The organism is Leuconostoc aquikimchii (genome assembly GCF_040838325.1).
GTDB lineage: Bacteria > Bacillota > Bacilli > Lactobacillales > Lactobacillaceae > Leuconostoc > Leuconostoc aquikimchii.
Map to the genome: position 1 here is coordinate 230,686 of NZ_JBFPER010000001.1, position 57,671 is coordinate 288,356.

Consider the following 57,671-nt stretch of genomic DNA (forward strand, 5'->3'; position numbering starts at 1 on the left):
TTATGCGATGAATTTGTCAAACTATATGCGGAATACACTGACGGATCATTTCTGACAGCATATCGTAAGCGTAATATTGTTATAGGTCGGACTATAACAGTTAAATATGGCAAAGAACTCGTAACGGGCGTAGCTAAAGCAATTGATGAACAAGGACAATTGCTGGTAGATACGGGTGATGATATTAAGATTATTAATTCGGGCGAAGTATTGAAAGTACAATTACCAAATGATGTTTATCAGGGTTAATTGTCAACGTATAATAAAAAAATTGGAGAAAAAATGAATTCAAATACACAGCGTATCGCTATTACTGCGGTACTAACAGCATTATTACTTGCTGTCGGACCATTAGCGATTAATATTGGACCAATTCCAATGACTTTACAAACACTTATTGTTGCTTTGGTAGCCTCGGTGTCTTCAACGCGTGTGAGTTTAACAGCTATTGGATTGTATTTATTACTGGGCGCTTTTGGATTGCCAGTATTTGCTGGTTTCAAAGGTGGTTTTGTTTTTTTAGCCGGACCAACAGCTGGTTATTTATGGTCATTTCTGCTGTTCGCACCAATTATCGGTCTATCTTTTAAAAAATGGGCCAATGTGTGGGGATTAATTGTGACAAATATTTTAGCTTCAGTGGTTAACTTAACGATAGGTACGATTTGGTTAATTATGAGTATGCATATGTCCATTGCAGCAGGTATTGCAGCTGGAATGACACCGTTTGTGCTATCGAGCGCTTTGAAAATTACGATTGTTGTGATCGTTGCGTTGGCAGTCAGAAAAGTACAAACACGGACGTCATTGGCGTTTTAGAAAGATCTATTAAAAAATGGCTGAAATATTTGATTTTCAGAAGTTAACAAAAAAATACAAACAGCGTGTCGCTGTTATGGATAATGGTCAGGTTTATACTTACCAAAACTTATATGATAGTGCAAAGAAAATTGTTGATACACACTGTATAAAGGCACCATATGTGGTTTTAATCGCAAAAGAAACGCGCGAGTTCATTTCTGAATTTATAGCCAGTCATTTAGCGGGTGCTATACCCATTATTTTGACAGAACAAGATGTGCCAAATGTGACCAGTTTGTTAAAATCACTTGCTGGTCAGTGGCAGTGGCTCGCAGAACCTGTGAGTGACGAAAAAAATAGTCAACCACAGGTAGGTATGCTTTTTTTAGGTAAGACCTCGGGTACAACGGGCAATGCCAAAATTTATCAACGTGATTGGCAATCATGGCGACTTGGTTTTGAACGTTGTTTTGACGTGTTTGATATGAAAAATGATGAGATTGTGATGACGACTAGTACAATGGCGACTTCTTTAGGCATGCACACACTATTGTTGAGCTTATATCTTGGGAAAACATTTTATTGTTTTGACCGTCATCAACCAATGCGACTATTAAAGGCGACAATTGTTTATACGGTACCAACCTATTTAGGGCTAAAAGATACGAGTTGGGCAGACAATGCTAATATACGAGGTATTGTATCGTGTGGCGGCGAATTACAAAATAAGTTAGTCAAACAATGGCAAATCAGTCATCCAAAACACGATTTGTACGAATTATACGGTGCTTCTGAAACGAGTCTGGTTTCATGGCAAAAAATGATGCAAGAAAAGCAACCGAATGATGTTGGTGAATTATTTCCGGCAGTGACCGTACAGGTTGACCAGAAACAACGCTTGATAATTAGTAGTCCTTACCTGTTCCGTGGCTATGTTGGTTGCCATGATTATCCGATTAAAGCAGTTATGACCGACGATGTGGGGTATTATCAAGATCATCGGTTATATGTGTTGGCACGGCAAAGTGATATTATTAATCACGGTGGCAATAAAATTTATCCAAGTGAAGTTGAGCACGTATTATCTGAACTGACAAAGCGGGTGATTGTCTTTGGTGTGCCAGACCTTGTATACGGTGAAAACATAGTAGCTATGGTAGTCACAAATGAGACAGAAACGACATTGATCAGTCATGTAGCCAGTTATTTGCCAAAATATAAAGCACCGGTGCGCTATATATTTGTTGATGATATACCCAAAACACCGCAACAAAAAATTTCAAGAGCTTTGTTAACAAATGATTTTATGAAGGGACGATGGTCATGAATCATATAATACCCAGAGTAAGTATTGTGAGTGCTAAAAGATTACCGATTGGTAAAATAAATGGTATTTTTGCACAGCAAACACCAGAAATGTTATTTCAAAACTTGATCCGACAGCAGTTAGCTGACTTACCTGGCTATTCAAAAGAACAGATTGATCAAGTTATTCTGGGAAATGTGACCAATCAAGGGGGCAACTTAGCACGCCGCTGTGCGTTGGCAGCAGATTTTCCAGTTGCAACCCCAGCATACACAGTGGATAGTCAGTGTGCTTCTGGTTTAGTGGCGGTTGCTTCTGGCGTACAGACGATTATGAGTGGACAAGCATCATTGGTACTAGCCGGTGGTATCGAAAGTACCTCACTGGCCAATCTCATCATTGATCGTGATACTAAAGCTGTGCGAGCGCGTTTTCCAATGGTACCAACAGGCCAACTAGATTTAGATATGGGTGTTGTAGCAGAAAATATGAGTCAAAAATATCATATTTTGAGAGAACAACAAGATGCATATGCCTTTAGAAGTCATCAAAAGGCGAAACAAGCTTTTGAAATGGGATTATTAGATAGAGAAATTTATGCTTTTGAGTCAGAAAACATGAAAGAGACACAGGATCAATGTCCAAGATTTGAGACTAGTTTAGAAAAATTGGCGCAACTAAAGCCTGCTTTTTCTAAACAAGGCGTCGTAACGGCCGGCAATAGTTGTCCGATTAACGATGGTGCTGGCACGGTACTACTTAAAAAATTTGACCCAAGTGAAGCCGTACAAGGCTATTATTTGGACTATGAGTTTGTGGGTCTGGCACCTGATCAATTTCTGTTAGGCCCAATCAGTGCAACGCAAAAGTTATTAGTTAAGCACGGACTGTCAATAACTGATATTGATGTTGTGGAACTGAATGAAGCTTTTGCCGTACAAGGAATTCTTTGTCAACAAGCATTAGATATTCAAGATCAACAGTTAAATCCATTGGGTGGCGCCTTAGCATACGGCCATCCATATGGTGCAACTGGTGCGATATTAATTGCCAGGTTGCTCAATAGTTTGAACCGAATATCGAGACCAGCATTAGGTATTGTCACGTTATGTATTGCTGGTGGTATGGGAATGAGCATGTTGATTGGCAACAAACACTGGGCGTAGTTTTTTGGTATACTAAATAGCAAAAGTGAGGTTGAACTATGTTGCGTTCGGTTTTGATTTTTCCTAAATTTAGTCAGATGACGGATATTAACAAAATTCGTCGTTGTTATGATAATTTGTATCAACACATTGCACCACATATCTCACTCGTTTTCCCTTTTGACAATGATTTGGCGGATGAAACACTTGTTCAAGTCGTGACTGATGTCATTAAGAGACAACAACAATTTGACATACGACTGACTGCCGTTTCGGGAGATCCGGAGCATGGCTATGTTTGGTTAGTGGTTGATCAAGGATCAAAAATATTAACTGAGCTACATGATGCCTTATATGCTGAACCAATTCTTAATCCTTATTATCGAGAAGATTTGCCTTACCAACCGCATGTCACTGTTGCACAAGGATTATCGCAACTACAAGCTGAGCATCTCATGATAGCACTGAAAAATGAAACGTATGATTTAACAGCGACCATCACAGAAGTAGCTATCGAACACATATTAGAGAACGATGATTCATCTGTTTTCACTACGATTGTTTTAGATGAAAAAGATGAAAATTAGAATTATTGGCCCAGTTGGTAGCGGCAAAACAACCTTGGCACATAAAATAGCAAGTACTGAGCATTATCCAGTGACATCACTAGATGATTTAAACTGGGTACGACAAGCAACGGGAGATAGGCATCGTACATCATCAGAAATACAAGTTTTACTACAAGTGGTTATCCAGCAAAATGACTGGATAATTGAAGGCGCTCAGTTCCGTGAAGGCCAGGACTGTTTTGCGTTAGCTGATGTCATTTATGTTTTGGACCTGCCTTATTACCAAAATGTATACTATATATTAAAAAGGTGGGTCAGTAATCGGTTACATGGCGGACCGAACCAGTATCGAAATTTATGGTTATTTTTAAAGTGGCAAAATAAATGGCGTACAACTAATCGTGATGTTATATATCGGCTATTAAAACCGTATAATCAAAAAGTAATCATTATACGAAAAAACAAAGTTTGACAAAATAAAAAAATTAGAATAAAATAAAAACAATGAGAAAATCATAGAGGTTGCCATAACCATGAGTCATTCGCGGAGTATTGATAGATACTGTGAAACGGGTAAAAGGGGTTATAGCCGAAGCGCTGATACTGTCATATCAGTAAGCTGGGCCATTTAGTTAAGAACTAATGGACTGTCGCAATTGCGGGGTGCTATGACAGAAACGATTGTTTTATTGCGATCCGTGACTGCCACACCTGGCAGATGCGGATTTTTATTTTAGATGAAAAGAGTAAAATATGGTGGAAGCAATTACACGACCAACGCGAATTGAAATTTCTAAAAAGGCTTTAAAGCACAATATAGCGGTGGTTAAAAAAGTATCTGGTGCCGATAAAATATTTTTGGCAGTCAAATCAAATGCCTACGGATTAGGTTTGGTGCCAACTTCTAAGGCGGCTGTGGCAGGTGGCGTTTATGGGCTTGCTGTTGCAATCATTGACGAGGCGCTGGCACTACGACATGAACGTATTACTGAACCAATTCTTATTTTAGGTATTTCACCAGCAAAATATTCTGAATTAATGGCGGTGCAACATGTCATGGCCACCGTTGTATCGTTAGCATGGTTAAAAGAAGCAGTACAGTATTTAACTGGTGAGCAACGACTACATATCACGTTGGGCGTGGATACGGGGATGGGGCGCATCGGATTTCGTACCCGAGAGTCTCTAGCAGAAGCAATTACCTATCTGCAAGCACACGACGATATTTTTGATTATGTTGGCTTATCAACACATTTTGCTGAATCAGATTCTGTTGAGACGGATTATTTTTATATGCAACTTAAGCGGTGGCACGATATAACAGATGGTTTACCAGAACCTGAATTTTATCATGTGGCTAATTCAGGTGCAGCAATGTATCATGCTGATGAAGTACCACATGACGTGATTCGTGTTGGGACTGTATTATATGGCGTTGAGCCTTCTCGTGGTGAGTTGGCAGATGGCAAAAATTTACAACCGGTGATGGCACTGCGTAGTGAAATGAATTTTGTTAAACAATTACCAGCTGGTGAAGGCATTAGTTATTCACATAAATACACGACAAGCGGTGACGAGTGGATAGGCACTGTACCAATTGGGTATGGTGATGGTTGGTTACGTAAAATGTCTGGATTCAAGGTCATTGTTGATGGTCAATACGCACCAATAGTTGGGCAAGTTGCAATGGATCAGTTGATGATTAGGTTGCCACATGAGTACCCCACGGGTACAACAGTCACATTCATCGGCAAGGATGGTGGACTTGAAAATACGCTTGAAGATGTTGCACAGCACGCTGATTTAGCACCATGGGAGATTACAACAGGCATGCAAGATCGTTTACATCGCGTTCTGGTTGATTAATACAGGGTGATGTGCCGTTTCAAAATATTAGGAGAGAAAATAAACATGACAGAACGTACATATAACATTGCTATACTTGGCGCAACTGGTGCAGTTGGCACACGATTGATGTCACAATTAGAAGAATCAACTATACCAGTTAACAGTTTGAAATTACTCGCTTCAGCAAGGTCAGCTGGTAAAAAGCTGACCTTTAAAGGGCAAGAACTAACTGTTGAAGAAGCGACACCAGATAGTTTTAATGGGATTGATTTGGTGTTGGCTTCTGGTGGTGGTTCTGTCTCACAACGTTTTGCACCGGAAGCAGTTAAACGTGGGGCGGTTGTTGTGGATAATTCAAGTTTTTGGCGTATGAATGATAATGTGCCACTAGTAGTACCTGAAGTTAACGAAGCTGACTTAAAAGGTCATAATGGTATTATTGCCAATCCAAATTGTTCAACGACTCAAATGGTAGTAGCACTTGAACCGGTACGTCGCGCGTTTGGTTTGCGTCGTGTCATTGTGTCTACTTATCAGGCAGCATCTGGTGCCGGACAGTCAGCATGGGAAGAATTAGTCGCGCAAACTAATGCCCATAATGCTGGTGAAAAAATGGTTGCTAACATTTTGCCAGTCAAAGGGGCTGATAAACATTATCCATTAGCTTATAATTTACTACCACAAATTGATGTGTTTGAAGATGATGGTTATACACATGAAGAATGGAAAATGATTCATGAAACTAAAAAAATCATGTTCGGAGACAAAAACTCTAAGTCAGTTAAAGTGACAGGCACAGCTGTCCGTGTACCTGTGCCAGTAGGTCATGGTGAGACAGTTTATTTTGAAACAGCGCCAAATACTGGTGCTACAGCTGCTGGCATTCAGGAAGCACTAAGTCAAGCACCAGGCGTTATTTTAGAAGATAATCCTAAAGAACAAATCTATCCTCAGCCTTTAAATGCTGAAGGAAAACGTGAAACTTTTGTCGGGCGTGTACGACCAGATTTAGAAAATGACGATTCTTTCCATATGTGGGTTGTATCTGACAACTTGTTGAAAGGTGCGGCATGGAACACAGTTCAAATTGCCGAACGACTGGTTGATTTAGACTTAGTCCGTGTGCCAGTAGGCGCTGCAAGTAAATTTTAAGCATAGCCGCGTGTTACAATAAAGGCATGGAAACCTTTGTATTTTTGACGACAATAGCATTAGTAGTGGCTTTATACCACCAATTTCAAAAAAATCCCGCGACGATGCAAATCGGTACGTTTGGGGTTTTTATTGTTCTTGGGGCCATCATTTCAATGGCCTATCTTTTTAATATAACCGCACAAATAGTGAAGATATCTATGCAAATTGGCTATGGTATGGCGGTATTTTTTGGTGTTGTGCTGATGTTGAGTATGGTAAGACATAGTTGGAAAAAGTCACATCGACTAGGGTTGCCTTTGTTAGTCAGTGGTTATCTTGTGAGTCTATTGTTGTTTAGTCAGTGGTCATTATGGTGGCAGAGTGCGCCATGGTTGATGTTATATTTTGTATGGCAATTTAGTCGATTTATTGTGAGTAGTGTGTTATATGGTTACGTGATAAAAGCGCCGACTCACGGGCCTTTAGTGGTGCTTGGTGGTGGTCTGGCAGATGGCTATAGTGTTGGCAATATAGTTGATAAACGCATTCAAGCAGCAGTGACTGATGCCAACAAAATGGTAGCGTATCCAGTGATTGTGTTTTCTGGTGGGCAAGGCAATGATCAATTGCGTAGTGAAGCTGAGGCAATGCGTGACTGGGCCGTGTCGCACTACAGCGTGCCACGTGAAAAAACACAACTAGAAGATCAGTCACGAAATACATATCAAAATTTAAAATATACATCTCAACTACTTTCGGCGCAACCTTTCACATTTTATACAAGTGGTTATCATGTTTTTCGGGGTGTTTTGCTAGCGCGCGAGCAAAATATTGTGGCACGAGGGCGTGGCGGATTTGTGCCACTGACTTATCGTGTGCCAGCTTTTTTTAGAGAATTTGCTGGTGTCATGAGTATGCATCTCAAACGTCAAGTGATGTGGGCAGCAGCCTGGTCGCTGATCGCGTTTGTAGTTAATATGTTTATTACTTACTAGTCGTGTGTTATAATTGTTTTTATCATTTTATGAAAGGTATATGATTTTTTATTAGAAATATTTTTATAAATCTTTCATATAAAATTGGAGATGTGTATGAACATTTTTGGAAAATTAATGTGGTTTTTCCGTCAAAATAAGCGGCTTTACATTTTAGGGCTATTTTTTTTGTTTTTGACGGAAATTTCTCAAATGGTGTCACCAGCGTTAATTGGCCGCTTTACAGATCAAGTTGTATCGCGCACACTAACGGTAGAAAATTTAGTATTTTATGCGGGGGGAATTTTACTATTTGCGATATTAATGTATATTTTTAGATATGCTTGGATTACGCATATATTTCAGGGATCCGCTTTGCTTGAGAAAACATTGCGTCAACAATTGTTTGATCACTACATGAAAATGGATACAACATTCTATCAACGGCATCGAACAGGTGATTTGATGGCACATGCAACAAATGATTTGTCAGCTGTGCAACGCGTTGCTTCCGGTGGCATTTTAATGTTAGTTGATTCAATTGTTGTTATTATTTTTACGGTGATTTCGATGGTTATTGTCGTTGATTGGCGACTCACGTTGATAGGCGTCTTACCTTTACCACTTTTAATTTTTGGTGTGCGCTATTTGTCACCAAAAATGCGTCAAGCATTTACAGCCGCACAAGAAGCTTTTTCGCGTTTGTCAAACAAGTCGCAAGAATCAATTGCTGGTGTGAAGGCGATTAAAACTTTGGGACAAGAAATGGCTGATGTTGCTGATTTTGAATCGCAAGTGACAGAAACTATCCAAATTAATAAGCACGTGGCCTTGATTGATTCATTGTTCGGACCGATGGCTACCGTTATTATGACGCTGAGCTTTGTTATTATGATAACTTATGGTGGGTCACTTGTCCTGAACGAACAAATTACAATTGGTCAATTAGTATCATTTTCAACATATTTGGGTTTACTCGTTTGGCCAATGTTTGGATTAGGGCAACTTTTTAATGTATTGGAGCGAGGCAATGCATCATACACACGTGTACAAAATATTTTATCGGAAAAATCGGCTATTGTTGAAGATGAAAATGGTGTCGTTGAGCAAGCCAAAGGTGATTTAAACATTAATATTGATCAGTTTATTTATCCCAATGATCAGAGTAAAAAAGTTGCGTTACAAGATGTTCATATAGCAATTAGAGCAGGTGAAACGCTGGGTATTGTTGGCCGAGTGGGTGCAGGTAAGACAACATTAATCAAACTACTATTACGTCAGTTTGATGATTATACAGGTGTCATTCGAGTTGGAAACGTTAACATTAAGCATTATACGTTCAAGGCCTATTTAAGATCAATTGGCTATGTGGCGCAAGAAGACTTTTTGTTTTCAACAACAGTGCGCGATAATATTCGATTTTCTGATGTCAATAAGAATCAACAAGAGGTGACGTTAGTTGCCCAAAAAGCTGCTTTTCATGAAGATGTTTTGTCATTACCGGACGGATATGATACAGAGGTTGGGGAGCAGGGGGTTAGTTTGTCTGGTGGTCAAAAGCAACGCTTAGCTATTGCGCGCGCATTGATTACGGATCCAGAAATATTGATTTTAGACGATGCGTTGTCCGCTGTTGATGCAATGACTGAGCAACATATTTTGGGTACTTTAAAGTCAGAACGTCGTGAAAAAACCACCATCATTGCTGCACATCGGATTAGTTCAGTGATGAACGCGGATGAAATTGTTGTGTTTGACCATGGTGAAATTAAAGAACGTGGGACGCACGCCACTTTAATTGCAAAAAATGGCTGGTATGCGGCAATGTATCAACAACAGCAATTAGCGACACAACTTGAAGATAAATTAAGCGGAAAGGTGGTCGACGATGTCTGAAAAAAATAGTTCTGTTTGGGCAAAAAGTATTCCAATTAAAGAACAAATAAGGGTTATTGTGACATTAATTAGACAGGCCAAACCTTTTCGAAAAATGTTTTTTGGCGCATTGGCCATTGGTGCTGTTTTTGCCTTGCTACAAGCAGCAGCGCCGCGTGTCATTGCTTATTATATGACAACTTATTTACAACAGCGTGATAATGTCACATTACAAGTGATGATTAGCTTTGCAGTCTTAGTAGCAATTATTCGGTTAAGTCAAGCTGTAGCAGATGCTTTGAATGCATATTATTTTACTGTAGCAGCTGAATATGCACTAGAAGATATACGTGTTAAAGTATTTCGTAAGTTACATACGTTAGGGATGCGATTTTTTGACCAAGTACCAGCTGGTTCGTTAGTCACTCGTGTCAATAATGATACGGCTGCGCTTGCCGATTTTTGGCGATTCTTCATGCAACTCACATTCGTTATAATGAGTATGATTGGTGCCTATATCGGTATGTTGACAGTGAGTGTAAAAGCAACGTTGCTAATGCTTATTGTGGTCCCGTTTATTGTCGGGTCAGTGATTTTGTATCAACGTTTTTCATCTAGTTTGTTTCGACATATGCGTGAACGACTATCACATTTAAATGCTAAGATTGCTGAAAGTATTACAGGTATCGATGTTATTCAAGAATTTTATCAAGAAGATCGCTTTAAAAAATCGTTTGCTAAGGTTAATGGCGAATACTTTAATGCGCGATTTCGGATGGTAAAAGCAGATGCCTTACTGCTGGAACCTATGGTTGATATGTTGCTGGGTGCGGCGATGGTTCTTGTTTTTTGGTATTTTGGTGTATTGTCAATGGCAACAGTCGTTTCTGCTGGCGTCATTTATGCTTTTACAACGTATTTAAATAACATATTTAGTCCATTGGAAAGTGTCATGAACTTATTTAGTCCATTTCAAGAAGGACTTGTGTCAGGTTATCGTATATTAGGTATTTTAGCTGATGAAACTTATGCGCCAGCACAAAATGTCGGCGCCAAACAAGATATTACAGCAGGTAAAGTTGAATTTCAGCAGTTAAATTTTAGTTATGATGGGCAACATCAAATATTAAAAGATCTCAATTTTACGGCCAATCCAGGCGATACCGTTGCACTTGTTGGACATACTGGATCTGGTAAGTCTTCAACAATCAATGCCCTGATGCGATTCTATGATTTCCAATCTGGTAACATTTTAATTGATGACCATGATATTCGAGACATTGATTTAAAGCATATTCGTCAAAAAATGGGCTTAGTTTTGCAAGATCCGTTCATGTTTTTTGGAGATATTTCATCTAATATTCGTATGTATGATGATACGATTACAGATGAACAAATCAGGGCGGCTGCTGAGTTTGTTGGGGCTGATAAGTTTATATCTGCATTACCAGGTAATTATCATGCCAAAGTTCAAGAAGGCGGGTCAGGATTTTCTGCTGGTGAAAAACAATTAATTAGTTTTGCGCGGGCTATCGTTAGAGATCCTAAAATTTTGATACTTGATGAAGCAACGGCCAATGTTGATACTGAAACGGAGACGTTGATTCAAAAATCGTTACTAAAGATGCGACAAAATCGTACAACAATCGCTATTGCACATCGTTTGTCAACAATTAAAGATGCTGATCTCATTTTAGTATTAGATAACGGGGAGGTTGTTGAACATGGCACTCATGAAGAGTTGCTACAGTTACGGGGACAATATTATGACCTATACCGATTGCAAGGAATTGCTAGTTAAAACTAAGTATAGTGTGTGAAATGTTAAATAGTTCACATTCATATGTTATGTTTCCTGCCATGAGTTTGATAGAAAATGGTTAAAACGAGTACAATGGAAATAGAACATAATTAGGGAAGCGGGCTATAAAACGCAAAAAATATTTGCGACCTTTTTATAGTTAATATATGTGTAGGCACTATGCTGACTGCACATGAACAAGGAGAAATTTACGTATGTCAATGATTGAATTCAAAAATGTAGAGAAGTACTATGGTGACTTTCATGCACTAAAAAACGTCAATTTGACGATTGACGAAGGGGAAACAGTTGTGCTGATTGGCCCTTCTGGATCAGGAAAATCAACGCTGATTCGCACAGTTAACGGCTTGGAAGAGATCGAAGAGGGACAGCTGATAGTTAACGGATTTGATCTGCATGATCCCAAAACAGACATGAATCGTATTCGTAAAAATGTCGGTATGGTGTTTCAACATTTCAATTTGTATGATAATAAAACAACATTAGAAAATGTCATGTTAGCGCCACGGTTAGTTTTGAAGCGTGATGAAGCTGAGAATAAGAGAATAGCGATGGAGTTGTTGGAGAAAGTTGGTTTGGCTGATAAAGCAGCTAACATGCCATCAGAATTATCTGGTGGTCAAAAACAGCGTGCGGCAATTGCCCGTTCATTGGCCATGCAACCAAAAGCACTATTGTTTGATGAACCAACATCAGCTTTAGATCCTGAAATGGTTGGGGATGTGCTAGATGTTATGCGTGATATTGCGAAAGACTCTTCAATGACAATGCTTGTCGTTACACACGAAATGAGCTTTGCGAAAGCTGTAGCTGATCGTGTTATTTTTATGGCTGAGGGACAGATTTTAGAAGATAGCACAACGAAGGAATTCTTTGAAAAACCTAAAGAAGTTCGTGCGCAAAAGTTTTTGAGTCAAGTTGAACATCATTAAAATATGGAGGAATTACGTTTACCAAGACGCATTACTTGATTGAAAAATAAGTAACCGTCTAGATATGGAACGTACAGATATTATGGAAAAAGCTAAAAAGCGACAATTTGGTATTATAGCTACAATTGTCTTGGCTGCCGTTATTGTCCTCGGTTTAATGTGGGCAACAGCAACAGCTAATAGAAACTCAGAACATCAAGATACACTAGCTCGTGTTGAAAAACTGGGCCGAATTGTGTGGGGTGTGAAAGCTGATACACGTTTATTTGGACTAATGGATACAAAAACTGGTATCTCTCAAGGATTTGATATCGACATCGCTCGAGCACTGACGGTTCAAATTTCAAAACAAACTGGGGTACCAATGTCGGCTGAATTTGTGCCGGTTGCAACAGCATCAAAGATGCAGTTATTGAAAAATACCAATATTGACGGTTCTGTATCAACAATGACAATTACACCAGAGCGTGAAAAAATTATTGATTTTACAAATCAGTATTTTGATGCTGGTCAATCAATTTTAGTTAGAAAAGATTCTGGTATTAATTCAATAAAAGATATGAACAGTTCTAAATACACAGTCATTGTGGTCGTTGGGACAACAGCAGCCACAGAAACAGCAAAGTTTGCACCAAAAGCAAAACTACTAGCTGTTCAAGATTATGCAACAGGGATGCAGGCCTTAAAGAGTGGTCAAGGGCAAGCGATGTCAACAGACAATGCTATTTTGTATGGCTTTGCTACAGAAAATCCTGAGTATCATATCGCTGGCGGCACATTTACGCATGGCCCTTATGGTATTGCCTTTGATAATAATCAAAAGCCAATGATTAAAGAAACAAACGAAGCTTTGGCTACGATTAAAGAAAATGGTATTTATAATCAACTGATTAAAAAGTGGTTTAGTGATGTTCCCGGTCTTGACTGGCGCAGTTTGGAGGCGAAATAATGGCATTATTACAAGATAATTTCCCAACATTCCTGCAAGGATTTGGTTATACATTGCTATCGAGTATCATTGCATTGGTTGGCTCAATGATCCTGGGTACGGGGTTTGCAATTATGCAAATCGTACCTCAAAAATGGGCGCAAGTGATCGGCAATGTTTACGTGCAGGTCTTTCGAAATATTCCATTATTAATTATTACCTTTTTCTTTTTTCTGGTCGTTTCAAAATATGTTAAAATGAGTGGTTTCACATCTGGAACCGTTGCTTTAATGTTATATACGTCAGCATTTATTGCCGAAACAGTTAGAGCGGGTATTTTGTCAGTTAATAGTGGACAAATGGAAGGTGCACGGGCTAATGGTTTGTCATTTGCGCAAGCCATGCAGCACATTGTCTTACCACAAGCATTCCGAATTGCTTTACCCTCACTGGGAAATCAATTCATTAACTTGGTAAAAAATTCGTCGATTCTAGCATTTGTTGGCGGTTTAGATTTGATGTATCAAGGCAACATGGTTGCAGCAAACACGTTTGATACATTTAGTACGTATATTATTGTGGCAATTTTCTACTTGATTCTCACATTACCGTTAAGCTACTATATACAACACCTTGAGCGCAAGCTTAAGCGCGCATTGTAAGGAGGAATTATGGTTACATTAGGAATATTTAGCGCCTTCACACCACAAAACGTCCTTTATCTGTTGGGTGGTTTGGGTATTACCGTGGGTGTATCAGTTATATCAGTTATTTTGAGCTTAATTTTTGGCTCGATTGTTGGCATTATTCAGTTTGAACGGTTACCATATTTTTCCAAATTTGTTGGTACAATTAACAACATCATTCGTAATTTGCCATTGTTATTAATTATTTTCTTTGTTTATTTTGCGCTACCAAAAATAGGTGTTCACTTACCAATTTTTTGGGCCACAGTTATTGCAATGAGTACATTTGAATCAGCCATGTTAGCAGAAATTGTGCGTGGTGGGCTTGAATCAGTTGACAATGGCCAATTTGAAGGTGCACGCGCGAATGGTTTGAGTAATATGCAAACAATGATTCATATTGTTTTGCCTCAAGCCTATAAAAAAATGATACCACCAATTATTTCTCAATTAATTTCATTGGTGAAAGATACAAGTTTGGCATTAGGTATTGTGCTATCTGAGATGACTTATCGTGGTCAAATTGTTTATGCACAAAATTCAACGTATATTGTTCCTGTATTAATTGCAATTACGTTAGTTTATTTCTTACTAAACTACGGTTTGTCACTATTAGCAAAATGGGCCGATCATAAATTAGCTTAGGCGCAAGCAGGTTACTAATGTTGGTTATTACTGTCTGTTAACTATGTAAGCAAACCATTTTAAAATAGTCCCATAAAATATTACAATTAAATATTAGTTGTATATGAGAATATTAAGTGATATACTAATTTTATTAATGTATGTTTAAAAAATAACTGACATATCTCGGGAGGATATTAGCATGGATACATGGAAAAAGGTGGCTATCGGCGCAGCGGCAGTTGTCGTTGTTGGGGGTGGTACACGTGCGGCAGGTCTCTGGGGCGGAAGCTCAGCAGGCAATAGTAAGAATTTATCATTTCAGTTACCAACGCCTATTCAAACGTTGGATATTTCTAAGAATACGGATACGTATTCTGGGACGATCATTGGTAACTCAGGTTCAAACTTGATGCGTGTCGATTCTAAAGGAAAGGCACAGTTAGAATTGGCTAAGTCAGTGAAAGTTTCTGATGATGGTTTGAAATATACAGTTGTCTTGAAAAATGGTTTGAAGTGGTCTGATGGCTCGAAGCTAACAGCACAGGATTTTGTTTATTCATGGCAACGAATTGTTGATCCTAAAACAGCCTCGCAATATGCTTACCTCGCTTCAGGTGTGAAAAATGCAGATCAAATTGCTGCAGGAAAAGCTGATGTTGACACACTGGGTGTGACAGCTAAAGGAAGCACAATTACATTTAATTTAGAACGACCATTGCCACAGTTTGAATATCTCTTAACATTTTCTAACTTTATGCCACAAAAGGAGAGTTACGTAAATAAAGAAGGCAAGAAGTATGCGACAACCGCAGCGACGTCACTTTATTCAGGTCCGTATAAGGTTGAGGGCTGGAATGGAACTAACAACACGTTTAAGCTCATTAAGAATGACAATTATTGGGATGCCAAAAATGTCAAGACAAAACAAATTGATGTGCAAGTTGTTCAAAAGCCAGACACTGCAGTTCAACTTTATAAGCAAGGCAAGATAGATCGTGTGTCAATTGCCAATACGCCTGAATTATACAAAGCTAACAAAAATGATAAAAATGTTTCGAAAGCACCAGAAGCAACAACGGCTTACTTACAATATAATCAAACAGGTAAGAACAAATTCTTAGCCAATGCTAAGATTCGTGAAGCTTTGAACTTAGCCACTAATCGTAAAGAATTAACAGATCAAGTGACTGCAGGCATTTCAACGCCAGCGACTGGTTTGGCACCACAAGGCCTTGCTAAGACAGATTCTGGTGAAGATTTGGCAAAGTTTGTTGCACCTGGTTATAAGTTTGACCCTAAAGAGGCTGCCACTTTGTTCCAAGAAGGATTGAAAGAGGTTGGCGAAACTAAGGCAACATTTACTGTGACGTCGGATGCAGATTCACCAGCAGCTAAATCAACATTGGATTACTTGCAGGGATCATGGGAAAAGGCTTTGCCAGGTTTGAAGATCAACCAAAAATTCGTACCATTTTCACAACGTCTTAAAGATTCACAAACACAAAACTTTGATATTGTCGTGTCATTGTGGGGTGGTGATTATCCAGAAGGCTCAACATTTTACGATATCTTCAAAACAGGTGCCCCAAATAATAATGGCCAGTTCAAAAATGCAGCTTATGACGCTGCAGTTAAGAAGGCCGAATCAACTGATGCATTGAAACCATCAGCCCGTGATAATGACTATAAGACGGCTGAAGCAGCTTTGTTAAAAGATAGTAGCTTCAACCCATTGTATTTCCGTTCGGGTTATTCATTACAAAATCCTAAGGTAACAGGAATTATTCTTAATACCACAGGATTGAATCAAGACTGGAAATCAGCAGTTAAGAAGTAATTATTGCTTAACAATAAATCAGTTTGCATGAGTAGATTAAGAATTAACGTGAGTTGATTCTTATTTTATTTAAAAAGGTGATATGATGCTGAAATATATGGGCAAGTGACCTGATTTAAAAATAGTCTCATGAGATATAATGATTAAAAATTAGTTGTATATGAGAATATACAATGATATACTAATAATTACTAATGTGTAGTTAAAAATAATTGACATGTCTCGGAGGATATTAGTATGGATACATGGAAAAAAGTGGCTATCGGCGCAGCGGCAGTTGTCGTTGTCGGTGGTGGTACGCGTGCAGCAGGTCTCTGGGGCGGTGACAAAGCTGCTGCAAAAGGGACATTGAATTATGCGTTACCAACAGATATTCAAACGTTAGATATTTCAAAAAATACAGATCAATATTCTAATCAGATTATTGGCAACTCTGGCTCTAACTTGTTGCGAGTTGATGCTAAAGGCAAGGCGATTCCTGATTTAGCTAAAGCGATTAAAGTGTCAAGTGATGGTCTAACATATACAGCTACGTTACGTAGTAACTTAAAGTGGTCTGATGGCTCAAAGTTAACAGCACAAGACTTTGTTTACTCATGGCAACGTATTGTTGATCCTAAGACAGCTTCTCAATATGCTTACCTTGCTACAGGTGTTAAGAATGCTGATAAAATTGTCGCAGGAAAAGAAAAAGTATCTAACTTAGGTGTGACCGCCAAAGGGAATACCATTACTTTTAATCTAGAACATCCAATGCCACATTTTGAATACTTATTGACTTTCTCAAATTTCATGCCTCAAAAGGAATCTTTTGTTACTAAGCAAGGGAAGGCTTATGGCACGACGTCTGACAAGCAACTATATTCAGGGCCATATACATTTAAAGGGTGGAATGGTACTAATGGCACATTCGAACTTGTGAAGAACAAAAATTATTGGGATGCTAAAAGTGTCAAAACAGAAACGTTGACATATCAAGTTGTAAAGAAGCCCGAAACTGCTGTTCAACTGTATAAACAAGGTAAATTAGATGAAGCGCCTTTAACAACAACAGAGCTATACGCTGCAAATAAAAGTAGTAAAGATAGTGTCAAAGTACCAGAAGCACGAACGGATTATATTGAGTATAACCAAACAGGAACGAATAAATTCTTGGCAAATACTAAAATTCGACAGGCTTTGAATTTAGCTACAAATCGTGCTGAACTCGTTAAAGAAGTAACTGGCGGTGTATCTACAGCTGGTACAGCATTGGTACCAACAGGGCTAGCTAAAACAGCCAATGGGACCGACTTGGCAAAATATGTTTCACCTGGATATACCTATGACAAAGCGCAAGCAGCTAAATTGTTTGCTGAGGGATTGAAAGAGGTTGGCGAAACGAAAGCTACTTTGACAATCGAAGCAGCTTCGGATCAACCAGCTAACAAAGTAGTTGTTGACTATTTGCAAGGCTCTTGGCAGAAGGCTTTGCCAGGTCTGACAATCAATCAAAAGTTTGTACCATTCAAGCAAAGATTACAAGATGCTCAGACGCAAAACTTTGAAATATTGTTAACTGCTTGGGGTGGTGATTATCCTGAAGGTTCAACTTTCTATGACTTATTCAAAAATAATGGTTCTTATAATGATGGCAAGTTTATAAATGACACATATACTGATGCCGTTAATAAGGCTGAAACAACTGATGCATTAAATCAATCAGCTCGTGATACGGATTATAAAAATGCGGAAGCAGCTGTGTTTAAAAATGCTAATTATAGTCCATTGATGTTTCGGGCACACTATGCCTTACAGAATCCTGATATCAAAGGCGTTGTGACTAACACAACAGGTTTGATTCAAGACTTCAAGTATGCATACCGTAAGTAATAATGGGTCGCAAAAAATATTTAATTTCAAATAGGAATTAACGTGAGTTGGTTCTTATTTGTATAGAAAGATGACATTATGTGGAAATATATTTTAAAACGGCTGCTGTTACTTATTTTTACGCTTTTCTTAGTGATCACTGCGACATTCTTCTTGATGCAAATCATGCCAGGAACGCCGTTTACCAATCCTAAATTAACACCAGAAGCGATAGCACAGTTGAATGCAACGTACGGATTAGACTTGCCGCTTTGGCAACAATACTTGAATTATTTACTTGGTGCGTTCCATGGGGATTTTGGCACATCATTTCAATATCAAAATCAGCCAGTTAGTATGTTAATTGGTCAGCGTTTGCCTATATCTGCTCAATTAGGTGCGCAAGCTTTGGTAGTTGGTGTTATTGCCGGATTATTTATGGGTGCTGCATCAGCACGTAATAAAAATAATAAAATTGATGGTACTTTAGGTATTATCTCAACACTTGGTATCTCAATACCAAGTTTCATCTTAGGTATTATTTTGGTTTATCTATTTGGATTTAAGTGGCCACTTTTCCCAGTTTCAGGCTGGGGTGATTCATTTTCACAAACTATTTTACCAACCCTTGCTTTGGCTATGAGTCCAGCGGCTATTACGACACGCTTTGTGCGTTCAGAAATGATTGAATCGTTAAGCTCAGACTATGTGCAGTTGGCCAGAGCTAAAGGATTAAGTGCTAAAGAAGTTGTCAATCAACATGCCTATCGTAACTCAATGATTCCAGTTTTGACCTTGATTGGGCCAATGGCTGCAGGACTGTTGACAGGCTCGACGTTGATCGAACAAATATTCTCAATCCCTGGTATCGGTCAGCAATTCGTTTTGTCAATTCCGTCAAAAGATTTCCCAGTTATCATGGGAACAACCATTATTTATTCAGTCATGTTAATGGTTATGATTCTGATCACGGATATTTTGACAGCAATTGTTGATCCGCGTGTTCGTTTGCAATAAGGAGGCTTATGATGGCAGCAAATACTGAAGATTTTGTCATCGTTGGCGTACAAAACTCTGAAGCCAACGAACATATCTCAAAGCCGGCCTTGTCATTTTGGCAAGATGCCTGGCGTCGCCTCAAGCTTAACAAACTTGCGGTTATCTCACTGTGGTTCTTAGTATTTATTTTGACTTTTGCGGTCTTATCAAATATCTTTGTGCCACAAAAAAATGCGAATGCATTTAACTCTGACAAAGTTGGCGTGTATAAGAATTTACCGCCTAACTCGGGCTTACCAATCCCTGGTTGGAATGGTAAAATCAAAGCACCTGGTGATACAACAGTTACTAATGTCTATGACTCACAAGGTGTGCCTGCAAATGAGAAGTTTATTTTAGGGACAGACAACATCGGTCGTTCAGTCGCTAAGCGTGTGACTGTTGGTCTGCGTATTTCATTGTTGGTTGCGATTGTTGCGACTTTGATTGATTTATTTGTTGGTGTCGCCTATGGCGTCTTTGCAGGTTGGAAAGGCGGTTGGATTGATAATGTCATGCAACGTATTATTGAAATCTTATCTTCTATTCCAAACTTGATTATTGTCACCATGCTTGGCCTGTTATTAGGTGGCGGTGTGCTAGCAATTATCTTAGCCATTGCTATGACAGGCTGGCTCGGCATGGCGCGTCAAGTACGTAACATGACGCTAACACTGAAAGAACGTGATTACGTTTTGGCAGCCAAATCATTGGGCGAAAGTTCATTTAAAATTGCAATCAAACACTTGATTCCAAATATGGCAGGGACTATTATTGTTCAAATTATGATGACAGTACCAACTGCAATTATGTTTGAAGCGGTGTTGTCTGCAATCAACTTGGGTGTCAAGCCGCCGACTGCATCTTTGGGATCATTGATTTCTGATGCACAAGCAATGTTGCAATTCTATCCTTATCAAATATTAATTCCATCAGCAGTGTTGGTTTTGGTATCATTAGCCTTCATTCTTTTAGGTGATGGGTTACGTGATGCTTTTGACCCACGTGCGAGTGAAGACTAAGAGGTGTGCAGATTATGAGTAATCCAATTTTAAAAGTTGAAAATTTGCACGTAAACTTCAATACGTATGCAGGAACAGTGCAAGCAATACGTGACGTATCGTTTGATCTAAACAAAGGTGAAACTTTGGCCATTGTTGGTGAATCTGGTTCAGGGAAGTCAGTCACGACAAAAACATTAATGGGTCTGAATGCTAAAAATGCCTTAATTCCAGATAATTCACGCTTAATATTTAAAGGGCGTAATTTACTTGATTTGAAGGAAGAAGAATGGCAATCTGTGCGTGGCAACGAAATTGCTATGATTTTTCAAGATCCCATGACTAGCCTAGATCCAACGATGAAAATCGGGATGCAAATCGCTGAACCTCTGATGAAACATCGTAAAATGAAAAAAGAACTCGCGCTGGCACGTGCGTTAGAGTTGATGAAGGGTGTTGGTATTCCCAATGCCGAAGAACATATTAATGATTATCCACATCAATGGTCTGGTGGTATGCGGCAACGTGCGGTTATTGCCATTGCGTTGGCCGTAGATCCTGAAATTTTGATTGCTGATGAACCAACGACCGCGTTAGATGTCACAATTCAGGCACAAATTTTGAAATTAATGAAAGAATTACAAAAAGATACAGGTAGTTCAATTATTTTTATTACGCATGATTTGGGCGTTGTTGCGGGTATGGCCAACCGTGTGGCAGTGATGTATGCCGGTAAAATTGTTGAATATGGCACAGTTGATGAGATTTACTTTAATCCACAACATCCCTATACTTGGGGATTATTAAATTCTATGCCAACAACAGATACCAAAGTCGGTTCTCTGGTAGCGATTCCTGGCACACCACCAGACTTATTGGACCCACCAACTGGGGATGCCTTTGCCTCACGTAACGTTTATGCCTTAGCCATTGATTTAAAAGAAGAACCCCCATTCTTTCGTGTCAGTGATACACATTATGCAGCGACTTGGTTGCTTGATGAACGTTCACCGAAGGTGACGCCACCGGTACAAATTCAAAAGCGGTGGGCACGATGGCGAGAAATTCAAGCACAGGAGGCGCATTCATGACTGATGTGACACCAAAGAAGTTAGTTGAAATCAAAGATTTGCAACTTTATTTTAATAAAGGGAAAGCTAATGAAGTTCGCGCCATTGACCATGTAACGTTTGATATTTACGAAGGTGAAATCTTTGGCTTAGTTGGCGAATCAGGTTCTGGAAAGACAACGATTGGCCGTGCTATCTTGAAATTGCATGAACCAACTGCTGGTGAAATCTTGTTTAATGGCGAAGATGTGACCCACTTGAAGGGAAAGCCATTATTAGAATTTCGTAAAAATGCTCAAATGATTTTCCAAGATCCGCAAGCGAGTTTAAATGGGCGTATGAAAGTACGTGACATTATTGCTGAAGGTATTGATATCAACAAATTAGCAAAAACTAAGCTAGAACGTGATGAGAAAGTACAACAATTATTGAAACTTGTTGGCTTAAATGAAGATCACGCATCACGTTATCCACATGAATTTTCAGGTGGTCAAAGACAACGTATTGGTATTGCACGTGCGTTGGCAGTTGATCCTAAATTCATCATAGCTGATGAACCTATTTCAGCATTGGATGTTTCTATCCAAGCACAAGTTGTGAACTTAATGAAAGAATTACAGAAGAAGCATTCATTAACTTATCTATTCATTGCCCATGATTTATCAATGGTGAAGTATATTTCTGATCGTATTGGTGTTATGCATTGGGGCAAGTTACTTGAGATTGGCTCAGCCGATGCCGTGTATAACCATCCGCTGCATCCATACACTAAAAGCTTGTTATCTGCTATTCCAGTGCCAGATCCAGAAGCTGAAAATTTGCGGCAACATATCGAATATGATACAACGGTTGAAACAGATGGAAAAAAGCGTCATATGATTGAAGCAAACCCAGGACATTTTGTTTTGGCAACAGCTGAAGAAGTGGCGTTATACAAATCACAACAAAGTAAATAAATCATTTAAAGCTGTCATGGATATTTAAATTTATGACAGCTTTTATAGTGCCTATCAACGTGAAATTAAAATGAAAAATGTGTATAATTAATATGAGTTATTAATGAGAAAGTAGGGTAATATGGTACGTTTACAAGATGATTTTTATGATGCGATTAATGGTGACTGGGAGCAAACGGCAGTCATTCCTGATGACAAACCACGCACGGGTGGCTTTAGCGACTTGTCTGATGAAATTGAGCAATGGTTGGTGACAACAGCCAAAAATTGGCAAAAAGGAGTCGATGTACCTGAAACGTCGATTTTGAAAAATTTCATCGCATATCATCGTTTGGCAGCTGATACAAAAACACGAAATGAATTAGGGACAACACCTGTGCAGCCGTTGATTGAAAAGTATCAAAGTTATACGTCATTTTCGGATTTTGCGAGCCATATTGTTGAATTAGAAAAATTGGGTTTCCCCAATGTCTTACCGTTAGGTGTTGAACCGGATTTTAAAGATGCGCAAACAAATGTGTTATGGGCTGGCGCCTTAAGTATTCTTTTACCAGATACAACCTACTATGAAAAAGGGCATGCGCAAGGCGAAATGTTATTAGCTAAGTTCCGTGAAGAACAAGAAAGCCTATTACCGCATTTTGGTTTTTCAAAATCTGAAACGACTAAATTAATCGATCAGTATCTCGCACTAGATGCGCGCGCTGCTAAGGTTGTCTTGAGTCAAGAAGAGAATCATGAGTATGCCAAGTTATATCATCCATATGATTGGCAGAAATTTACAAGTTTAGCACCAGAATTACCATTGAATGATATTCTAACTGAATTAATTGGTCAAAAACCAGATAAAATTATCATACCAGAAGAACGTTTTTGGGCTGCAGCTGATCAATTTTATTCAGAGAAAGCTTGGCCATTATTGCAGGCTTATCTCATTGTAACGGTAGCTAATCAATTTACCAGTTATTTATCTGACGAACTGCGTGTTTTAGGCGGTCAGTACCAACGTGAGTTGACGGGGTTACCAGAAGCCATGGCTGCTGAAAAAGCGGCTGTCTATTTGGCTGCACAACCGTTTAATCAAGCGATTGGTGTTTACTATGCACAACAAAAATTTTCACCAGAAGCCAAGGCAGATGTTGAAAATAAAGTGGCAACAATGATTGAGGTGTTCAAACAACGTTTACAAGCTAATCAATGGCTTGATAATGCAACACGTCAAAAAGCAGTGACCAAACTCAACACAATCGTACCGCACATTGGTTATCCAGAGAAATTACCAGAGCGCTTGTATAAAAAAATCGTGCAACCGGGAATGACGTTGTTTGACATAGCAACGCAGTTTAGACAAATTGAAATTGCGCATACATGGTCACAATGGCACCAGCCAGTTGATCGCAGTGAGTGGCATATGCCGGCACATTTGGTGAATGCATATTACGATCCACAACAAAATCAAATTGTTTTTCCAGCGGCTATTTTGCAAGCACCATTTTATAGTTTGCAACAATCGTCATCAGCTAATTATGGTGGGATTGGTGCAGTTATCGCTCACGAGATTTCTCATGCATTTGATACAAATGGGGCTTCTTTTGATGAGTTTGGTAGTCTCAATAATTGGTGGACAGATGACGATTTTGCGGCATTTAAATTACGCACAGATCAAGTTGTCTCGCAATTTGATGGGCTTGATTCATATGGTGTCAAAGTGAACGGTAAGTTAACTGTATCAGAAAATGTTGCGGATTTGGGTGGCTTAGCTGCGGCATTAGCAGCTGCTAAATTAGATGCTGAGTTCTCAGCTGTAGCCTTTTTTGAAAGTTGGGCAACTATTTGGCGTATGAAAGCGCGTCCAGAATATATGCGTTTGTTGGCTGCGTCTGATCCCCATGGTCCAGCTGCACTGCGCGTTAACGTACAAGTTAAAAATTTTGATGACTTTTTTGAAGCCTTTGACGTGCAACCTGATGATGACATGTGGTTAGCGGCAGGCGAACGTGTTCAAATTTGGTAAAAACACTAGCAAACAGGTCGTTTTTAATAGTCATCATGGTTTTGTTCATAAAAAATTAATATATTCATTTTTTATGGTCCTATAACGTGTATAATAGTGTCTTATTATACTTTTTTGGGAGAAAAAAATGCACTTGAAAAAAATAACATGGTGGCAATTACTGCTTATATTTTTGATTTTAGCAATTGTAAGCATGGGACCACAACTTGTTAAGCAGACAATGTATATGAATTCATGGGATGTACCTTTCCATTTATCTCGTATGTATGAATTAACAAAGGGGTTTGAGAATGGTAAATGGCTACCTGACGTTTCTGCATACACCTTTGGTCAAAACGGTTATGGCGTTAATTTGTTTTATGGCTATTCCTTTACCTATCTCGTAGCAATGATTTACTTTTTGACACACCATGCGGTGACCGCTGTACTTGCTGGTTATATCATATTATTAACTACTGCTATGAGTTTAAACTATTACGCTGGATCATTATTTTTTACAGGTAGTCGTGCACGCTTAAAGTCTTTTGCTTTTAGCACGTTATATGTATTGGCGCCGGTCACATTTGGCCAAATAAAGGTGCGGGGACTGCCTGGTGAATTGATTGGTATTTTACTATTTCCAGCTGTATTAGCTGCTTTTTATGCCATCATGTTTACGACGCGTAAAAGTTGGCTTTTTGCCAGTGTGGTGAGTACAATAACTGTGACTAACCATGTGTTGTCTGCACTTTTGCTTCTCATTGTTCTGACAATAATGTTTATTGTATTTTTGTATAAAAAACAAGCGACAATAGAAAAATTGTGGCGGTTAGTCAAAACTGGCATACTAACACTATTACTGTCTGCTTTTTATGTTATGCCGTTTTTGCAACAGGTTTTGTCAGATAAAATTGCCGGGGCAAATGTTTTTTTTCAGGCAGCCAATATTTGGGATTCGATTTCATCGTCAATCAGTAATCGAGCAACGTTAAATTGGACCGCAATACCTATTGGTGTTTTTGTCTGCGTGATGAGCATTGTAGTTGTTTTGGGGTTGTTATACACACGATCATTTTCTAATCGCGTTCAGATAATTGGTTGCTGGTTGGCAATTAGCCTGATTACAGTTTTTTACACACCAACAGAAATTTTAGCTAAAACACCGTTACATGTCTTTCAAATGATGGGACGTTTTTATCCAATTATTATGTTGTTGGCGCTACTGTTTGTTATCGAAGGCTTGGAAAGCTTTAGTGAGACAGGCATATTAAAGCAGAAAACTATTAATTGGTTATTTGTGACAGGGATTGTATTAGCAGTGTTTAGTGCATGGAAAATGCAGGTAACAACTTATTATAATGGCGGGACAGATATTGCTAATTACCAAGTAGGTAAAAAACTTTTACCAAAAACAGTGTCTAATGCTGATTTTGATTACCAAATTCAGCGTTATTATCAATTACCATTGGGTAGTAAGGATTATTTAGGGCAAGGTCGGGTTAAATTTATAAATGATTATCAAGTGGCAAGTTGGGGAGATGTCAGAGATGCCACGCGTATTTACGTTGACGGTAAACTAAGTTCTTTACGATTAACACACAAGGGCTATGTCTTTACTGTGGCGAATGTGCCGACATCAGCCAAACAAATTGTGCTACCAATGACTAATTATAAGGGTTGGCAAGCAACTGGAAATCGTAATCGCAATTTGCCCATCACAACGATTGCAGGCAAGTTAACGGTTGCTTCACAAGGTAATCGAACAATTCGTCTAACCTATCATAAAACGTTGTTACATCGTATAGCCATTACGATATCTGCTATTACTACTGTTGTGTTGCTGTTGGGTAGCGTATTCACATACTTTAAAAAACGCACATAAATATTTTGAATCTTGCTAAAAAAAGCGCTATGAAAAATGATACCAAGCTAACATCTGTTCTGTCGGCGTGGTGTCAGACACATCGCGCTTTTTATGTTGCGTTTTTAGCCTTACTGCTGTCTAAAATTATAAAAAAAGTCACAAATTAGTAAAAGGCTTGCCAAGTCTTAAAAAATTTGGTATTATTATATAGTTGTTTGAGATATGGGAGTGTAGCGAAGTCTGGCTAAACGCGACGGACTGTAACTCCGTTCCTTCGGGTTCGTAGGTTCGAATCCTACCGCTCCCATAGCCGATTTAATAGTTAACGGCTAAAAAGATTAACTATTGCCCCTTCGCCAAGTGGTAAGGCAGTGGTTTTTGGTACCGCTATGCGCTGGTTCGAATCCAGCAGGGGCAATATAAATTAAAAAAGGAATCCAATTTGGATTCCTTTTTTTGTGTCAATTAATTATAGTAACCGGTTTCAGTTTATTGATGTAGATTCAGAATTAGAAAATAGCAACTACGATACTTATTTCACCGTTGGGTTTATACTGCTCAAAATCAAAGGCGTATACTCTGTTGATTTTATGATTTTCTTCATCTGACCAAATTTTTTGCCATGTGTTAATAACACCCAGCTTGTCATTGATGTCTACTTTATACGCTTGCCACTGATATTTTGAAGTATCAAAAATACCGTTAGTCATGTCTTCTTGACACAAAGATACAGTATAGTCACCTTTATAGTTAGTTTGATAGTCATGATATACACACGTAACTGTTAATCCTTCTTTTAAAACCTTTCCAATGATTAAACCATTATTTTCCCACAGTGACATTATTTTAGTTTGAATAGTTGGGTCTGTAAAATTATTTGTTTTTTCGGAATCTACTATTGAAAATTTCATTCTAAAACCGCCTAGTTAGTATGTTTTTATAATATATTTGAACTTATTAATCATTAATCAATGGTATTGGCTATGTTTCCTTGTCTTTTCCTTTGTTCTTTTTCCAATCATTGTGCATGAGGCCACTTGAAAAAGCACCAAATAGCCCGACGAAAAAGTCAATTATTACTGCTATCATGAGAGTACCTCCTTTTAAAATACCTAAAGTGTACAGCTTTAGTAATAATTTGTAAATATGTATTAAATATTAATGAATTAAAAACTCATTTACCGCCCTGATCAATTTTTTGGCGTTCAGTGACAGTTCCCTGATTAAATATCTGCTATTTACCGACTATTTTGATGTGATTCAGGCATGCAAAGCATATTATCGATAAAATTAATCTGATTCCGTAAATGCCTTGCGAACAGAAAGCGGTAAATTTTTATACACAAGTTTATAGGAATGCGTAATCATCTTTTCGATTTCTTGATCTGATAATGCTGATGTTATGAGCTTAATCGAGTTCCAATGTTTTTTATTTGCATAATAGCCTTCAGTAATATCAGAATACATCTCACGCAGTTCAATATTAGAGTTTGGATCACCTTTTAATGTAATAATTGACTTTTCAGATGCAGTAGGAGACATCAATCCAAACATTTTTCCAGAAATGTCAAAATAAATTGTGTTCCAATCCTCACGAAAGTACACTTTGGCATGGGGTAAACTATCTCCAAATTTTTGAAAGTGCTTTATCCGTGCAATGACTGCTTGATTAATCATAAGTGAGTATCCTCGAACTTTTAGTTTATGTTTATTATATCAAATGTCGCTTAAAAACTATAAATATGCTATGATGTTGGCAACTTATGGAATCGATTTAATAAATGATAATGTATACATGAGTGTAAAATTTCATAAAAATGAAAGCATGCTGAATAAGATTAATCAGCGAAAAAAGGATATATAATATGACAACATTAAAAGTCGAAAATTTACATGTTTCAGTAGCCGGTAAAGAAATTTTAAAAGGTGTCGATTTGATTGTTAATACAGGTGAAATACATGCAATTATGGGACCCAATGGTACTGGAAAATCAACATTGTCGCAAACAATTATGGGACATCCCGCATATCAAGTCACCCAAGGTAATATTTACATAGGTGATCAAAATTTAGCTGAAATGTCAGTTGATGAGCGCGCACGCGCAGGATTATTTTTGGCTATGCAATACCCCTCAGAAATTCAAGGTGTCACCAATGCTGAATTTATGCGTGCGGCAATTAATGCGCGGCGTCCTGAAGATGATCAAATTAATGTGATGTCATTTATTGAAAAACTAGATGAGAAGCGTGAATTTTTGGCGATGACTGAAGAAATGGCGGAACGCTATCTCAATGAAGGGTTCTCTGGTGGTGAAAAAAAGCGAAATGAAATTTTACAGATGATGATGATTGAACCACAAATTGCCATTTTGGATGAAATTGATTCTGGATTAGATATCGACGCTTTAAAAGTTGTTTCACGCGGTGTTAACAGTATGCGTTCCAGTGAATTTGGCACACTGATGATTACGCACTACCAACGTTTACTGGACTACATTGTGCCTGATTTTGTTCATGTGATGATGGGTGGCAAAATTGTTAAAACAGGTGATGCAAGTTTAGCGAAAAAATTAGAAGCCGAAGGATACGCAGGTTTGCGAGATGAACTTGGTTTGGCTATTCACCTGACAGACGAAGAAACAAATTCGTATTTTGTGGCGGACTAATATGGTTGATAATATTGCACTAGCGTCTTTACCATTGCCAGAATTTGCTAAAGTCAGATATCATGCTTGGCAACTTGATGACTTAACACCGGCTACAGAAAATACTAAAACAACTTATTTTATGCAGAACCCTACCAGTGGCATCGAAGTGAGTGGACAAGCGACTACGTATCAGCATTTGTCGAAAGAGATGATAGCACAAGGCGTCATTGTAATGGGGATGAAACAAGCGCAAATAACGTATGGCAACTTAGTTAAAAAGCTTATTGGTAGTGTTATTTCAAAACGCGCTGATCGTTTATCTGCTCAAAATTATGAGCAATTTAATACTGGTATATTTGTATATATTCCAGAATATGTGCAATTTGATGATGTTTTACATTTGACATTGAATCATTTAGCTACGTCAGGTCAAGATTTTGTGGCTCGGGTTTTTGTTTATATCGGTGCGCATGCAAAGGTTACTATTCTGCAAGAAATGTATACGATTGGTTCTGAAAAAACAAAGGCCTCTGTGGTCATTGAAGCATTGGCTAATGTTGGTGCACAGGTGACTTACGCTAATATTGATTCTTTAGGGGAACAGACAACAGCATTCATTAACCGGGAAGTCATAGTCAGAGATCATGCCACTGTTGATTGGCAAAATGCTGAATTTAATGATGGTAATGTTGTGATACGAGTAGCTAGTCAATTAAACGGTGAAGGGGCGACATCGCATGCTAATGTCATTGGATTGACGAAAAAAAAGCAAACACAAGGTCTAGTCACAACTGTCCTAAATAAAGGGCGTCATACTGTTGGTCATATTTTTCAACGCGGGGTCATTTTAAATCGCTCAACCTTGGTATTTAATGGCATTGGTAAAATAATTAAAGGTGCCAAAGGATCAGACGCACAACAAGAATCACGTGTATTGATGCTATCGCGGCGAGCGAGAGGAGATGCCAATCCGTTATTGCTGATTGATGAAAATGATGTGACAGCAGGACATGCTGCTTCTGTGGGCCGTGTGGATGCCAATCAAATGTATTATTTAATGAGCCGTGGCATCAGTGAAAAAATGGCGCGAAAATTAGTTATTCGTGGCTTTATGGGAGAAGTCTTAACTAAAATGCCAACTCAGGCAGCCCAACAAAAAGTCATGGCAGAAATAGAAAGAAAGTTACAATATGAAGACGATGAGATCTGATTTCCCGATTTTAAATCAAAAAATTAATGGGCAACAAATGATTTATTTGGATAATGCAGCGACATCGCAAAAGCCGCAAGCTATGATTAATGCCTTGGTGAAATATTATCAAAATGATAATGCGAATGTTCATCGTGGTATTTATGACCTGTCACAACGTGCAACCGAACAATATGAACAGGCACGCGATAAAGTGCAAACCTTTATTCATGCCGAAAAACGGACAGAAATTTTATTTACGCGTGGCACAACTGAATCATTAAATTGGTTGGCAAGCACATATGGTGTTGATCAGATTAAACCAGGGGATGAAATTCTCTTATCATATATGGAACATCATTCAAATATCGTACCGTGGCAACAATTGGCACAACGTGTTGGGGCAAATTTGAAATACATTGGTCTTAATAATGATGGCACGCTAAATTTAGCTGACGCTGAACAAAAAATGACTAACAAAACGAAAATAGTTGCAGTGACACATGCTTCCAATGTTCTAGGCGTTGTTAATCCCATTAAGTTGCTCGCCGAAATGGCCCATGAACATGGCGCTATTATAATTGCAGATGGCGCACAATCAGCGCCTCATATGGCAGTCAATGTACAAGATATGGCTGTTGATTTTTTTGTTTTTTCAGGTCATAAAATGCTGGGACCAACGGGCATCGGCGTATTATACGGTAAAAGCGAATTATTAGAAAAAATGATGCCAGCACAATATGGTGGTGAAATGATTGAACGCGTAGGTTTGCATGAGGCGACATTTCAACCAATACCTTGGCGTTTTGAAGCGGGTACACCCAATATCGCCGGTGCTATTGGGCTAGGTGCTGCCATTGATTATCTGACTCGTATTGGTATGGCAGACGTGACAAAATATGAGCATGAATTAGTCACCTACGCACTATCACAACTCAAAAGTGTCCCAGGCATTACTGTCTACGGGCCACAAGATAGTGCGCATCATACAGGTGTGATTGCATTTAATATGTCTGGTGTGCATGCACATGATTTAGCAACAGCGCTGGATCAAGAAGGTATCGAAGTGCGAGCAGGGCATCATTGTGCACAACCGCTTATGCAATATTTAGGCGTTGCAGCAACAGTACGTGTAAGTTTCTATCTATACAATACTCGTGAAGAAATTGATCAATTGATTGCGGCACTTAAAAAAATTAAGGAGTATTTTAACCGTGAGTTTACACAATTTAGATAATTTATATCGTCAAACAATCATGTCATATGGCCAATACCCACATCATTTTCGCCCAATGTTAGCACAAGAAACTTATCATATACAAAAATATAATCCAACTTGTGGCGATATAATCGATTTGGCATGTGACATCGTTGATGATCGCGTGACTGATATTCATTTCTATGGCGACGGTTGTGTGATATCGAAAGCATCAGCGTCTATGATGAGTGATTTGGTATCTGGAAAAACTTGTGTACAAGCTACATCTTTAGTGGCAGAATTTTCTAAAATGATGCGGGGTGAAGCAGCAGATGTTAAGTCTATTGGTGAATCACAGATTTTATCTGGGGTCACAAAATTTCCCGCGCGTATCAAATGTGCCATGCTAGCTTGGCATGCTTTAGATGAATTATTAGCAATAAAAAAATGACAGGAAGTGTGATGATGGCAATAGATAGACAAGAGGCGATTGCGCAAGCTCGCGCAGCGATTACAGTTGATAAAGCTGAGGCGTTAGGTTTTCAAGACGATTATAAGGCAGTATTTTCGACAGGAAAAGGATTAAATGAGACCGTTATTCGTCAAATTTCTGCTAAGAAAAATGAGCCACAATGGATGTTAGACTATCGATTACAGGCTTATCAAACCTATCTTAATATGCCAATGCAAACGTGGGGCCCAAATTTAAGCGACATTCATTTCGAAGATATTTATTACTATAATAAACCAACAAACGATAAGTATCGGAATTGGGACGATGTACCAACCACATTAAAAGAAACTTTTGAACGGTTAGGTGTCCCCGAGGCAGAGCGGAAATGGTTAGCTGGATCTTCTGCACAGTATGAATCTGAAGTGGTATATCATCGCATGAAAGAAGAATTTGCCAAAACAGGCATTATTTTTACTGACACAGATACGGCAGTGCAAGAGTATCCGGAACTGATGAAAGAATATTTTGGTTCTTTGGTGAAACCAACAAATAATAAATTAGCCGCCTTAAATGCTGCGGTTTGGTCTGGTGGCACCTTTATTTATGTCCCCAAAGGTGTTCATGTCAATACGCCGATTCAGTCATATTTTCGAATAAATACAGAAAACGAAGGCCAATTCGAACGCACGCTTATTATTGTTGATGAGGGGGCACATGTTGATTATGTTGAAGGCTGCTCAGCACCGATGTATTCTGGCGATGCTTTACATGCTGCCGTTGTCGAGGTTATTGTCAAAAAAGATGGTTATTGTCGTTACACAACGATTCAAAATTGGTCAAATAATGTGTATTCGTTGGAAACAAAGCGTGCGTCTGCTCATGAAAATGCTACCATGGAATGGGTTGATGGTAATTTTGGATCGAAAACAACAATGAAATATCCATCAGTTTATTTAAATGGTGAGGGAGCAAAGGGCACGATGTTGTCAATTGCGGTTGCTGGTGAAGGCGTTAATTTAGATTCTGGGGCACAAATGATCCATAATGCTAAAAACACGTCATCATCCATCATCTCAAAATCAATTGCACACGATGGTGGGAAAACAGATTATCGTGGCACAGTCAAATTTGGTCGTGAATCTGATGGGTCATTTGCTCACGTCGAATGTGACACAATCTTGGTTGATGATCAATCATCGGCAGACACAATTCCGTATAATACAATTTTAAACGGTAATGTATCGATGGAACACGAAGCGAAGGTCTCACGTGTTTCTGAAGAGCAATTATATTATTTAATGACACGCGGTATTTCCGCAGAAAAAGCCACCGAAATGATTATCATGGGATTTATTGAGCCTTTTACAAAAGAATTACCAATGGAATACGCAGTCGAGTTGAATCGCTTAATGAAATTTGAAATGGTTGGATCGGTGGGATAATATGTCAGAAAAAATAATAACAGACATTATGGCGATCTTAGAAACAGTAATTGATCCAGAATTAAGAATTGACATTGTTAATCTAGGTCTAATTAATGATGTTCAAATTAATTCAGATGGTGCTGTAATAATTAATATGACGCTCACAACGATGGGGTGCCCGTTAATTAGCGTGTTAGAAGAGATGATTGATGCGGCATTAAAAATTTTACCAGAAGTAAAAACGACAGAGATTGTATTGCAATGGGAGCCAGCTTGGACGATTGCACGCATGTCACGCTATGCAAAAATGTCGTTAGGTTTGTAAAATGATATCCAAAAGTCAATAGTGTTTAAGCGTGCTTATTTACTAAAGTATACAAATATCATTAGCAACAAAACGTCATCAAAAACGCCCGAACATTGGCGTTTTTGATGACGTTTTGTTGCCTAAAAATCACGGTAGAAGGACATATTTGGTGCGTTAAGGACATGATTTGTTCACAATATATATATGTCGTAACGAACGTGATAATCTACTATTACACAGTAGGAGGAGAAAACTTGTGATATTAACTACAAAAAAACAAGCAACAATTAGGTCTGATGCCTTACGATATGGGATCGTTATTTTACTTTTCTTAATAGCTGGGATTGTTTTATTGATGACTAGCGCGACGCAGTATCCTGACATGATTGCGATGGCTTATTTATCTTTTACAATGGGGCTACATCATGCGTTTGACGTCGATCATATCGCAGCTATTGATAATATGACACGTAAAATGCTTCATGATGGCAAAAATACAAGGGGTGTTGGTTTTAGTTTTTCATTGGGTCATTCAATGGTTGTGGTACTAATGGCGTTATTAACGGTCGTATTTGTCGAATGGGCAAAGCATACCATGCCTATTTTTGAACAAATTGGTGGCGCTATTGGCACTTTAATTGCTGGGTTTATGTTGCTCATGTTAGCTATTGTTAACAGTTTTATTTTGCATGATATTTGGCTGAGATTTAAAAAAATGAGTCAGCGGGGTAACCAATTTACTGAAATGGATAAACAAGTGGTTGCGTCTAAAATTTATCGCTTATTTTTAAAGTTATTGGGACTGATCAAACATAATTGGCAGGTAGCTGTTGTTGGTTTTCTATTTGGTTTAGGATTTGATACAGCAACACAAATTGCTGTGTTGGCAACATCGGCTACTGCAGCAAATGCAGGGGTACCATGGTATGCCACAATGGCTTTTCCACTGTTATTCACTGCTGGTATGTGTCTGATGGATACAGTAGATGGCTTTTTTATGAGTACGACGTATAATTGGATATTTTCGTCACCCTATCGTAAAGTTTATTATAATTTAACGATTACCGGAATTTCTATTTTAGCAGCCGGATTTATTGGCTTCGTTGATTTAGTACAGTCGTTTGGCGCCATGTTTGGTTGGCATAATGCATTAACACGCTGGGTAGCAGCTTTAGATTTTAATAAAATGGGATTGATCTTGGTGATGTTATTTATAGTCACTTGGGTAATTGCTATCACATTTTGGCATATTTTTAAATTGGCAGATAAAGAAAAGTTAGTGGGATAATTTTAATATGTCAGTTATATGTGACAGACATTTGATTTAGTTGTCAAATCATGATATGATTTACCAGTCAGCCCAGTGATTTTACGATCGCCATATTTCTTTTATCTAAATTGAAGTATATTCCAGGGGCTGACGTACATAGTTAGGCAGTAATGAGAGACGTCTTGATTGACGTTTTTTATTTTATCGTTAAATAACCGTATCAGTAAGTCTATACATAAGCAATCGCCATACAATTGTGCATGACATGTTTTCTTTGGCATAATGATAATAATTGGTTCCTTTTGCCCAGGGCTTCTTTCGTGGCTGGTATATCTGGTTTGTCGTGCGACAAAAATTACTAAGCAAGCTTTATCTTTTTCGCGACTTGAAAGCACTGTATTTACTTTCCAATGTCCAAAACAGGTGTAATTATTAATGCTAGCTGCTAATTATAGAATCTGACACATTAAAAATAAGATTTAGTCTAATATAACACAGGATGTAAAAAGCCATATTTTGTATGACTATGCGAGAGTATGTTAAGATTAGAGTGTCTTGAAAAAATACACAAAATAAATGATGGGTTTTGCGCAGATGATTGTTAGAGACCAATGTTCTGCACGAATAATGTTACTATGGCAAATAAATATGAAATTGTTAAAAAAAATATTTTAGATCAAATATTGCGTGGTACTTACGAAAAGGATCAACAACTGCCTACTGAAAGTGACATGATGGCTGCTTTTTCAGTAAGCCGATATACAGTGCGCCGTGCCATTTCTGATTTGGAAAATGAAAAATTTATCTATCGCGTACAAGGTGGTGGCTCTTTCGTCGCTGATTGGTCGACCACAAAAAAGTTTGAAGAGATTCCTAAAGTTATTGGTATTTTATCTACTCACGTGGCCTCATATATTTTTCCGGCCATTATTGATGGTGCAGACCAAGTGTTATCTGAAAATGGCTTTTCTCTTATTTTAGCCAATACACATAATGATCCTGTGCGAGAACGTACAGCACTTATAAATCTTATGAGTCAAAATTTAGGTGGGCTAATTATTGAACCGACTCAAAGTGCAATAGACACACCTAATGTTGATTTATATCAAAAGTTAGATCAAATGAATATTCCTATGATATTTATTAATGCGGCCTATAATAATTTTGAAGGGACCACATTGCTTAGTGATGACAAGGCAGCTTTTTATCGTGCCACTAATTATTTAATTGACCGAGGGCATCAAAAAATTATTGGTATCTTTCAAGTTTCTGATAGTCAAGGTGTACATCGTTTAGAGGGGTATTTAAAAGCCTATCAAGATCATCCAAATATCTTGCCGAATTGTACCCCAATTATGTATAAGTCCGATGAAGTCAGTGACGCGTTACAAAGTACTACCGAGTTATTGTTAAAAGAACCGGAGAAACGACCCACAGCAATTATTACATATAATGATCAATTGGCAATTAGAATAATTGATTTAATACATGATGTTGGTTTAAGCGTGCCAGAAGATATATCGGTCATAGGATTTGATGATTTTCAGTTGTCTCAATATTTGTCTCCGAGACTGACAACAATGACACATGCCAAGCAAAATATGGGAAAAGATGCAGCCAAACTGTTACTGCAAAAAATAAAGCACCATAAAGTAACTGATATTGTGTATGATTCCAAATTAATAGCACGCGATTCTGTGAAAGATATACGTAAAAAAGCTAATTAGAAATTTATTTTCTAATTAGCTTTTTTACGTATATCTTTCTATCATTGATAACTGCCAAAAACATCTATGCGATCAGATAACGCGTTTTCAATGGCTTTGACACCGGGAGCTAATAACTTACGAGGATCATAATTTTTACCTTGCAGATCTTGATCAGTTAATATAAAGTCACGCAATGCTTGATGAAAAGCCAGCTGTGCTTCAGTATTGACGTTTACTTTGGCAACACCCATAGTAATCGCTTCACGAATTTGTTTATCTGGTACGCCTGAGCCGCCATGTAAAACAACCGGAAAATCATAGCCAATAGCATCATTGATTGCATCAGTTAATTTATGCAAATGGTTCAGTTGTAACCCTGGCCAGTCCGTTGGATAAGCACCATGAATGTTACCTATACCAGCGGCTAAAAAATCAATATTGGTATTAACCATAGCAACAGCGTCTGCGATTGGTGCTATCTCACCGCTACCGATAATACCGTCTTCTTCGCCACCAATACTACCGACTTCAGCCTCTACTGAGATGCCTTTTTCATGGGCTAATTGGACAATTTCACGTGTTTTCGCTAAATTTTCTTTTAATGGTAAATGTGAGCCATCGAACATGACCGAAGTAAAATTAGCCGCAATAGCCGCTTTGGCAGCTTGATAATCACCATGATCGAGATGGATTGCAATTGGGACTGAAATGTTCATGTCATCATCTAAATCACGAATTAAATTTGCCACAGTTTTAAAGCCGCCCATATACTTGATGGCACCCATTGAAGCCCCAATAATTGTGGGTGCCTGCTTACTTTCAGCAACACGTAAAATTGCTTGAGTCCATTCAAGATTATTTGTATTAAAAGCGCCAACAGCATAGCCATTACTACGTGCATGTTGTATCATTTTCATTCCTGAAACGATTGTCATTTTTGAGTACCATCCTTTTTTATGATATTGCTTAATTTAAAAATGCTGCAATTTTAAAAAGTGACCAGAATCAGATGTTGAAAGCGGTTACAATTAATTGAGCATATCAGAAATTATACAACTAAATGATTTAAAAAACAAGGTATACCAATTTAAAAAAATATCACGCCTGTTTTATTCATTCTATAAAAAATATATTAATTGACATATACGGACAAATGTTTTATAGTGTTCTTGTAAGCGGTTACAAAAATTTATTCATTCTAGATAAATAAGTTTTTGTTCAATGTTACTTACAAATTATATATTAAGAAGGACTGCGGAAAATGGCTGATATAAAAGATTACAAGTTTTGGTTTGTGACAGGATCTCAATTTCTGTATGGACCCAAAGTATTGACTCAGGTTGAAGAAGATTCGAAAAAGATGATTAACAAATTAAACGAATCGGGTAAACTACCGTATCCAATTGAGTTCAAGACAGTAGGTGTTACTGCTGAAAACATTACAAAAGCAATGAAAGAAGCAAACTATGATGATTCTGTCGCCGGTGTTATTACTTGGGCACATACATTTTCACCAGCAAAAAATTGGATTCGTGGCACGCAATTATTAAATAAGCCTCTCATGCATTTAGCAACACAAATGTTAAATACTATACCTTATGACACAATTGACTTTGATTATATGAATTTAAATCAATCTGCTCATGGTGATCGCGAATATGCATTTATTAATGCGCGCTTACGTTTGAATAACAAAATTATTTTTGGTCACTGGGCCGATGATGATATTCAAACGCAAATTGCCAAATGGATGGCTGTTGCTGTTGGCTATAATGAGAGTTTCAAAATTAAAATTGTAACTTTTGCGGACAAAATGCGCGATGTTGCAGTGACAGATGGTGATAAAGTTGAAGCTCAAATTAAGCTAGGTTGGACAGTGGATTATTGGGGTGTGGGCGACTTAGTTGCTTACGTTAATGTAGTCAGTGATGCTGACATTGATCAACTCTATGAAGACTTACAAGAAAAATATGATTTTATTGCAGGTGAAAATACACCGGAAAAGTTTGAACATAATGTCAAATATCAGATACGCGAGTATATTGCCATTAAGAAATTTATGACTGACAAAGGTTATTCAGGATTTACGACTAATTTTGAAGACTTAGTTGGTTTGGAACAGTTACCTGGTTTGGCAGTTCAACTATTGATGGCTGATGGTTATGGATTTGCTGGAGAAGGTGACTGGAAAACAGCTGCCCTAACGCGTTTACTAAAAATTATTTCTCATAATCAGGCAACAGCCTTTATGGAAGACTACACTTTAGATTTGCGCAAGGGACATGAAGCAATTTTAGGGTCACACATGCTAGAGGTTGATCCAACAATTGCCTCAGATAAGCCGCGCGTTGAGGTGCATCCATTAGATATTGGCGGTAAAGAGGATCCAGCACGTTTGGTCTTCACTGGACGTACCGGTGATGCAATTGATGTCACGTTAGCTGATTTTGGTGATGAATTTAAATTGATTAGTTATGAAGTCACAGGGAACAAGCCTGAAGCGGAAACACCATTTTTACCTGTTGCGAAGCAACTTTGGACACCTAAAACAGGCCTTAAAGCTGGTGCAGAAGGTTGGTTAACATTGGGTGGTGGGCATCATACAACGTTGAGTTTTGCTGTCGATACTGAACAACTAACTGATTTAGCGAAGTTGTTTGGTCTGACGTTCGTAGATATTAAGTAACAAGGGAGAATTAAAAAATGACTAAAAATTACATTAACCCATTAATAATTCAACGAGCAGATCCTCAAATATATAAACATACTGATGGTTATTATTATTTAAGTGCTTCCGTACCAGCTTATAATTTAATTGAATTAAGACGTGCAAAAACTCTGAATGGCTTGGCGCACGCCGCGCCAAAAACAATTTGGCGCAAACATCAAACTGGTGAAATGAGTCAATTAATCTGGGCACCAGAATTACATTATATAAATGAGAAGTGGTACATATACTTTGCGGCATCAAAAACAACTGAATTTGATGCAAATGGTATGTTCCAGCATAGAATGTATGTATTAGAGTGCGAAGCAGTTAATCCAATGGCAGATGAAGATAATTGGGTTGAAAAAGGTCGCGTCGTGACTCCTATTGACAGTTTTTCTCTTGATGCGACAACCTTTTCCTGGAAAGACTCACTTTATTATGTTTGGGCACAAAAGGATCCAGATATTATTGGCAATTCAAATATTTATATCTCAAAAATGGCAAATCCTTGGACGCTAAAATCAGACCCTGTTTTGCTTACAAAACCAGAATATGAATGGGAAAATCGTATTTTCCATGTCAATGAAGGTCCAGCCCTAATTCATCATGGCAACAAAATATTTTTAACATATTCAGCAAGTGCTACGGATGAAAATTATGCTATGGGCATGCTAACAATTGATGAGGATAAAGATCTCTTAAATCCAAGTAATTGGCATAAATCTAACAAACCAGTTTTTACTAGTGATTTAGGAATTCATCAATTTGGACCCGGTCATAATTCATTCACAACTTCAGAAGATGGGGAAAAAGATATTTTAGTTTATCATTCACGCAATTATACAAAAATAAAAGGCGATCCATTGTATGATCCGAATCGGCACACATGTATTCAGACGTTTGAATGGGATTCTGACGGAAATCCTATTTTTGGAACGCCTACGGCGTATAACTACGAATAGTTTATAGGAGAATATAAACATGGAATCAATGACAAAAAAGCATGGCCAATTTTGGTCATTTCCGGTTTCACACTTTTCTTATTTCTTTATTTGGGCGATAGTTAATGGTTATTTAACCTTGTGGTTAGAACAAGTTGCTCATTTAACAGGTTCTGAATCTGGTATGATTTTTTCTTTGATGGCAGGTATGTCACTGTTATATCAGCCAATTTTTGGAATTTTATCTGATCGATTGGTTTTTAAGAAAACGCTAGTTCTTATTATCCTATTTGCAGGTGCTTTAGTTGGGCCATATTTCCAGTGGGTTTTTCTTCCTGTTTTACATGCGATGAATCCATTTACGGTCGCAATTCTTACTGGAATTTACTTAGCTTTTGTTCTTAATGGCGGTGTATCAGTCATTGAACAGTATGTCCAACGAGCTTCCTTAGCCAATCGTTTTGAATTTGGACATTCTCGTATTGGTGGATCGGTAGCTGGAATGGTGGCTTCGTTTATTGGCGGCCGCCTATTTCTGTGGACACCTAATGCTATATTTTGGGCAGCAACAGTATCTGCAATTATTGCAATTATTATGTTTGTGTTTTTCAATAAAATTGATTATGAAAACACTGTTTCAACTGGTGAAACATCAGAAAAACTCAAAATGTCAGATATTAGTAAAATTTTTAAATTAAAGAATTTTTGGTTTTTAGGTATCTTTTACATGGGTGCCTCAGCACTGTATGATGTTTTTGACCAACAATTCATTATTTTCTTTCATCAATTTTTCACATCTACTGCTGTATCGACCACGGTATATGCTAATACTGTGACAGCTCAAATGGTGATAGAGCTTATTTTGATGATTCCAATGCCTTGGATTATCAATAAAATAGGTCCACGAAATGGCTTATTAATTTATGGATTTATTACCGCTTTCCGTATTATTGGTACAGCCTTGGCACCTAATTGGATATTTATTGTGGCACTACGTTTATTAGCTGGGTTTGAAATGCCATTAGTTTTGGTCTCAATCATGAAATATATTTCAGATTCATTTGATTTAAGATTATACGCAACAATCTACGCGTTAGCCGCTAATTTTATGAAACAAATTTCTGTATTCATTTTTTCAGCGGTAGCGGGACAAATGTATGATGGTATTGGATTTCAAAAAACATATCTACTTATGGGTGGATTTGTGCTTCTAATATCAATATTTGCTTTCTTTACGTTATCCAAAACTGATAAAAATAATATTAGTCTCAAAAATGTTGAGATAAAAAAACTGTGATAAATTTGTTCGGACATTTTGAATATGGTCACGTCCACTCATGATCTGAATCAAAACAAAAATGCTAGTCAGATGAACACGCACTGATTAGTGTTTTTCACTTAGGAGAATATTTATGATGACACATAAAGAAACAATGCAAGCGATTAAAGCAGGTAACATTGCTTTGGGCGTAGAATTTGGTTCAACTACTGTTAAAGCTGTGTTAACAACAGAAGATTTTAAAACAATCGCTTCAGGAAGTTACGAGTGGGACAATAACTTTAAAAATGGTCTTTGGACATATGCCATTTCTGACATTTGGTTAGGATTACAGACGGCATATGTTAAGTTGCAAAAACAGATTCACGATGATTATGACGTAGATATAACACATATTAAAACAATGGGATTTTCTGCTATGATGCATGGCTATTTGGCATTTGATAAGAATAATGAGTTATTGGTTCCCTTTAGAACGTGGCGCAACGCTATCACGGGTCAAGCTGCCTCAGAATTAACCCAATTATTTAACTTTAATATTCCGCAGCGTTGGAGCATTGCACATCTCTATCAAGCCATTTTAAATCAAGAAACCCATGTTAAAAATGTTGATTTTCTCACGACACTGGCTGGTTATGTACATTGGCAGTTAACAGGTGACAAGGTAATTGGTATTGGTGATGCATCAGGTATGTTCCCAATTGACGAAAAAACGGGTACTTATAATCACGTCATGTTGGATAAATTCAGTTCATTGAAATCAGTTCAACAATATAATTGGCAACTAGAAAATATTTTGCCTAAGCCATTAAAAGCTGGGGAAAACGCTGGCTATTTGACAGAAAAAGGGGCAAATTTATTAGATCCTACGGGTCACCTAACAGCTGGCGCAATTATTGCGCCGCCTGAAGGCGATGCCGGAACTGGTATGGTAGCCACTAATAGTGTTAAAAAGAGAACAGGAAATATTTCGGTCGGTACGTCAATTTTTTCAATGATAGTGTTGGAAAAAAGCCTTGAACATGTTTACAGTAATATTGATATTGTCACAACACCTACTGGATTACCAGTAGCAATGGTGCATGCTAACAATTCTGCATCTGATTTAAATGCCTGGTCGAAACTTTTTGCGCAATTTGCAAAGTTAATTGGTTGCGATATGTCAATCAGTAAACTCTATCAAACGTTATTTAACGCTGCTTTAAATGATGCTGATCCTGATGCAGGTGGGCTTTCTGGCTACGGTTATTATTCTGGAGAAAATATTACGGCAATTCCTGAGGGCCGACCATTGCTTGTTCGGCAACCTGACGCCAATTTTACAATTGGTAATTTGATGCGTTTGCATTTATTTACGGCTTTCGGAGCGATTAAAATTGGCATGCGAATATTAGAGGATGAGCAGGTATTGACTGATAATATTGTGGCACAAGGTGGTGTATTCAAAACACCGATTGTTGCTCAAAAACTGTTAGCGGCAGCTTTAAATACCAACGTTACTGTGATGAAAACTGCTGGTGAAGGTGGTCCTTGGGGTATGGCAATTTTGTCTCTATATGCTGCTAATAAAAGTACCAATGAAACATTATCTGAATTTTTAAGCCATGTTGTTTTCGCTGATGAAAAGTCTGAAACGTTATCACCAGATCCAAGCGATGTTGCTGGATTTGAGGCGTTTATGGCAAGATATGTTGCTGGGTTAGACATTGAACTAGCGGCTATTAAAGCATTACCATCACAAAAAAGAAAGGAATGAACGTTATGTTAGAAAATTTGAAAAAAATCGTTTATGAAGCTAATATGGCTTTGCCAGCTAATCAGTTGGTGACACTCACATGGGGCAATGTCTCGCAAATTGACCGTGAAAAAGGGCTATTTGTTATTAAACCCAGTGGCGTAGATTATGCGGCACTCAGACCAGAAGACATGGTTGTTGTTGATTTAGAGGGACATGTGGTTGAAGGTGATATGAACCCATCAAGTGACACACCAACACACGCTTTTTTGTATCGACATTGGCCTGATTTAGGCGGTATCGTGCATACCCATTCAAAATGGGCGGTGGCGTTTGCTCAAGCAGGCATACCAGTACCGGCAGCAGGGACCACACATGCTGACACATTTTATGGTGATGTACCAGTGGCTGATCGGTTAACGCAAGTCGAAGTTGCTCAAGACTACGAATTAAATACCGGTAAATCAATCGTTCGTGTGTTTGAACGAGAAGGCCTTGATCCCATGGCAATCCCAGGCGTGTTGACTAATGATCATGGGCCATTTACATGGGGAGAAGATGCGATGGCTGCTGTCCATAATGCGATAGTTTTAGATGTTGTAGCAGACATGGATTATCACACGATGCAACTGAATCCAGCACAAGATATCCACGTACCACAGTACCTATTAGATAAACATTATTATCGTAAACATGGGGCTAATGCTTATTATGGACAAGGTAGCCATTGAAATAGCTAGCATATTTAAACGTTTTTGCTATTTTAATGCGATTGATTAGTAATTAGGTGCCAAATTATAAAATATAACTAAATACTGTAAAAAATGCAGGTACTTTAATCATTATTGTGTTCACACGATTAAAGTACCTGCATTTTTTGTATATTTATCGTCTCAGGACCGTTTTATTAGTCAAGTTAGGGTGTGGTTAATACGATATAGGGGGACTACATCAGGCAATGAATGATACCTAGCAACAATTAATTTTTATAATCTGCTTGATACTATTGATGGTAAGATATAAACTTATAAATGACATATATGAAGGAGGTTTTCTAACATGAAAAAGATATTACTTGTCGGCGCTTTAATTTTTTAAATCGTGATCAGGCAAATTCCTGATCTTGCATGAGCCAAAAAAAGGAGAAAAACTATGAATGATAAAATTCGTAATTTATCCATTATTGCACATATTGATCATGGAAAATCGACGCTATCAGATCGTATAATGGAACAAACAGAAACGGTTAGTAACCGAGAAACTAAAGCACAGCTACTTGATGACTTAGATGTTGAAAAAGAACATGGTGTCACAGTTAAAGCACGAGCAGTACGTAATATGTATCATGCCGATGACAATCAGACATATGAAATTAATTTGATTGACACACCAGGTCATGTTGATTTCAGTTATGAAGTCAGTAAAAGTTTAAAAGCCAGTGATAATGCCATTTTATTGGTTGATGCGACGCAAGGCGTTCAAGCACAAACAGTTGCTAATTTAAGAATTGCTGAAGAAATTGGCACAAAAATTATCCCAGTCATTAATAAAATAGATAATCCAGATGTTCAAATAGACCAGGTTGAGACAGAAATAAGAGCGTTATCACCAAATCTCAAAAATCGTCAAATCTTACATGTTTCGGCAAAAACGGGACAAGGCGTTCATGAATTACTTGAAGCAATTGTCACGGATATGGTGGCGCCGGTAGGTGATGATGATGGTCCATTATCTGCGTTAATATTTGATGCTTACTATGATTCATTCAAGGGACTTATTCTCTATGTTCGGGTATTTAATGGTGAGATTAATCCACAGGATGAATTTTTGTTATTGTCCAATAATAAAACATTAAAAATTAATGAGATCGGGGTATTAACCCCAAATAGAACCCCTGTTTCAGTTTTGAAATCTGGTGAGGTTGGTTATTTAATCACGGGTATAAAAGATGCCAGTGTTTCCTATATTGGGGATACATTAACTAGTAAATTATTGCCAACAGCAACACCATTGGCCGGTTATAAGCCAGCGCAATCAATGGTGTTTGCAGGCATTTATCCGAATGGGGCGTATTTACCCATGGCAAAAGCGCTTAAAAAATTAGCACTCAACGACACTTCTTTATCATTGATAGAAGAGACATCAGATGCTCTAGGACCTGGTTTTAGAGCAGGATTTTTAGGTGTATTTCATCTTCAAATTATAAAAGAACGTTTGCAAAAAGAATTTGGTGTTGATGTACTAGTTACTTATCCTAATGTGACGTATCATGCGTTTTTAAAAGGTGAGGGTCAAGATTTTTCAATCGTCACGAATCCAGTGCACCTACCAGATTTTGATCAACTTGTTGAGATAGAAGAGCCAATGGTACAAGCAACTATCATTACTAAAAGTGACACACTAAGCGATGTCATGGCGCTAGCAAACGCGTATCAAGGTGTGTTTATTGATATGATCAATCAAGGACAGCTGGTGAGTTTGGTGTACAAGATGCCATTATCAAAGATAGTATATACTTTTTTTAATAAGTTAAAGTCTATTTCACATGGCTATGCATCGTTAGCCACAGAAGAAATAGGTTATGAACTGGCCGATGTCGTTCGAATTGATATTCATATCAACTATGCACGGATTGATGCGCTAACCTTCATTAGCCACAGACAAGAAGTTGAACAGTTGACACAAAAGTTAGTGCACCAGTTGAAATACGCTGTACCGCGCCGTATGTATCCAATGCCGGTGCAAGCTATTGTTGAAGGGAAGGTCCTTGCGCGTGTTGACGTACCACCTTTGAGAAAAAATGCTGCAGTAAATGGTAAAAAACAGAGTATTTCAAAGAAGCAAGAACTACTCCGACGCCAAAACGTTAATAAACGTCAAGCGTCACGTAATGACATCGAGCTACCGCAATCAGTATTTAATGTGATGTTTAATTTGGATGAAGAATAAATAAGCGTCACGTCATGACGTTGGAGCATGCAAAACTAGCCCATGTTCAGGTGTTCGTGCGTTAATGACGATATCTTCAATTTTAAATATATGAGTCAATTGATCAGGTGTAAAGTATGATTTTTTCTCAGCAAGTTGCCGCAATGATTTACCTGTTCGTATAGATTCTTTGGCAAGTTTGGCGGCTTCTTGATAACCGATAATTGGTGTCATGGCCGTAGCGAAACTAACTGATAAATCAATATCTTGCGCCAGTCGTGATTTGTTACTTGTGATGCCATCAATCGCGTTAAGTCGTAAGGTAGTCATTGCTGCTGTGAGATGTTCAATGCCAGCAAATAATGAACGAAATATAATCGGTTCAAAAGCGTTGAGTTCTAATTGCCCAGCCTCTGCAGCTGCGGTAATTGTTGCATCAAAGCCAAACATTTCAAAAGCGACTTGGTTCACAACTTCTGGAATCACTGGATTAACTTTTCCGGGCATAATAGATGAACCTGCTTGTTTTGCTGGTAAATTGATTTCGAGTAGCCCAGATCGTGGACCAGAACTCATTAATCGTAAATCATTGGCAATTTTAGAGAGACTCATGGCGAGTGTTTTCAAAGTGCCTGATAAAGCGACCAAGCCATCAAGATTTTGTGTGGCATCAAACAGATCGTGAGCTTGTGTTAAAGGCAACTTGGTGATACCGGCAAGGTTTGGTACAATATGCACTTGATAATGGTAACTCACATTAATGCCCGAACCGATTGCTGAACCACCTAAGTTCAGCATATAGAGTGCATCGCGTGCTGTCTTGATGCGTAAAGTATCTCGGAGTAATGGTTTTAACCAAGCGTGAAAGCTGTTACCTAAAGTCATTGGCACGGCATCTTGCAATTGCGTACGACCCATTTTATAGGTAGTTGAAAATTCATCAGCTTTATTACCTAAAGCATCAATTAAATCCTGCAGTTCCGAAAGTAGCGGGTCAAGTAAACGTAATAAAGCTATTTTTCCAGCACTTGGATACGTATCATTTGTACTTTGAGCCATGTTAACATCGTCATTTGGGTTGATGTAGGTATAATCACCGCGCGAACGGCCAGTTTGTTCTAAGGCGACATTAGCAATGACTTCATTAACATTCATGTTAGCTGATGTACCGGCGCCACCTTGAATATCACTAATTGGGAACATTGATAAATCAATTGGGTTATTGAGCAGCGTCTTAGTAGCACTGACAATATGTTTGGCTACGGAGCGATCGAGGTTGCCAGAAGTTGCATTTGTTTTGGCGGCTGCTTGTTTGATTTCTAAAAAAGCACGAATCAATTCGGGGTGTGTTGGCTGTGAAGAAATGGGAAAATTATGTAGTGCACGTTGTGTATGAATGCCATAATAAGCTGTCTTTGGGATGTTGAGTTGGCCGAGTGAATCAGATTCAGTGCGCATGAGGATCTCCTTAGTAAATTCCTATAGGACTATTTTATCCCTTGTTGCAACTATACCAATTAAACATGTTACCTATCTTGACATGTGGTATCCTTTGTTAACCATGTGATTTAAAGGTGAAAGTATTTATTTAGTGTATCAAACCAAAATAAAATCAACATACCAATTGGTGTGTTGATTTTTTAGTTTACTTCTAGTATTTTAGCAGTGTGGTCATTTTCACCAATCACAACACGATTGACAACATCTGTAAACAAGCCATGCTCAACGACACCAACCATTTTAATTAATTCATCTCCGAGTTCACGAGGACTTTCAATTATTGGTAAATGCAGATCAATCAAAAAGTTAGCTGAGTCAGTACGTACCGGATTACCATTTTGATCTAAACGCCATGTCGGATGAAAGCCATCAGCTTGAAAGCGTTTAAACAGCTGGTCTGAACCATAGGGAATGACTTCTACGGGTAGATATTGATTAAGCTTTGAGACCCGTTTCGTTGCGTCAACGACCCAAATATTCTCACGTGAGTTAAAGGCAACAATTTTTTCCCAAAGTAAGGCCGCACCACCGCCCTTAATGGCTGAAAAGTCATCTGCAATTTGATCAGCACCATCAATCGTTAAATCAATTTTGTCAACGTCATCAACATTGTACATTGGGATACCAAGTTGCGCAGCGTTACGACGTGTTTTTTCAGAAGTTGCGACGCCGACGATTTTTAAATGTTCAGTCACAACGCGTTCGCCAAGGGCATCGACCACATGGGCAATTGTTGATCCGGAACCAATGCCGACAACCATACCATTTTTGACAAATTCAGCGGCGCGACGGGCAGCGATAATTTTTTGTAACTCTTGGCTCATGGTTTGTACGCAATCTCCTGATATTTAGTGGGGTTTTGGGCAAAAGTCTTTTTTACGTAAGGACAAACTGCTTTGATTGTCATATGATTAGCCTGTGCATCTTTAATGACAGTATCAAGTAACTGTGCAGCGATGCCTTGACCACGTAGAGAAGGATCAACACGCGTCGCGTTAACTGAATATGTTTGACCATCATTAATGGTCGTGTAAATAATTTCGGCTAATGTTTTGTCGTTGTCTTGTAAAAAATAACGTCCGGGTTCATGTTGAAAGTCCATAATTTTTCTCCATTCTGTTGTTGCGAGTGAAATAAGTCATCGATAACATCTGTTTATGCTTTCATTATACCGCATGATTTGACATAAATGGTATGATAAACTCATAAAACATGGTGCTTAATTGGTAACCTATAAATCATCGTATGGGTTTTAAGCGATCATAATATCATATGAAACAGTATCTTCAAATTTCTTTAAAAATGATAGTATTTTACCGTATAATGGTAAAGAAAGATTAACTAATAAATGGAGGAAACGTACAGCTTATACTTCGCGTGTTGGCTGTACTCTAATAATATGCGTGGATTTGAAGTTGTTTCAGCTAAGGCCAATGATGGTCTTAATTTACCAAAACGTAGTACACAAGCGGCAGCAGGATATGATTTTGAGGCATCAGAAGACATAGTTATTCCGAGTGCTACAAGTAATCAATTTTTTAAAGGGCTGAGCATTTTGTCATTAGGCAAGTTAAAAGGTGTACGGGATAATGTGGACCTTCAAAACATGCTTAAGCCGGTATTGATTCCTACCGGCATCAAGGCTTACATGGCAAATGGTGAATATTTGCAACTTGTTTCGCGTTCAAGTGGACCGATTAAAAAACGGATTATGATGCCTAACGCAGTTGGTATTGTGGATGCAGATTACTATAATAACCCCGCAAATGAAGGCGAAATTTTCTTCCAATTCATTAATTTTGGTATGAAAGACGTACACATCAAAAAAGGTGAACGCATTGGGCAAGGCATTTTCTTACCATATTTGCTGGCTGACGGGGATGATAATGTCGCAAAAGCTTCACGCCAAGGCGGTTTTGGATCAACGGGACAAAATTAACTAAGCACATACTGTATTAGTGTAAGCTGTGTCAGGAAAGCTACCAAAGCAGGTCAGTTGTTTAACTCAAATTGATAAAGGAGAATAACCATCGCTAAAGTAAAAACACAATTTATTTGTTCAAACTGTGGGTTCACGTCAGCACGTTATCTTGGTCGGTGTTCGAACTGTGGTGAATGGGGCACATTAATTGAAGAAAAAATTGCACCTGAAGTAAATGATCGTAAAAGTCGTGTTAGCTTAGATGGTCGCACGGCAAAAGTTGAAAAAATTAATGAAATTACTTCTGAAGAAACACCACGTGTGGCAACTAATTTGAAGGAACTTAATCGTGTCTTAGGCGGTGGCGTTGTCCCTGGGTCTATGGTGTTAATTGGCGGTGATCCAGGTATTGGTAAATCAACACTTTTGTTGCAAGTTTCTGGACAATTAGCACATGAGGGTCGTGTTTTGTACGTCACTGGGGAAGAATCTGCGACACAAGTTAAGTTACGTGCGGACCGCTTGGGTGTTGGTAACGATGAATTCTATTTGTATCCAGAAACTGATATGACGGCTATTAAAAAACAAATTGATGAATTACAACCTGATTTTGTCGTGATTGATTCCGTGCAAACGATGCAAGAACCAGATGTGACATCTGCTATTGGGTCAGTATCACAAATTCGAGAAGTTACTGCAGATCTCTTACAAATTGCCAAAACAAATAATATATCTATCTTCATTGTGGGCCATGTGACCAAAGATGGCGCGATTGCAGGTCCTAAAATTTTAGAGCATATGGTTGACACTGTGCTTTATTTTGAAGGTGATAGTAATTATAAATATCGTATCTTGCGTGCGGTGAAAAATCGATTTGGCGCAACCAATGAGTTGGGTATTTTTGAAATGCGCGATGGTGGCTTAATTGAAGTGGCTAACCCTTCAGAAATTTTCTTAGAAGAACGTTTAGCTGGGGCAACTGGTTCGGCAATTGTTGTCGCACTTGAAGGATCTAGACCAATATTGGTAGAACTGCAAGCTTTAGTGACGCCAACAGTGTTTGGCAATGCACAACGTACAGCCTCCGGATTGGATCGTAATCGTGTGTCATTGATTATGGCGGTGTTGGAAAAACGCGCGAATTTGTTGTTGCAGAATCAAGATGCGTATTTGAAAGCAGCGGGTGGTGTTAAATTAGATGAACCAGCGATTGATTTGGCCATTGCGGTAGCAATAGCCAGTTCATACCATGATAAAGAATCTCGCCCGAGTGATGTTTTTGTCGGTGAAATTGGTTTAACGGGCGAAGTACGGAGTGTTGCTGATATTGAGGGACGATTAAAAGAAGCCCGTAAACTTGGGTTTAAGCGTGCTATTGTGCCTAAGAACAATTTAAATGGTATTGAATTTCCAGAGGGCATACAAGTTGTTGGTGTGACAACGTTAAGTGAGGCTTTAAAATTAGCCTTGGATTAAATTAGTAAGGGGGAAATATTAATGGGTGAGAGTATTTGGCTGCTTATCGCGGGCTATTGTTGGCTCTATCAATATGTCTTACGTGGCATAGCTTATAGTTTGCGTTGGTGGATTGGTGTCTTTGCATCAGTATTACTAGTTGCTTTGGATATTTGGTCAGCTTGGTTGATTGGTTTAACGATTATAAATGACGATTTAGTGCTGTGGGGTAAGTTATTGATAGTCGGGATATTAGTGGCTATTACAATAATTTTATATCGTTGGTGTGATTTATTGTATCAATTAACGCAACAAAAAGATGAATCAGGTCGATTGGTTGCTAAATCAATTGGCGATATGGGCAATCGGTTTAAGAATAAAGCTAGTAACTTGAAAAGTAATAATTATAAACCTTAAATAAAAGTTTTACATAAAAAAGCTGCCTTTTTGTGACTTGGGCTGGTTTTATAATAAAAAAATTCGCTTTTTTGCAAAAATTTGGTGTTTATATTGCATATAAATGGCACAGTTTCAATCAATTATAAAGTAGTCTGTGAATTAGAGATCACTAGTTATGTCTAAAGTGCAACAAAAAAGTAGTCCATAAAGTGAACTACTTTTTTGTTGATCATTATGTTGACTTATATATTACAGTGTTTTTCTTCTATAACTCAATCCAGTACCGAGGACGATCAATCCTAGTGACCAAACAACTAAAATAATAGTTAGTTTTTCAGTACTGACATCGCCATTGTTTGTAAATAAATTTGTAATATCAGATTTGCCAATGATGATACGGTTTAAGTCTAGATAATTCAAAGGGAACCAATTAGATATAATACCCTTTGAAAAAATACTAGTATTTTGTGAAGCAATTAAAATACCAATTATCATGCCAATTTGTGTCAACGATTGCTTCACAAAGTGAACAACAATTAGCTGGAAAAATAAAATAATTATCATCAATAGTAGCGATAACAGAATGATATTACTTAAATAAGTGTAGCTACTTTGAGCGATAATGGTTTGTCCATTAGCTGTAGAGATCAACAGTTGATCTAAACTGCCAAACTTATTTTTTATTATCAAAAAAATAAGTATAGGTGTAAAACTCACAATGGCTATAACCATGAAAGAAGTTAATGCTACTATCGATTTAGCTAGTATTTTTTTCCATTTTGTTAAAGGTAATTGATTAATCAATTTACGCCCAGGTTCACCGTTTTCAGGAATATATAGATTTATAATTATCAAAGAAAATGCGACTAACCAGACTATTGTGGAAATATTTTCCCACAAAACGTACACTAAATATGCTACTGCTGACATGTGCTTATTTGGAATAGTAGCTCGTTCTTTATGAGTGATTGCCCATGAAAGCCGGTCTATCTTCATTTGGATTGTAACCGGTTGTTCACCTTGTAATTGGCCACTCTCTGTAGCTGTCTGTACTGATTGCCAATATGTTAAAGCTTCTCCCTCATAATTTTGATTGTTTTTCAACGCAGTCACAACATGTTCAGCATCATGATTTATCTTTTCCATAGTTTTCATTGTTTTATGCGCTTTTGGAATATTCTTTAAAGAATCATAACTTTGCTGAGCAGTCATTTTCTCAAGCCTATATTCATATAGTAATTGCCCTTTATCACTACTAGGCAAGCCGAAATAAGGTAATGTGGTTAAAATGATTAATCCACATAAAATTAACCATATAATCTTAGATCGTATTATTCGTTTGTACTCAAATATGATTTGCGTTTTCATTCAAATCCCCATAGATATTCTCATAATTTGCTTTGACTTTTATAATGTTGTTTGTATTTGGAAGGCTCTTAACAACTGTCCCACCCTTTAAATACCAAAACTCATCAACAAATTGGCTTAAATTATCAAGCAAATGTGAACTTACAATAACAATTTTATTTTTTTGTTTTAAATCGAGCATGACATTCGAAATAATAGACATATTTACTTGATCTAATCCGTTTATAGGTTCATCAAATAACATAATTTCAGCATCAACAAGCAAGTAAACGCCAATCATTACCATTTGACGCATTCCTAGTGACAGGCTCGCTATTTTTTTGTTTGTGTAATTTGATATTTTTAATAAATTAATTACTGATTCGCTCGATACTTTAGATTTCCAGCTTTGAGCGATGTATTTAAACATTTCATTGACAGTCAGCATCGGGAAGAGTGCGTCTTGATTTTCCATAAAAAAAACCGTCTCGTTATTTGACAGGACGATTTGGCCAGAAGTAATTAAAATATCTTTGTTTATTCCTCTCATTAATGTGGTTTTACCTGTTCCATTGGGTGCCACTAGCCCAACGATATGACCACTTTTTAATGTCATTGATAGATCATTGATTATTGGATAGTTAGTATCATAGGATAATACTAACTTTTCTAGAGATAAGCTCATAGTTAATATACCGTGTAAATATATGTTGTTAAGGTTGCGTATTCTGTCGCAGCTATTGAGAGTGAAACAATTTTTGTAATCCTCATAAAATCTCCTCTTTGTAAACCGATTTTTAGTGTCTGAGGTTACTTTACAATAAAATAATTAAAAAGTAAATAGTAAAATGCCGATATAATTATAAAATCATTAGAAAGAAAATAGTTGACAAGATCGCAATGATTTGAAATGAACAGTCATAATAATGTACAATGGAATAGACAAATAACTGCGGTAAAACCGCGTAATTAGGAGGAAACGTACCTACTATTAATGATAGTAGGTACGTCACACAACATGACTGAAGAAATTCGTGTCCGCTATGCACCATCACCAACGGGCCATTTACATATTGGTAATGCGCGTACAGCAATCTTTAACTGGCTTTTTGCGCGCCATTATAATGGCAAATTCATTATCCGCATTGAAGATACCGATACAGCGCGTAACATTGCCGATGGTGAGAAATCACAATTAGATAATTTAGCTTGGCTTGGGTTGGATTGGGATGAATCACCAGCAAACCCTGGTGAGTACGGACCTTATCGTCAATCAGAACGTAATGAACAAGGGCTATACCAACCATTTATTGACGAATTATTGGCTAAAGGATTGGCTTATAAGTCATATAAAACAACAGAAATAATCGCCGCTGAGCGTGAAGCGCAACAAGCAGCAAAGCAAGCACCCCACTATGTTTACGAGTATGAGGGATTAACTAACGACGAACGTGAAGCAAAGTATGCTGAATTTGAAGCGCAAGGTTTGAAACCAGTTGTTCGTTTCCGTGTGCCTGAAGAAAAAGTTTATGCGTGGGATGATATTGTTAAAGGGCATATTGAAATTGGTGCCAAAGAAGTTGGTGGTGACTGGGTTATTCAAAAAACTGACGGCATGCCAACTTACAACTTTGCAGTTGTTATCGATGATCATCTGATGAAGATTTCTCATGTATTACGTGGAGATGATCATGTATCAAACACACCAAAGCAAATCATGATCTTTGAGGCGCTAGGTTGGGATGTGCCAAAGTTTGGCCACATGGCATTGATTATCAACGGTGAGACAGGTAAAAAGTTATCAAAACGTGATGAGAACCTGTTACAATTCGTGGAACAATACCATGAATTAGGTTATCAACCACAAGCCATGGTGAACTTTATTGGTTTGCTTGGTTGGTCGCCAAAGGGTGAAGATGAGATTTTCTCACTTGAATCATTTAAACAGATGTTTGACGAAACGCGTTTATCAAAGGCTAACGCTAAATTTGACCAAAAGAAGTTGGAATGGATTAACAACCAATGGATGCGTCGTGATTTAGATCATGTCATGCCACAATTAATTCAAGAATTAGTCAACGCTAAGTTAGTTTCCGCGGCTGATGCAGAAACTAAAAAAGAATGGCTTGCTGAAGTGATTAAGGTTGCAGGTGTGGAAGGTATCTCTTATACACGTGAAGTTGTTGAATTGGTGCGTCAACCATTCTTTGAATTAGGAGATATGACTGATGAGATGGTTGATTACTTAACGTCAGACGATGGACGCAAAGTGTTTTCTGCATGGGAGTCAGCTTATACAGCGTTGCCAGAATCAGCAACCGCAGAAGATTATATGACTACGATTCGTGCGATTCAAAACACGCTTGAAATCAAGGGCCGCAATTTATGGAACCCAATCCGTATTGCGACAACGCATCAAATTCAAGGACCAAACTTGCCGGAAATGTTAGTTGTTATGGATAAGAAAACAATTTTAAGCACAATGGCTGCTGTTAAAGCAACGTATTTGAATTAATTAGTAATACTATGAAGTGCTATCTCATGAATTTAAATGAGATGGTGCTTTTTATGTTAAGCAAAGTTCACGACACGACTAATAGTTTGCAATATAATAAAGGTATAAACCTAAAAGTGATGTAGAAAGTGTGATAAAATGTATGCCATTGAAATGATTGATTATGGGGATGTTGATGTGTTGGTTGCCACGCAAACAGCTACAAAGCCGACGATTAAATCAACACAAGTGCTAGTCAAGCAGTACGCGACAGCGATTGATCCTTATGATGTGAAATTTAGACAGGGATTAATGGGGCAAGACATGGCAGCACCTTTGATTCCAGGGTCATCGGTTGCCGGAGAAATAGTTGCGCTCGGATCGGAAGTGACTGATTTTGCAATTGGAGATCGGGTGGCTGCTTCACCACATTTGAACAGTTACGCTGAATTTGTCGCTTTAGGTCGCAAAACTGTGGCTAAAATACCCGATAACGTGAGTTATGCACAGGCAGCTGCTCTAGCATTGGGTGGACAAACAGGTTATCAAGCAATCACTGAAAATTTGAATAGCCAGGCAGGCGAATCGGTATTAATATTAGGCGGTGCTGGCTCAGTTGGCTTGACTGCACTACAGATGGCTAAATTACGTGGTGCAAGTGACATTTATACGACAGCTGTTGGTGCGGGCGTGAATTTTCTGAAACACTTTGATTCAAATTTGCATGTGATTGATGCACATACAGAACAATTGGCTAAGATTATACCTGATGGTGTCGACGTCATTTTGGATACATTAGGTCATGACTCGCTTAAACAAGCGTTATCTATATTAAAACCAACAGGCCGTTTGGTTTCACTGGTTGGGGATGACGATGATGTGCGTGTCACGCATAGCTATTTAAAATCAAACGGGCGACAATTAAGCGACTTACTGCAATTGGCATCAGAGGATAAAATTAAGGTAATTATGTCAGATATTAAGCCGTTTAATGTTGAAAATTTGAAAAAATTTCAGATGTTAAAACATATTGTTGGTAAGCTGGTTTTAACGTTTGAATAGTTTTTAAAAGTATATGCTGAGGCATGTACTTTTATTTTGTAAGTGAAAGTGATTTGATTCACTTTTTCTTACAAAATAAAGCGTAAAACTGATTTGAAATGTTTACAAATCAGCTAAAAACGCGTATAATTAATTTGTAAATTAGTTCACATGAAAAAGGAGCATTATTATGAAAGCAGCAGTTGTACGTCAAACACCAGATGGTTACGTTGATTTAATTGATGACTGGACACCAAAGCCATTAGCATTTGGTGAAGCTTTAGTGGATATGGAATATGTTGGCTTGTGTCACACAGATTTGCACGTTGCCGGTGCAGATTTTGGCAATCCAAATGAAATTGGTCAACGTAATGGCCAGTTCCGTCGTGTTATTGGTCATGAAGGTGTTGGCCGTGTGTCAAAGCTTGCTGAAGGCGCTGGCGATTACTTAAAGATTGGGGATCGCGTATCAGTTGCTTGGTTCTATGATGCCTGTGGCGTATGTGATTATTGTGTTTCAGGGAATGAAACATTTTGCCGTAAAGTCCGTAACTCAGGTTATACAGTTGATGGTGCAATGTCACAACAAACTGTTGTCAACGCAAAATATGCCGTAAAAGTACCAGAAGGTTTAGATCCACTTGAAGCCACATCAATTACATGTGCTGGTGTAACCATGTATAAGTCACTTAAAGTTGGCGAAACTAAGCCTGGACAATGGGTATCAGTTCATGGTGCTGGTGGTCTGGGTAACTTGGCTGTGCAGTATGCGCACAATGTTTTCGGCGCACATGTTGCTGTTATTGATGGTAATGATGATAAGCTTGCCGCAGCTAAGGCAAACGGTGCTGAGGTTTTGATTAATCGTAAAAAAGTTGCCGATGTTGCTGCTGAGGTTCAAAAGGCAACTGGTGGTGTGCACAATGCGCAAGTGACTGCTGTCAACGCGGCAGCATTTAATCAAGCTGTGAATTCATTACGTCCAATGGGTAAGCTTGTTGCGGTTGCCTTACCACAAGGTGATATGGCTTTGAACATTGCAAAAACTGTATTAGATGGTATTGAGGTTCGCGGTTCACTAGTTGGCACACGTGCTGATTTGAAGGAAGCTTTCCAATTTGGTGCCGAGGGTAAAGTTAAACCGATTGTAGAAAAAGTCAACTTTACAGATATGAATGACGTGATTGATGAAATGAAGGCCGGCAGTATTACAGGTCGTAAAGTATTTGATTTAACAGCATTATAATTTAAACTAACGTTCAGAATTATCATTCTGAACGCTTTTTTGTGTCAATAAATTAATGATAAACCTAGTGATGGTCGTAGCGGTTAAGTCGTCCTTGTGTTAGAATTGGGTAACAGATGTATTGGAGGGAATGTATAAAAGCTTGTTAACATAATAGTCGACAGCAGATATACACTGACGAATCATGCCATATTTTACACAACAACTTTTTAATGGGCA

The 57,671-nt window shown here is 38.1% G+C and carries 52 protein-coding genes, 2 tRNA genes and 1 riboswitch (2 of these 55 only partly in view); of the genes, 46 read left to right on the forward strand and 8 right to left on the reverse strand.

Annotated features, from left to right (window positions below; all coding sequences use genetic code 11):
* From AB3K24_RS01200 to AB3K24_RS01320, 25 genes are all read left to right on the forward strand, one after another.
* Window positions 1-249: the end of a biotin--[acetyl-CoA-carboxylase] ligase gene (locus tag AB3K24_RS01200; RefSeq protein WP_367973416.1), read on the forward strand. It extends 732 nt beyond the left edge of the window; the window shows 249 of its 981 coding nt (coding positions 733-981); the start codon falls outside the window, past its left edge; the stop codon is at window positions 247-249.
* A 33-nt stretch (window positions 250-282) separates the two neighbouring features.
* Window positions 283-819, forward strand: coding sequence for a biotin transporter BioY (locus AB3K24_RS01205; RefSeq protein WP_367973417.1), 537 nt, complete (start codon window positions 283-285; stop codon window positions 817-819).
* Window positions 820-835: 16 nt separating this feature from the next.
* Window positions 836-2,128 (forward strand): AMP-binding protein, encoded by a 1,293-nt coding sequence (locus AB3K24_RS01210; RefSeq protein WP_367973418.1) that lies wholly within the window; start codon window positions 836-838, stop codon window positions 2,126-2,128.
* Window positions 2,125-3,273: a thiolase family protein gene (locus AB3K24_RS01215; RefSeq protein WP_367973419.1), complete on the forward strand. Its 1,149-nt coding sequence runs from the start codon at window positions 2,125-2,127 to the stop codon at window positions 3,271-3,273. Before AB3K24_RS01210 ends, AB3K24_RS01215 begins: the two co-directional genes overlap by 4 nt.
* Before the next feature lie 38 nt (window positions 3,274-3,311).
* Window positions 3,312-3,839 (forward strand): 2'-5' RNA ligase family protein, encoded by a 528-nt coding sequence (locus AB3K24_RS01220; RefSeq protein WP_367973420.1) that lies wholly within the window; start codon window positions 3,312-3,314, stop codon window positions 3,837-3,839.
* Window positions 3,829-4,293, forward strand: a complete 465-nt coding sequence (locus AB3K24_RS01225) for a P-loop NTPase family protein (protein ID WP_367973421.1) — start codon at window positions 3,829-3,831, stop codon at window positions 4,291-4,293. The genes AB3K24_RS01220 and AB3K24_RS01225 overlap by 11 nt, the downstream gene beginning before the upstream one ends.
* A 36-nt stretch (window positions 4,294-4,329) precedes the next feature.
* A riboswitch (Lysine riboswitch) is annotated at window positions 4,330-4,498 on the forward strand.
* 76 nt (window positions 4,499-4,574) lie between these two features.
* A complete protein-coding gene (alr, locus tag AB3K24_RS01230; protein WP_367973422.1) occupies window positions 4,575-5,687 on the forward strand; it encodes an alanine racemase in 1,113 nt (370 codons plus the stop codon).
* A gap of 45 nt (window positions 5,688-5,732) precedes the next feature.
* Window positions 5,733-6,821 carry an aspartate-semialdehyde dehydrogenase gene (locus AB3K24_RS01235; RefSeq protein WP_367973423.1) on the forward strand — a complete coding sequence of 363 codons (1,089 nt, stop codon included), beginning with the start codon at window positions 5,733-5,735 and terminating at the stop codon, window positions 6,819-6,821.
* Between the two features lie 44 nt (window positions 6,822-6,865).
* Entirely contained in the window at window positions 6,866-7,798 is a 933-nt protein-coding gene (locus AB3K24_RS01240; RefSeq protein ID WP_409201753.1) for a YdcF family protein, read from the forward strand.
* A 96-nt stretch (window positions 7,799-7,894) separates the two neighbouring features.
* On the forward strand, window positions 7,895-9,673 hold the full coding sequence (locus AB3K24_RS01245) for an ABC transporter ATP-binding protein (protein ID WP_367973425.1): 1,779 nt from the start codon (window positions 7,895-7,897) through the stop codon (window positions 9,671-9,673).
* Window positions 9,666-11,453 carry an ABC transporter ATP-binding protein gene (locus AB3K24_RS01250; protein WP_367973426.1) on the forward strand — a complete coding sequence of 596 codons (1,788 nt, stop codon included), beginning with the start codon at window positions 9,666-9,668 and terminating at the stop codon, window positions 11,451-11,453. The genes AB3K24_RS01245 and AB3K24_RS01250 overlap by 8 nt, the downstream gene beginning before the upstream one ends.
* 215 nt (window positions 11,454-11,668) lie before the next feature.
* Complete coding sequence (locus AB3K24_RS01255) at window positions 11,669-12,406, forward strand: amino acid ABC transporter ATP-binding protein (RefSeq protein WP_367973427.1); 738 nt, start codon at window positions 11,669-11,671, stop codon at window positions 12,404-12,406.
* A gap of 82 nt (window positions 12,407-12,488) precedes the next feature.
* The gene (locus AB3K24_RS01260; protein ID WP_367975520.1) at window positions 12,489-13,355 is read left to right on the forward strand and encodes a transporter substrate-binding domain-containing protein; all 867 of its coding nucleotides are present in this window, start codon (window positions 12,489-12,491) and stop codon (window positions 13,353-13,355) included.
* Entirely contained in the window at window positions 13,355-13,996 is a 642-nt protein-coding gene (locus tag AB3K24_RS01265; protein ID WP_367973428.1) for an amino acid ABC transporter permease, read from the forward strand. Before AB3K24_RS01260 ends, AB3K24_RS01265 begins: the two co-directional genes overlap by 1 nt.
* 9 nt (window positions 13,997-14,005) lie before the next feature.
* Window positions 14,006-14,665 (forward strand): amino acid ABC transporter permease, encoded by a 660-nt coding sequence (locus AB3K24_RS01270; protein WP_367973429.1) that lies wholly within the window; start codon window positions 14,006-14,008, stop codon window positions 14,663-14,665.
* A gap of 181 nt (window positions 14,666-14,846) precedes the next feature.
* A complete protein-coding gene (locus AB3K24_RS01275; RefSeq protein ID WP_367973430.1) occupies window positions 14,847-16,484 on the forward strand; it encodes a peptide ABC transporter substrate-binding protein in 1,638 nt (545 codons plus the stop codon).
* A gap of 237 nt (window positions 16,485-16,721) precedes the next feature.
* A complete protein-coding gene (locus AB3K24_RS01280) occupies window positions 16,722-18,356 on the forward strand; it encodes a peptide ABC transporter substrate-binding protein (protein WP_367973431.1) in 1,635 nt (544 codons plus the stop codon).
* 78 nt (window positions 18,357-18,434) lie between these two features.
* Window positions 18,435-19,352, forward strand: coding sequence for an ABC transporter permease (locus tag AB3K24_RS01285; RefSeq protein ID WP_367973432.1), 918 nt, complete (start codon window positions 18,435-18,437; stop codon window positions 19,350-19,352).
* An 11-nt stretch (window positions 19,353-19,363) separates the two neighbouring features.
* Entirely contained in the window at window positions 19,364-20,395 is a 1,032-nt protein-coding gene (locus AB3K24_RS01290; RefSeq protein ID WP_367973433.1) for an ABC transporter permease, read from the forward strand.
* A 14-nt stretch (window positions 20,396-20,409) separates the two neighbouring features.
* Window positions 20,410-21,465: an ABC transporter ATP-binding protein gene (locus AB3K24_RS01295; RefSeq protein WP_367973434.1), complete on the forward strand. Its 1,056-nt coding sequence runs from the start codon at window positions 20,410-20,412 to the stop codon at window positions 21,463-21,465.
* Entirely contained in the window at window positions 21,462-22,400 is a 939-nt protein-coding gene (locus AB3K24_RS01300; protein WP_367973435.1) for an ABC transporter ATP-binding protein, read from the forward strand. Before AB3K24_RS01295 ends, AB3K24_RS01300 begins: the two co-directional genes overlap by 4 nt.
* 121 nt (window positions 22,401-22,521) lie before the next feature.
* On the forward strand, window positions 22,522-24,414 hold the full coding sequence (locus tag AB3K24_RS01305; protein ID WP_367973436.1) for a M13-type metalloendopeptidase: 1,893 nt from the start codon (window positions 22,522-22,524) through the stop codon (window positions 24,412-24,414).
* A 127-nt stretch (window positions 24,415-24,541) separates the two neighbouring features.
* Complete coding sequence (locus AB3K24_RS01310) at window positions 24,542-26,275, forward strand: hypothetical protein (protein WP_367973437.1); 1,734 nt, start codon at window positions 24,542-24,544, stop codon at window positions 26,273-26,275.
* Between the two features lie 206 nt (window positions 26,276-26,481).
* Window positions 26,482-26,564, forward strand: a tRNA-Tyr gene (locus AB3K24_RS01315).
* A 39-nt stretch (window positions 26,565-26,603) separates the two neighbouring features.
* Window positions 26,604-26,675, forward strand: a tRNA-Gln gene (locus AB3K24_RS01320).
* Window positions 26,676-26,766: 91 nt separating this feature from the next.
* Here the strand turns inward: AB3K24_RS01320 and AB3K24_RS01325 are convergent.
* Together AB3K24_RS01325 and AB3K24_RS01330 are read right to left on the reverse strand one after the other, a co-directional pair.
* On the reverse strand, window positions 26,767-27,168 hold the full coding sequence (locus AB3K24_RS01325; protein WP_367973438.1) for a transcriptional regulator: 402 nt from the start codon (window positions 27,166-27,168) through the stop codon (window positions 26,767-26,769).
* Between the two features lie 379 nt (window positions 27,169-27,547).
* Window positions 27,548-27,934, reverse strand: coding sequence for an MmcQ/YjbR family DNA-binding protein (locus AB3K24_RS01330; RefSeq protein WP_367973439.1), 387 nt, complete (start codon window positions 27,932-27,934; stop codon window positions 27,548-27,550).
* 188 nt (window positions 27,935-28,122) lie between these two features.
* Between AB3K24_RS01330 and sufC the strand changes: the two genes are divergently transcribed.
* The 8 genes from sufC (at window position 28,123) to AB3K24_RS01370 (ending at window position 36,474) form a co-directional block, all read left to right on the forward strand.
* On the forward strand, window positions 28,123-28,923 hold the full coding sequence (sufC, locus tag AB3K24_RS01335) for a Fe-S cluster assembly ATPase SufC (RefSeq protein ID WP_367973440.1): 801 nt from the start codon (window positions 28,123-28,125) through the stop codon (window positions 28,921-28,923).
* Window position 28,924: 1 nt separating this feature from the next.
* A complete protein-coding gene (gene sufD, locus AB3K24_RS01340; RefSeq protein ID WP_367973441.1) occupies window positions 28,925-30,115 on the forward strand; it encodes a Fe-S cluster assembly protein SufD in 1,191 nt (396 codons plus the stop codon).
* Complete coding sequence (locus AB3K24_RS01345; RefSeq protein ID WP_367973442.1) at window positions 30,096-31,331, forward strand: cysteine desulfurase; 1,236 nt, start codon at window positions 30,096-30,098, stop codon at window positions 31,329-31,331. Before sufD ends, AB3K24_RS01345 begins: the two co-directional genes overlap by 20 nt.
* Window positions 31,309-31,743 (forward strand): Fe-S cluster assembly sulfur transfer protein SufU, encoded by a 435-nt coding sequence (gene sufU, locus AB3K24_RS01350; protein WP_367973443.1) that lies wholly within the window; start codon window positions 31,309-31,311, stop codon window positions 31,741-31,743. The genes AB3K24_RS01345 and sufU overlap by 23 nt, the downstream gene beginning before the upstream one ends.
* A 14-nt stretch (window positions 31,744-31,757) precedes the next feature.
* Complete coding sequence (gene sufB / locus AB3K24_RS01355) at window positions 31,758-33,188, forward strand: Fe-S cluster assembly protein SufB (protein ID WP_367975521.1); 1,431 nt, start codon at window positions 31,758-31,760, stop codon at window positions 33,186-33,188.
* A gap of 1 nt (window position 33,189) precedes the next feature.
* A complete protein-coding gene (locus AB3K24_RS01360; RefSeq protein WP_367973444.1) occupies window positions 33,190-33,495 on the forward strand; it encodes a metal-sulfur cluster assembly factor in 306 nt (101 codons plus the stop codon).
* A gap of 238 nt (window positions 33,496-33,733) precedes the next feature.
* Entirely contained in the window at window positions 33,734-34,765 is a 1,032-nt protein-coding gene (locus AB3K24_RS01365) for a HoxN/HupN/NixA family nickel/cobalt transporter (RefSeq protein WP_367973445.1), read from the forward strand.
* A gap of 617 nt (window positions 34,766-35,382) precedes the next feature.
* Window positions 35,383-36,474 (forward strand): GntR family transcriptional regulator, encoded by a 1,092-nt coding sequence (locus AB3K24_RS01370; RefSeq protein WP_367973446.1) that lies wholly within the window; start codon window positions 35,383-35,385, stop codon window positions 36,472-36,474.
* Between the two features lie 41 nt (window positions 36,475-36,515).
* On the opposite strand, the gene AB3K24_RS01375 is transcribed toward AB3K24_RS01370, so the two are convergent.
* The gene (locus AB3K24_RS01375) at window positions 36,516-37,391 is read right to left on the reverse strand and encodes a class II fructose-bisphosphate aldolase (protein WP_367973447.1); all 876 of its coding nucleotides are present in this window, start codon (window positions 37,389-37,391) and stop codon (window positions 36,516-36,518) included.
* 326 nt (window positions 37,392-37,717) lie between these two features.
* Here AB3K24_RS01375 and araA point away from each other — a divergent pair, with 326 nt between their 5' ends.
* The 6 genes from araA to lepA all read left to right on the forward strand — a co-directional run bounded on the left by araA (window position 37,718) and on the right by lepA (window position 46,070).
* A complete protein-coding gene (gene araA / locus AB3K24_RS01380; protein WP_367973448.1) occupies window positions 37,718-39,142 on the forward strand; it encodes an L-arabinose isomerase in 1,425 nt (474 codons plus the stop codon).
* 17 nt (window positions 39,143-39,159) lie between these two features.
* A complete protein-coding gene (locus AB3K24_RS01385) occupies window positions 39,160-40,128 on the forward strand; it encodes a glycoside hydrolase family 43 protein (RefSeq protein ID WP_367973449.1) in 969 nt (322 codons plus the stop codon).
* Between the two features lie 19 nt (window positions 40,129-40,147).
* Entirely contained in the window at window positions 40,148-41,404 is a 1,257-nt protein-coding gene (locus AB3K24_RS01390) for an oligosaccharide MFS transporter (RefSeq protein WP_367973450.1), read from the forward strand.
* A gap of 115 nt (window positions 41,405-41,519) precedes the next feature.
* Window positions 41,520-43,142, forward strand: coding sequence for a xylulokinase (locus AB3K24_RS01395; protein WP_409201752.1), 1,623 nt, complete (start codon window positions 41,520-41,522; stop codon window positions 43,140-43,142).
* Window positions 43,143-43,147: 5 nt separating this feature from the next.
* Window positions 43,148-43,852: an L-ribulose-5-phosphate 4-epimerase gene (locus AB3K24_RS01400; protein ID WP_367973451.1), complete on the forward strand. Its 705-nt coding sequence runs from the start codon at window positions 43,148-43,150 to the stop codon at window positions 43,850-43,852.
* Between the two features lie 421 nt (window positions 43,853-44,273).
* Complete coding sequence (gene lepA, locus AB3K24_RS01405) at window positions 44,274-46,070, forward strand: translation elongation factor 4 (protein ID WP_367973452.1); 1,797 nt, start codon at window positions 44,274-44,276, stop codon at window positions 46,068-46,070.
* A gap of 12 nt (window positions 46,071-46,082) precedes the next feature.
* On the opposite strand, the gene AB3K24_RS01410 is transcribed toward lepA, so the two are convergent.
* The 3 genes from AB3K24_RS01410 to AB3K24_RS01420 all read right to left on the reverse strand — a co-directional run bounded on the left by AB3K24_RS01410 (window position 46,083) and on the right by AB3K24_RS01420 (window position 48,651).
* Entirely contained in the window at window positions 46,083-47,507 is a 1,425-nt protein-coding gene (locus AB3K24_RS01410; RefSeq protein WP_367973453.1) for an aspartate ammonia-lyase, read from the reverse strand.
* A gap of 182 nt (window positions 47,508-47,689) precedes the next feature.
* Complete coding sequence (gene rpiA / locus AB3K24_RS01415) at window positions 47,690-48,373, reverse strand: ribose-5-phosphate isomerase RpiA (RefSeq protein WP_367973454.1); 684 nt, start codon at window positions 48,371-48,373, stop codon at window positions 47,690-47,692.
* Window positions 48,370-48,651 carry a GNAT family N-acetyltransferase gene (locus AB3K24_RS01420; protein ID WP_367973455.1) on the reverse strand — a complete coding sequence of 94 codons (282 nt, stop codon included), beginning with the start codon at window positions 48,649-48,651 and terminating at the stop codon, window positions 48,370-48,372. The genes rpiA and AB3K24_RS01420 overlap by 4 nt, the downstream gene beginning before the upstream one ends.
* 297 nt (window positions 48,652-48,948) lie before the next feature.
* Between AB3K24_RS01420 and AB3K24_RS01425 the strand changes: the two genes are divergently transcribed.
* The 3 genes from AB3K24_RS01425 to AB3K24_RS01435 all read left to right on the forward strand — a co-directional run bounded on the left by AB3K24_RS01425 (window position 48,949) and on the right by AB3K24_RS01435 (window position 51,342).
* On the forward strand, window positions 48,949-49,488 hold the full coding sequence (locus AB3K24_RS01425; protein ID WP_367973456.1) for a dCTP deaminase/dUTPase family protein: 540 nt from the start codon (window positions 48,949-48,951) through the stop codon (window positions 49,486-49,488).
* A 90-nt stretch (window positions 49,489-49,578) separates the two neighbouring features.
* Complete coding sequence (gene radA / locus AB3K24_RS01430) at window positions 49,579-50,946, forward strand: DNA repair protein RadA (RefSeq protein WP_367975524.1); 1,368 nt, start codon at window positions 49,579-49,581, stop codon at window positions 50,944-50,946.
* 21 nt (window positions 50,947-50,967) lie between these two features.
* The gene (locus tag AB3K24_RS01435) at window positions 50,968-51,342 is read left to right on the forward strand and encodes a hypothetical protein (protein WP_367973457.1); all 375 of its coding nucleotides are present in this window, start codon (window positions 50,968-50,970) and stop codon (window positions 51,340-51,342) included.
* A gap of 231 nt (window positions 51,343-51,573) precedes the next feature.
* Here the strand turns inward: AB3K24_RS01435 and AB3K24_RS01440 are convergent, their stop codons facing one another.
* Together AB3K24_RS01440 and AB3K24_RS01445 are read right to left on the reverse strand one after the other, a co-directional pair.
* A complete protein-coding gene (locus AB3K24_RS01440) occupies window positions 51,574-52,692 on the reverse strand; it encodes a hypothetical protein (RefSeq protein WP_367973458.1) in 1,119 nt (372 codons plus the stop codon).
* Entirely contained in the window at window positions 52,670-53,287 is a 618-nt protein-coding gene (locus tag AB3K24_RS01445) for an ATP-binding cassette domain-containing protein (protein WP_367973459.1), read from the reverse strand. The genes AB3K24_RS01440 and AB3K24_RS01445 overlap by 23 nt, the downstream gene beginning before the upstream one ends.
* A gap of 402 nt (window positions 53,288-53,689) precedes the next feature.
* Here AB3K24_RS01445 and gltX point away from each other — a divergent pair, with 402 nt between their 5' ends.
* From gltX to AB3K24_RS01465, 4 genes are all read left to right on the forward strand, one after another.
* Entirely contained in the window at window positions 53,690-55,186 is a 1,497-nt protein-coding gene (gltX, locus tag AB3K24_RS01450; RefSeq protein WP_367973460.1) for a glutamate--tRNA ligase, read from the forward strand.
* A gap of 138 nt (window positions 55,187-55,324) precedes the next feature.
* The gene (locus AB3K24_RS01455; protein ID WP_367973461.1) at window positions 55,325-56,227 is read left to right on the forward strand and encodes an NADP-dependent oxidoreductase; all 903 of its coding nucleotides are present in this window, start codon (window positions 55,325-55,327) and stop codon (window positions 56,225-56,227) included.
* A gap of 169 nt (window positions 56,228-56,396) precedes the next feature.
* Entirely contained in the window at window positions 56,397-57,452 is a 1,056-nt protein-coding gene (gene adhP, locus AB3K24_RS01460; protein ID WP_367973462.1) for an alcohol dehydrogenase AdhP, read from the forward strand.
* A 184-nt stretch (window positions 57,453-57,636) separates the two neighbouring features.
* Window positions 57,637-57,671, forward strand: partial view of a hypothetical protein gene (locus AB3K24_RS01465; RefSeq protein WP_367973463.1) — the start only. Its footprint extends 508 nt past the window's final position; only the first 35 of its 543 coding nucleotides appear in the window; it begins with the start codon at window positions 57,637-57,639; its stop codon lies beyond the right edge, outside the window.

Excerpts from the sequence above, each read along its gene's own strand:
- araA (WP_367973448.1), top strand. The coding sequence starts at position 37,718 with ATGGCTGATATAAAAGATTACAAGTTTTGGTTTGTGACAGGATCTCAA.
- AB3K24_RS01280 (WP_367973431.1), top strand. The coding sequence starts at position 16,722 with ATGGATACATGGAAAAAAGTGGCTATCGGCGCAGCGGCAGTTGTCGTT.
- AB3K24_RS01425 (WP_367973456.1), top strand. The coding sequence starts at position 48,949 with ATGCGTGGATTTGAAGTTGTTTCAGCTAAGGCCAATGATGGTCTTAAT.
- AB3K24_RS01220 (WP_367973420.1), top strand. The coding sequence starts at position 3,312 with ATGTTGCGTTCGGTTTTGATTTTTCCTAAATTTAGTCAGATGACGGAT.
- AB3K24_RS01390 (WP_367973450.1), top strand. The coding sequence starts at position 40,148 with ATGGAATCAATGACAAAAAAGCATGGCCAATTTTGGTCATTTCCGGTT.
- AB3K24_RS01210 (WP_367973418.1), top strand. The coding sequence starts at position 836 with ATGGCTGAAATATTTGATTTTCAGAAGTTAACAAAAAAATACAAACAG.
- sufB (WP_367975521.1), top strand. The coding sequence starts at position 31,758 with ATGGCAATAGATAGACAAGAGGCGATTGCGCAAGCTCGCGCAGCGATT.
- AB3K24_RS01270 (WP_367973429.1), top strand. The coding sequence starts at position 14,006 with ATGGTTACATTAGGAATATTTAGCGCCTTCACACCACAAAACGTCCTT.
- AB3K24_RS01285 (WP_367973432.1), top strand. The coding sequence starts at position 18,435 with ATGTGGAAATATATTTTAAAACGGCTGCTGTTACTTATTTTTACGCTT.
- AB3K24_RS01255 (WP_367973427.1), top strand. The coding sequence starts at position 11,669 with ATGTCAATGATTGAATTCAAAAATGTAGAGAAGTACTATGGTGACTTT.
- AB3K24_RS01435 (WP_367973457.1), top strand. The coding sequence starts at position 50,968 with ATGGGTGAGAGTATTTGGCTGCTTATCGCGGGCTATTGTTGGCTCTAT.
- rpiA (WP_367973454.1), bottom strand. The coding sequence starts at position 48,373 with ATGAGCCAAGAGTTACAAAAAATTATCGCTGCCCGTCGCGCCGCTGAA.
- AB3K24_RS01330 (WP_367973439.1), bottom strand. The coding sequence starts at position 27,934 with ATGATTAATCAAGCAGTCATTGCACGGATAAAGCACTTTCAAAAATTT.
- AB3K24_RS01420 (WP_367973455.1), bottom strand. The coding sequence starts at position 48,651 with ATGGACTTTCAACATGAACCCGGACGTTATTTTTTACAAGACAACGAC.
- AB3K24_RS01400 (WP_367973451.1), top strand. The coding sequence starts at position 43,148 with ATGTTAGAAAATTTGAAAAAAATCGTTTATGAAGCTAATATGGCTTTG.
- AB3K24_RS01250 (WP_367973426.1), top strand. The coding sequence starts at position 9,666 with ATGTCTGAAAAAAATAGTTCTGTTTGGGCAAAAAGTATTCCAATTAAA.
- AB3K24_RS01385 (WP_367973449.1), top strand. The coding sequence starts at position 39,160 with ATGACTAAAAATTACATTAACCCATTAATAATTCAACGAGCAGATCCT.
- AB3K24_RS01440 (WP_367973458.1), bottom strand. The coding sequence starts at position 52,692 with ATGAAAACGCAAATCATATTTGAGTACAAACGAATAATACGATCTAAG.
- AB3K24_RS01245 (WP_367973425.1), top strand. The coding sequence starts at position 7,895 with ATGAACATTTTTGGAAAATTAATGTGGTTTTTCCGTCAAAATAAGCGG.
- AB3K24_RS01275 (WP_367973430.1), top strand. The coding sequence starts at position 14,847 with ATGGATACATGGAAAAAGGTGGCTATCGGCGCAGCGGCAGTTGTCGTT.
- AB3K24_RS01375 (WP_367973447.1), bottom strand. The coding sequence starts at position 37,391 with ATGACAATCGTTTCAGGAATGAAAATGATACAACATGCACGTAGTAAT.
- AB3K24_RS01205 (WP_367973417.1), top strand. The coding sequence starts at position 283 with ATGAATTCAAATACACAGCGTATCGCTATTACTGCGGTACTAACAGCA.
- alr (WP_367973422.1), top strand. The coding sequence starts at position 4,575 with ATGGTGGAAGCAATTACACGACCAACGCGAATTGAAATTTCTAAAAAG.
- AB3K24_RS01305 (WP_367973436.1), top strand. The coding sequence starts at position 22,522 with ATGGTACGTTTACAAGATGATTTTTATGATGCGATTAATGGTGACTGG.
- AB3K24_RS01295 (WP_367973434.1), top strand. The coding sequence starts at position 20,410 with ATGAGTAATCCAATTTTAAAAGTTGAAAATTTGCACGTAAACTTCAAT.
- sufC (WP_367973440.1), top strand. The coding sequence starts at position 28,123 with ATGACAACATTAAAAGTCGAAAATTTACATGTTTCAGTAGCCGGTAAA.
- AB3K24_RS01395 (WP_409201752.1), top strand. The coding sequence starts at position 41,520 with ATGATGACACATAAAGAAACAATGCAAGCGATTAAAGCAGGTAACATT.
- AB3K24_RS01260 (WP_367975520.1), top strand. The coding sequence starts at position 12,489 with ATGGAAAAAGCTAAAAAGCGACAATTTGGTATTATAGCTACAATTGTC.
- AB3K24_RS01225 (WP_367973421.1), top strand. The coding sequence starts at position 3,829 with ATGAAAATTAGAATTATTGGCCCAGTTGGTAGCGGCAAAACAACCTTG.
- AB3K24_RS01325 (WP_367973438.1), bottom strand. The coding sequence starts at position 27,168 with ATGAAATTTTCAATAGTAGATTCCGAAAAAACAAATAATTTTACAGAC.
- AB3K24_RS01265 (WP_367973428.1), top strand. The coding sequence starts at position 13,355 with ATGGCATTATTACAAGATAATTTCCCAACATTCCTGCAAGGATTTGGT.
- adhP (WP_367973462.1), top strand. The coding sequence starts at position 56,397 with ATGAAAGCAGCAGTTGTACGTCAAACACCAGATGGTTACGTTGATTTA.
- AB3K24_RS01290 (WP_367973433.1), top strand. The coding sequence starts at position 19,364 with ATGGCAGCAAATACTGAAGATTTTGTCATCGTTGGCGTACAAAACTCT.
- lepA (WP_367973452.1), top strand. The coding sequence starts at position 44,274 with ATGAATGATAAAATTCGTAATTTATCCATTATTGCACATATTGATCAT.
- AB3K24_RS01455 (WP_367973461.1), top strand. The coding sequence starts at position 55,325 with ATGTATGCCATTGAAATGATTGATTATGGGGATGTTGATGTGTTGGTT.
- AB3K24_RS01360 (WP_367973444.1), top strand. The coding sequence starts at position 33,190 with ATGTCAGAAAAAATAATAACAGACATTATGGCGATCTTAGAAACAGTA.
- AB3K24_RS01310 (WP_367973437.1), top strand. The coding sequence starts at position 24,542 with ATGCACTTGAAAAAAATAACATGGTGGCAATTACTGCTTATATTTTTG.
- AB3K24_RS01345 (WP_367973442.1), top strand. The coding sequence starts at position 30,096 with ATGAAGACGATGAGATCTGATTTCCCGATTTTAAATCAAAAAATTAAT.
- AB3K24_RS01215 (WP_367973419.1), top strand. The coding sequence starts at position 2,125 with ATGAATCATATAATACCCAGAGTAAGTATTGTGAGTGCTAAAAGATTA.
- sufD (WP_367973441.1), top strand. The coding sequence starts at position 28,925 with ATGGTTGATAATATTGCACTAGCGTCTTTACCATTGCCAGAATTTGCT.
- AB3K24_RS01370 (WP_367973446.1), top strand. The coding sequence starts at position 35,383 with ATGGCAAATAAATATGAAATTGTTAAAAAAAATATTTTAGATCAAATA.
- AB3K24_RS01235 (WP_367973423.1), top strand. The coding sequence starts at position 5,733 with ATGACAGAACGTACATATAACATTGCTATACTTGGCGCAACTGGTGCA.
- AB3K24_RS01445 (WP_367973459.1), bottom strand. The coding sequence starts at position 53,287 with ATGACATTAAAAAGTGGTCATATCGTTGGGCTAGTGGCACCCAATGGA.
- AB3K24_RS01410 (WP_367973453.1), bottom strand. The coding sequence starts at position 47,507 with ATGCGCACTGAATCTGATTCACTCGGCCAACTCAACATCCCAAAGACA.
- gltX (WP_367973460.1), top strand. The coding sequence starts at position 53,690 with ATGACTGAAGAAATTCGTGTCCGCTATGCACCATCACCAACGGGCCAT.
- AB3K24_RS01300 (WP_367973435.1), top strand. The coding sequence starts at position 21,462 with ATGACTGATGTGACACCAAAGAAGTTAGTTGAAATCAAAGATTTGCAA.